The sequence below is a fragment of the uncultured Phocaeicola sp. genome (genome assembly GCF_948499155.1).
In the GTDB taxonomy this organism is placed as follows: Bacteria; Bacteroidota; Bacteroidia; order Bacteroidales; family Bacteroidaceae; genus Phocaeicola; species Phocaeicola faecalis.
Genome location: NZ_CAOOSE010000013.1, coordinates 57,672 through 115,342, shown reverse-complemented (window position 1 = coordinate 115,342; position 57,671 = coordinate 57,672). Strand labels below are relative to the sequence as shown.

The 57,671-nt window shown below is 42.9% G+C and carries 52 protein-coding genes and 2 pseudogenes (2 of these 54 cut by a window edge); 23 read left to right on the top strand and 31 right to left on the bottom strand.

What is annotated here, in order from left to right:
- Nucleotides 1–202 carry the end of a site-specific integrase gene (locus tag QYT14_RS11135; protein WP_258972489.1) on the top strand. 725 nt of this gene lie to the left of the window's left edge, so only the last 202 of its 927 coding nucleotides appear in the window; its start codon lies off the left edge, out of view; its stop codon occupies nt 200–202.
- A 134-nt stretch (nt 203–336) separates the two neighbouring features.
- Here QYT14_RS11135 and QYT14_RS11130 read toward each other — a convergent pair whose 3' ends face one another.
- From QYT14_RS11130 to QYT14_RS11105, 6 genes are all read right to left on the bottom strand, one after another.
- Nucleotides 337–738, bottom strand: coding sequence for a hypothetical protein (locus QYT14_RS11130; protein WP_258972491.1), 402 nt, complete (start codon nt 736–738; stop codon nt 337–339).
- Between the two features lie 32 nt (nt 739–770).
- Nucleotides 771–1,709 (bottom strand): relaxase/mobilization nuclease domain-containing protein, encoded by a 939-nt coding sequence (locus QYT14_RS11125; RefSeq protein ID WP_288324812.1) that lies wholly within the window; start codon nt 1,707–1,709, stop codon nt 771–773.
- The gene (locus QYT14_RS11120) at nt 1,699–2,007 is read right to left on the bottom strand and encodes a MobC family plasmid mobilization relaxosome protein (RefSeq protein WP_258972495.1); all 309 of its coding nucleotides are present in this window, start codon (nt 2,005–2,007) and stop codon (nt 1,699–1,701) included. Before QYT14_RS11120 ends, QYT14_RS11125 begins: the two co-directional genes overlap by 11 nt.
- Before the next feature lie 141 nt (nt 2,008–2,148).
- Entirely contained in the window at nt 2,149–3,228 is a 1,080-nt protein-coding gene (locus QYT14_RS11115; RefSeq protein ID WP_258972497.1) for a DUF6371 domain-containing protein, read from the bottom strand.
- 75 nt (nt 3,229–3,303) lie between these two features.
- Complete coding sequence (locus tag QYT14_RS11110; RefSeq protein ID WP_288324813.1) at nt 3,304–4,680, bottom strand: DUF3987 domain-containing protein; 1,377 nt, start codon at nt 4,678–4,680, stop codon at nt 3,304–3,306.
- A gap of 11 nt (nt 4,681–4,691) precedes the next feature.
- Complete coding sequence (locus QYT14_RS11105) at nt 4,692–5,057, bottom strand: helix-turn-helix domain-containing protein (protein ID WP_122270864.1); 366 nt, start codon at nt 5,055–5,057, stop codon at nt 4,692–4,694.
- Nucleotides 5,058–5,163: 106 nt separating this feature from the next.
- On the opposite strand from QYT14_RS11105, the gene QYT14_RS11100 reads away from it, so the two are divergent.
- Nucleotides 5,164–5,949, top strand: a complete 786-nt coding sequence (locus tag QYT14_RS11100) for an HNH endonuclease (protein WP_289307090.1) — start codon at nt 5,164–5,166, stop codon at nt 5,947–5,949.
- 1 nt (nt 5,950) lies between these two features.
- Here QYT14_RS11100 and QYT14_RS11095 read toward each other — a convergent pair whose 3' ends face one another.
- The 10 genes from QYT14_RS11095 to QYT14_RS11050 all read right to left on the bottom strand — a co-directional run bounded on the left by QYT14_RS11095 (nt 5,951) and on the right by QYT14_RS11050 (nt 15,670).
- Nucleotides 5,951–6,805 carry a mobilization protein gene (locus QYT14_RS11095; RefSeq protein WP_288324815.1) on the bottom strand — a complete coding sequence of 285 codons (855 nt, stop codon included), beginning with the start codon at nt 6,803–6,805 and terminating at the stop codon, nt 5,951–5,953.
- Between the two features lie 260 nt (nt 6,806–7,065).
- The gene (locus tag QYT14_RS11090) at nt 7,066–7,431 is read right to left on the bottom strand and encodes a lipofamily protein (RefSeq protein ID WP_288324816.1); all 366 of its coding nucleotides are present in this window, start codon (nt 7,429–7,431) and stop codon (nt 7,066–7,068) included.
- 9 nt (nt 7,432–7,440) lie between these two features.
- On the bottom strand, nt 7,441–8,547 hold the full coding sequence (locus QYT14_RS11085) for a site-specific integrase (protein ID WP_288324817.1): 1,107 nt from the start codon (nt 8,545–8,547) through the stop codon (nt 7,441–7,443).
- A gap of 84 nt (nt 8,548–8,631) precedes the next feature.
- Complete coding sequence (locus QYT14_RS11080) at nt 8,632–9,543, bottom strand: helix-turn-helix domain-containing protein (RefSeq protein ID WP_258972513.1); 912 nt, start codon at nt 9,541–9,543, stop codon at nt 8,632–8,634.
- Between the two features lie 267 nt (nt 9,544–9,810).
- Complete coding sequence (gene mnmE / locus QYT14_RS11075) at nt 9,811–11,205, bottom strand: tRNA uridine-5-carboxymethylaminomethyl(34) synthesis GTPase MnmE (protein WP_288324819.1); 1,395 nt, start codon at nt 11,203–11,205, stop codon at nt 9,811–9,813.
- Nucleotides 11,206–11,216: 11 nt separating this feature from the next.
- Entirely contained in the window at nt 11,217–11,702 is a 486-nt protein-coding gene (locus QYT14_RS11070) for a GAF domain-containing protein (RefSeq protein ID WP_288324820.1), read from the bottom strand.
- 9 nt (nt 11,703–11,711) lie between these two features.
- Nucleotides 11,712–12,590, bottom strand: coding sequence for a nucleoside phosphorylase (locus tag QYT14_RS11065; RefSeq protein ID WP_288324822.1), 879 nt, complete (start codon nt 12,588–12,590; stop codon nt 11,712–11,714).
- A gap of 153 nt (nt 12,591–12,743) precedes the next feature.
- Nucleotides 12,744–13,742: a flotillin-like protein FloA gene (floA, locus tag QYT14_RS11060; protein ID WP_288324823.1), complete on the bottom strand. Its 999-nt coding sequence runs from the start codon at nt 13,740–13,742 to the stop codon at nt 12,744–12,746.
- A gap of 31 nt (nt 13,743–13,773) precedes the next feature.
- Nucleotides 13,774–14,241 (bottom strand): NfeD family protein, encoded by a 468-nt coding sequence (locus QYT14_RS11055; protein ID WP_288324824.1) that lies wholly within the window; start codon nt 14,239–14,241, stop codon nt 13,774–13,776.
- A gap of 16 nt (nt 14,242–14,257) precedes the next feature.
- The gene (locus QYT14_RS11050; RefSeq protein WP_288324826.1) at nt 14,258–15,670 is read right to left on the bottom strand and encodes a hypothetical protein; all 1,413 of its coding nucleotides are present in this window, start codon (nt 15,668–15,670) and stop codon (nt 14,258–14,260) included.
- A gap of 143 nt (nt 15,671–15,813) precedes the next feature.
- On the opposite strand from QYT14_RS11050, the gene QYT14_RS11045 reads away from it, so the two are divergent.
- Together QYT14_RS11045 and QYT14_RS11040 are read left to right on the top strand one after the other, a co-directional pair.
- A complete protein-coding gene (locus tag QYT14_RS11045; RefSeq protein ID WP_237038611.1) occupies nt 15,814–16,560 on the top strand; it encodes a tRNA 2-thiocytidine biosynthesis TtcA family protein in 747 nt (248 codons plus the stop codon).
- A gap of 127 nt (nt 16,561–16,687) precedes the next feature.
- Nucleotides 16,688–17,059 carry a DMT family protein gene (locus QYT14_RS11040; protein WP_237038610.1) on the top strand — a complete coding sequence of 124 codons (372 nt, stop codon included), beginning with the start codon at nt 16,688–16,690 and terminating at the stop codon, nt 17,057–17,059.
- A 520-nt stretch (nt 17,060–17,579) separates the two neighbouring features.
- Here the strand turns inward: QYT14_RS11040 and QYT14_RS11035 are convergent.
- From QYT14_RS11035 to serS, 3 genes are all read right to left on the bottom strand, one after another.
- Nucleotides 17,580–18,335: a DUF4858 domain-containing protein gene (locus QYT14_RS11035; RefSeq protein ID WP_237038609.1), complete on the bottom strand. Its 756-nt coding sequence runs from the start codon at nt 18,333–18,335 to the stop codon at nt 17,580–17,582.
- A 461-nt stretch (nt 18,336–18,796) separates the two neighbouring features.
- Nucleotides 18,797–21,097, bottom strand: a complete 2,301-nt coding sequence (locus QYT14_RS11030; protein ID WP_237038608.1) for a bifunctional dihydroorotate dehydrogenase B NAD binding subunit/NADPH-dependent glutamate synthase — start codon at nt 21,095–21,097, stop codon at nt 18,797–18,799.
- 182 nt (nt 21,098–21,279) lie between these two features.
- Nucleotides 21,280–22,554 carry a serine--tRNA ligase gene (gene serS / locus QYT14_RS11025; RefSeq protein WP_237038607.1) on the bottom strand — a complete coding sequence of 425 codons (1,275 nt, stop codon included), beginning with the start codon at nt 22,552–22,554 and terminating at the stop codon, nt 21,280–21,282.
- A 118-nt stretch (nt 22,555–22,672) separates the two neighbouring features.
- Here serS and pnuC point away from each other — a divergent pair, with 118 nt between their 5' ends.
- Both pnuC and QYT14_RS11015 read left to right on the top strand, forming a co-directional pair.
- Nucleotides 22,673–23,236: a nicotinamide riboside transporter PnuC gene (gene pnuC, locus QYT14_RS11020; protein WP_237038641.1), complete on the top strand. Its 564-nt coding sequence runs from the start codon at nt 22,673–22,675 to the stop codon at nt 23,234–23,236.
- Nucleotides 23,233–23,861, top strand: a pseudogene (locus QYT14_RS11015) (thiamine diphosphokinase). Before pnuC ends, QYT14_RS11015 begins: the two are co-directional and overlap by 4 nt.
- 140 nt (nt 23,862–24,001) lie before the next feature.
- Here QYT14_RS11015 and rpmA read toward each other — a convergent pair.
- The 10 genes from rpmA to QYT14_RS10965 all read right to left on the bottom strand — a co-directional run bounded on the left by rpmA (nt 24,002) and on the right by QYT14_RS10965 (nt 36,317).
- Entirely contained in the window at nt 24,002–24,265 is a 264-nt protein-coding gene (gene rpmA, locus QYT14_RS11010; protein WP_237038604.1) for a 50S ribosomal protein L27, read from the bottom strand.
- Nucleotides 24,266–24,287: 22 nt separating this feature from the next.
- Nucleotides 24,288–24,605: a 50S ribosomal protein L21 gene (gene rplU / locus QYT14_RS11005; protein WP_237038603.1), complete on the bottom strand. Its 318-nt coding sequence runs from the start codon at nt 24,603–24,605 to the stop codon at nt 24,288–24,290.
- 167 nt (nt 24,606–24,772) lie between these two features.
- Entirely contained in the window at nt 24,773–26,575 is a 1,803-nt protein-coding gene (locus tag QYT14_RS11000; protein WP_288324827.1) for an HAD-IA family hydrolase, read from the bottom strand.
- Nucleotides 26,576–26,644: 69 nt separating this feature from the next.
- On the bottom strand, nt 26,645–27,169 hold the full coding sequence (locus tag QYT14_RS10995; RefSeq protein WP_288324828.1) for an NlpC/P60 family protein: 525 nt from the start codon (nt 27,167–27,169) through the stop codon (nt 26,645–26,647).
- Nucleotides 27,170–27,176: 7 nt separating this feature from the next.
- On the bottom strand, nt 27,177–27,884 hold the full coding sequence (locus tag QYT14_RS10990; protein WP_288324829.1) for an ABC transporter ATP-binding protein: 708 nt from the start codon (nt 27,882–27,884) through the stop codon (nt 27,177–27,179).
- Between the two features lie 12 nt (nt 27,885–27,896).
- On the bottom strand, nt 27,897–29,378 hold the full coding sequence (locus QYT14_RS10985; RefSeq protein WP_237038599.1) for a DUF5687 family protein: 1,482 nt from the start codon (nt 29,376–29,378) through the stop codon (nt 27,897–27,899).
- A gap of 12 nt (nt 29,379–29,390) precedes the next feature.
- Complete coding sequence (locus tag QYT14_RS10980; RefSeq protein WP_237038598.1) at nt 29,391–32,210, bottom strand: insulinase family protein; 2,820 nt, start codon at nt 32,208–32,210, stop codon at nt 29,391–29,393.
- 30 nt (nt 32,211–32,240) lie between these two features.
- The gene (trxB, locus tag QYT14_RS10975; RefSeq protein ID WP_288324830.1) at nt 32,241–33,188 is read right to left on the bottom strand and encodes a thioredoxin-disulfide reductase; all 948 of its coding nucleotides are present in this window, start codon (nt 33,186–33,188) and stop codon (nt 32,241–32,243) included.
- A gap of 26 nt (nt 33,189–33,214) precedes the next feature.
- Nucleotides 33,215–33,832 (bottom strand): LolA-like putative outer membrane lipoprotein chaperone, encoded by a 618-nt coding sequence (locus tag QYT14_RS10970; RefSeq protein ID WP_288324831.1) that lies wholly within the window; start codon nt 33,830–33,832, stop codon nt 33,215–33,217.
- Nucleotides 33,833–33,848: 16 nt separating this feature from the next.
- The gene (locus QYT14_RS10965) at nt 33,849–36,317 is read right to left on the bottom strand and encodes a DNA translocase FtsK (RefSeq protein ID WP_288324832.1); all 2,469 of its coding nucleotides are present in this window, start codon (nt 36,315–36,317) and stop codon (nt 33,849–33,851) included.
- 103 nt (nt 36,318–36,420) lie between these two features.
- Between QYT14_RS10965 and QYT14_RS10960 the strand changes: the two genes are divergently transcribed.
- From QYT14_RS10960 to QYT14_RS10885, 16 genes are all read left to right on the top strand, one after another.
- Nucleotides 36,421–37,005, top strand: coding sequence for a DUF5063 domain-containing protein (locus QYT14_RS10960; protein WP_237038594.1), 585 nt, complete (start codon nt 36,421–36,423; stop codon nt 37,003–37,005).
- Nucleotides 37,002–37,652, top strand: a complete 651-nt coding sequence (locus tag QYT14_RS10955) for a 3'-5' exonuclease (RefSeq protein ID WP_237038593.1) — start codon at nt 37,002–37,004, stop codon at nt 37,650–37,652. The genes QYT14_RS10960 and QYT14_RS10955 overlap by 4 nt, the downstream gene beginning before the upstream one ends.
- Nucleotides 37,642–38,826: a class I SAM-dependent rRNA methyltransferase gene (locus QYT14_RS10950; protein WP_288324833.1), complete on the top strand. Its 1,185-nt coding sequence runs from the start codon at nt 37,642–37,644 to the stop codon at nt 38,824–38,826. The genes QYT14_RS10955 and QYT14_RS10950 overlap by 11 nt, the downstream gene beginning before the upstream one ends.
- Before the next feature lie 856 nt (nt 38,827–39,682).
- Nucleotides 39,683–40,855, top strand: a complete 1,173-nt coding sequence (locus tag QYT14_RS10945; RefSeq protein ID WP_288324834.1) for a 6-bladed beta-propeller — start codon at nt 39,683–39,685, stop codon at nt 40,853–40,855.
- 98 nt (nt 40,856–40,953) lie between these two features.
- Nucleotides 40,954–42,909 carry a DUF3857 and transglutaminase domain-containing protein gene (locus QYT14_RS10940; protein ID WP_288324835.1) on the top strand — a complete coding sequence of 652 codons (1,956 nt, stop codon included), beginning with the start codon at nt 40,954–40,956 and terminating at the stop codon, nt 42,907–42,909.
- Between the two features lie 6 nt (nt 42,910–42,915).
- Nucleotides 42,916–44,475, top strand: a complete 1,560-nt coding sequence (locus QYT14_RS10935) for a DUF3857 domain-containing protein (RefSeq protein ID WP_288324837.1) — start codon at nt 42,916–42,918, stop codon at nt 44,473–44,475.
- Between the two features lie 333 nt (nt 44,476–44,808).
- Nucleotides 44,809–45,306, top strand: a complete 498-nt coding sequence (locus QYT14_RS10930) for a sigma-70 family RNA polymerase sigma factor (protein ID WP_237038588.1) — start codon at nt 44,809–44,811, stop codon at nt 45,304–45,306.
- A complete protein-coding gene (locus QYT14_RS10925) occupies nt 45,306–45,836 on the top strand; it encodes a hypothetical protein (RefSeq protein ID WP_289307808.1) in 531 nt (176 codons plus the stop codon). Before QYT14_RS10930 ends, QYT14_RS10925 begins: the two co-directional genes overlap by 1 nt.
- 13 nt (nt 45,837–45,849) lie before the next feature.
- Entirely contained in the window at nt 45,850–46,464 is a 615-nt protein-coding gene (locus QYT14_RS10920; RefSeq protein WP_237038586.1) for a DUF5024 domain-containing protein, read from the top strand.
- A 184-nt stretch (nt 46,465–46,648) separates the two neighbouring features.
- Complete coding sequence (locus tag QYT14_RS10915) at nt 46,649–47,926, top strand: MFS transporter (RefSeq protein ID WP_288324838.1); 1,278 nt, start codon at nt 46,649–46,651, stop codon at nt 47,924–47,926.
- Between the two features lie 55 nt (nt 47,927–47,981).
- A complete protein-coding gene (locus tag QYT14_RS10910) occupies nt 47,982–48,548 on the top strand; it encodes a bifunctional nuclease domain-containing protein (RefSeq protein WP_288324839.1) in 567 nt (188 codons plus the stop codon).
- Between the two features lie 6 nt (nt 48,549–48,554).
- Nucleotides 48,555–49,256 carry a 16S rRNA (uracil(1498)-N(3))-methyltransferase gene (locus tag QYT14_RS10905; protein WP_237038583.1) on the top strand — a complete coding sequence of 234 codons (702 nt, stop codon included), beginning with the start codon at nt 48,555–48,557 and terminating at the stop codon, nt 49,254–49,256.
- Between the two features lie 4 nt (nt 49,257–49,260).
- A complete protein-coding gene (locus QYT14_RS10900) occupies nt 49,261–50,796 on the top strand; it encodes a DUF4836 family protein (RefSeq protein WP_288324840.1) in 1,536 nt (511 codons plus the stop codon).
- Nucleotides 50,793–51,437: an ATP-binding cassette domain-containing protein gene (locus QYT14_RS10895; RefSeq protein WP_237038581.1), complete on the top strand. Its 645-nt coding sequence runs from the start codon at nt 50,793–50,795 to the stop codon at nt 51,435–51,437. Before QYT14_RS10900 ends, QYT14_RS10895 begins: the two co-directional genes overlap by 4 nt.
- Nucleotides 51,434–52,636 (top strand): ABC transporter permease, encoded by a 1,203-nt coding sequence (locus QYT14_RS10890; RefSeq protein WP_288324841.1) that lies wholly within the window; start codon nt 51,434–51,436, stop codon nt 52,634–52,636. Before QYT14_RS10895 ends, QYT14_RS10890 begins: the two co-directional genes overlap by 4 nt.
- Nucleotides 52,637–52,892: 256 nt before the next feature.
- Nucleotides 52,893–56,327: a bifunctional proline dehydrogenase/L-glutamate gamma-semialdehyde dehydrogenase gene (locus QYT14_RS10885; RefSeq protein ID WP_288324842.1), complete on the top strand. Its 3,435-nt coding sequence runs from the start codon at nt 52,893–52,895 to the stop codon at nt 56,325–56,327.
- 103 nt (nt 56,328–56,430) lie between these two features.
- Here the strand turns inward: QYT14_RS10885 and QYT14_RS10880 are convergent, their stop codons facing one another.
- Together QYT14_RS10880 and QYT14_RS10875 are read right to left on the bottom strand one after the other, a co-directional pair.
- On the bottom strand, nt 56,431–57,000 hold the full coding sequence (locus QYT14_RS10880) for an RNA polymerase sigma-70 factor (protein ID WP_237038578.1): 570 nt from the start codon (nt 56,998–57,000) through the stop codon (nt 56,431–56,433).
- A gap of 232 nt (nt 57,001–57,232) precedes the next feature.
- A pseudogene (locus QYT14_RS10875) lies at nt 57,233–57,525 on the bottom strand (alpha-L-fucosidase); the annotation flags it as partial.
- Here QYT14_RS10875 and QYT14_RS10870 point away from each other — a divergent pair.
- Nucleotides 57,499–57,671 carry the beginning of a hypothetical protein gene (locus tag QYT14_RS10870; protein WP_288324895.1) on the top strand. Its footprint extends 1,225 nt past the window's final position, so only the first 173 of its 1,398 coding nucleotides appear in the window; the start codon lies at nt 57,499–57,501; its stop codon lies off the right edge, out of view. The pseudogene QYT14_RS10875 and the gene QYT14_RS10870 sit on opposite strands and share 27 nt — an antisense overlap.

Genomic DNA, 57,671 nt, shown 5'->3' with positions numbered 1-57,671 from the left:
GCTCGGTATCCCCAAATTGAAATATCACGGTCTGCGCCACAGCTTTGCAACACGTTGTATTGAAGCTGGATGCGACTACAAAACGGTGAGCGTCCTCTTGGGACACTCCAACATTTCAACAACGCTCAATCTTTATGTTCATCCCAATATGGAACAGAAGAAGCGTTGCATTGCCAAGGTATTCAAATCATTGAGAAAATAGGTATTTGATGGAGCGAAGGAATACGATAGAGTAATTTCTTCGCTCTTAATACGATTCTAAAGCAATATCTGAACAAATTTGTGTAAATGGAAAAGGAGAGGAAAATCTTCCCCTCCTTAACTCAAAGCAAAGAATCAAACATTCAAATCCTTCAGTGCCAGTGCATAATTGTGTCCGAAAAAGTCTTTCCTGACAAGTTTCAAACTGAGCGTCTGGTAATACCCGTAACCATCACCTTCGGAACAGAGGTACTTGTAACCATAGCGTGGCATGTACTCCTTGAAGAAGCGGGCCAAGTCCTTCAGATTTTCTTCTTGGTTCTTCTTGAAGTTGCTGCGCACGATGATGATGCTCCAGTCAGGAAAATTTCCCACGCCGTTGCTGTACTCCCAGAAGCGGATGTAGCAGTCTAAATCACGCTCACGGATGTCCACGCAAAAGCCATTGGCATTTTGCATCACGCTACAACTGTTTCTGTAGCCGAACTGCTCACACAGGTAGAGATTGAAATCACAAATTAAATCGTTGTGTAACATAATTGATAAAGTTTTAATTGTTAATAAATTGATTATAAATGAAAGCCTCGCTTGCGCTTAGCCTTTTTCTTCTTCATTAGGCGATTGAACTCGGCTTCTTCTGCGGCAGTAGCATCGTAAGATGAACCACCGTTTAGCAGGCCAAGACTGATGCCAGCATCATCAGAATGAGAAACGCTTTGTTGCACCTCTGCCTCTTCATGCTTAGGCTTCTGGTTGACAGAGTCAAACATGGATGCACAGGCATTCTCTTCCAGTCTATTGTCGATGTTCATGTAGCTGAACTCACGGCTGACCTTTGAGCCGGAGAACGAGAAACCACCATACTCGAACCTAACGCCTTGTATTTCCCGTGTCATCCGACTAACCTTGAATTTCATATCAATATCCCGGTCAGTAAGAGCGTCTTTCAGTTCGTTCCAACTCTTGGCATTCGGCAGTTCTTCTTTCAATGCCTTGTATATTTCATGCTTTGCCCGGTCGTATGGGCGCAGTCGTTCCTCATTGATATGGTCTTTACTATTGGCGAAGTGGAGCCGATATTTAGCCGTTAGCATTTTGCAGGCTTTCTCATTCCGGCGAAAGTCATTCTTGTCGCTAATCGTTTTGCCGTCATTGTCCACCCGATTGAAGACGATGTGGCAATGCGGATGCTCACGGTCAATGTGCCGGGCAACGATGTATTGCGTGTTTTGAATACCCATCAGCTTCATGTAGTCATGAGCGATTTGTAACATCAGCGCATCATCGTGTTTCAAACGGTCGCTATCTTCGGGAGAGAAGTTGAGCGAAGTGTGTCCGACAATATTCTTTACCTTGTCGTTGAGCAACGATTGTAACTCAAATTGCTCTGCCATCTGTTCGGGTGTTCCGTCCACTCCGACTGCTTTCAGCAACTTGGACTTTTCTTCTTTAAGGACGTAGCAGACGCATCCACCGAACGATGTCCCTTTTGTTTGCTTACCTATCATCTTTTAGTCGTTTTATAAGTTGGTTAATACGTTCCGCCATTTCTTCGCATCGCTTGGCAACGGCAGAGAATCCGTAGGTGTTTGCCTGCCTCGCCAACTGGTTGAGATTGGTGCTTTCGCCAATCAACTGACGGATGATGTAGATATGCTCTTGCGAAATTCGTTCACGTACCGAACCGTTCTCGATGAACGAGCGGATGACCTCACTTTGATTCCTTTTAGTCCGTCTGCAAATTGCACCAAGTAATGTGTACTGCATGTCTGTCAGACGGAGCGTTATCGTATATTTCTTTTCCATTTTGATTCTGTCTTTTAGTGAATAATTTGTGACCATCGGGAGTCGCCTCCTCAGACTTTTTGAGGAGCAAGTGGTCGGGGAATGTAATACACCGACATTAACTTGCTACAGTAAAAAAAGTCTCATTTTTCTCCCTCTCGGTCATAGTCTGAAGCCTCGTTTCTTAGGTGGTGAAACCTTCGGATGAGGGATACCTCGTTGTACACTGATGAACTTCAAATCGAGGGCATCTATCAGTATTTTCAGAGCGGGATTTCTCCTTATCATCTGTTGAAGTACAGCTTCGTCAGGCTTCACTTTGAGTAGATAATCGGCAATGTCATATCCTTCTTTTCGCTCTACTTCGTTGGCGTTGGCCTCCAAATAATCGAATATCTGTACCTCAATTCCATAACTTTTCATCAGCCCGATTTTGCTCTGCCAATAGTCAGTTGCGCCCAAGTCGGGAAACAGGACAACGCTTCTCCCGGCAAGAACAGACAGACTGTTGGCATTGAAACAACCGTTCTTTCCACCTGAAGCAATCCATAGGAATTGCGGTAGATAGTAGGAGGCGATGAGGGCAGTCTTTTCGCTTTCGACCAGTGCAACAGGTCGGCGCTTATTCTCGGAAAGCAGATGTTCACCAAAGAAACATTGCTTCAGATTATAATCCCCTTTGTGCAATACAGAGTGTACCCATGTGACATGATTGTATGGTTCTTTTACTCTCTTACCAGTCTCCGAATTGTAAAGCATAATCTTCCCAGTGCGGACTCTGCCTTGATTGTCCGTTTGCCAGAATACAGTCGCACCGTCCCAATACTTGGATGTGCCCACCTTATACTTCTTCATCAGCTTCAATGTTTCGGTCTCTCCGAACTGAGCCGATAGGAATTGAAACAACTTGTTCACCGGATAGCCTCGTAATGATTGATTGACAATATCCAAATCAATGTAAGAGGTGGCCACGGGCTGCGCCTCCTTAACAGAAGCATAGCTTCTAAAGGTGGTTTCTGAGAACTTTTCTTTCTCTGCCGGGTTCTGCTCGAAGTAATCACGAGGCGTGAAGTGATACCCGCATTTCTGCTCATGGTCACAACGTCCCACATACTCGGGAAACTGGATTCGCTTCTCCGTATCAATGTACTTGGAGAAACATCTTTGGCGATGGCAGTTCGGGCAAGTGTGCCGGGTGCTGACACCTTTGTAGGGTTCTAATATGAATCTATGTGTACTCATTGTTGTCTTTTTTAGTGTGTCACTTTTGTCGTTATTGTCGTCTTCGCTTGGAAAGCGTCAAAACCGACAAAAATGTCACGGGTTAATCTTTGAATATTCTCCATGCTTCTCTTTGCGGAACAGTGTTCCGATGTTGTCATTGAGAAAGCGTTGAAACGTCCGCTCCTTCATCCCGTTCTGCTCGGCCAACTCTATGGCTTGAGCAGTCGTGAAGGAGGCAGGAAGCAGATTGATTATCACTTGTTGTTGACTGGTGAGAGCATTCTCATTTAAGATGTTCTGCACACTCAATGCAGATTCTTTGAAATACTCCGTCAGTTTGATGGATCGTTCCACCGTCAGCAGGTCGATATGTGTCTTATCACACTCTCCACAAGTCCATCGAGCTAATTGGATTATCAAGCAGAAGCGGATGATGTATATCTCCAGTTTGCAGTAGATACTTACAATCGTGTCGTTGGTCTCCCGGTCGCACAACTCAGAGAAATGGTGCTGCCACTCGTAGAGTCGTCTTTTTGCTTCGCCTGAGAAAGGAAGAACGTGTGGTTCAATCTCTCCGAACTCGTTAAGGCTGCACTCTTGCTGTATCAATTTCTCAATGATGGTATTCCATTCCTGTTCGATGTTTTCCGGAAGTTCCTTGTCGTTCCAACGTGCCTTCTGTTGCAGATTGGGCATCACAAACAGAATACGATCAATGAAACCGTTGCTGGAGCGTTCTCCTTTTGCCAACTCGCTCAGGATTTTCTTTTGGATAGTACCAATGACCGAGATATACGGACGCTTGATGAAGATGGAACTCTTGGCATTCTTGCGGTCGGATATGGTGGTCTTGGCACTGAATACCGAGAGCCAGAACTGTTCCTCCGAACCGTTATTGTAGCGGTTGAAGTTCTTGAACCAAGCGGACAACTCGTCTGCCCATAAGCATAAGCCTCGTTTGTTCTGTGCATGAATGAGACTCAAACCTTCGGGCGTTACATCCGAAACCAGGAAGCGTTTGCGGATAGGTTCTTGTGGAAATTGCTCACCGCCGCTTTCCGCACGTTCCTTCCGGCTCATACTCATCAGTTCATCATATTTTGCAAGAGCTTTCTCAAATTCCTGATTCTGCCTATAGTCATAATCGAGGAAAGGCTTCATGGCAAAGCTGAGGGGATGACTCTTGTTCGCTCCCGGTCTTCCAATCAGTGCCATATACAGAATAGGACTTTCCATCCAGCCCTGCTTGATTTGGGCAAGATGCGTATTCCCGATGCCGACTGCCATTGCCGTCAGGATAGCTGCGGCAATGTAGTCAGTGGGATAATTGTGGCATTCGTGTACCTCATGGATGATACGTTGAATCTGAGCAGGGAATATACTGATAGGAAACTCCGTACCAGCCAGCCGTGTACTCAAATCAATCGCTTCATCAATGACAGATACGGGATTGATAGAACTTGTATCCATACATCAGACGGTTAGAAGTTAAAGGATGATTTAGGCTTGTGCTTGACACTACCTTGCATATTGGAAAGCATCTCTTCATAAGTCTGTTCCGCTGTCTTTCTTCGTCCGTTGTCAATCCATGCCAACAGTTCGTCCTCGTAGAAATAGAGTTTCTTGCCTTTCTTATAAGCCGGAAGTAGCCCTTTGCGTACCAATGTATATATGGTAGGCTTGGCTTTTCGGATGATACGGCAAGCATCTTCAATCTCAACCAACACGTGTTTGTCTGATGCAGGAGGTTGAAGTTCCGACACCATTCTTTTCAACTCAATGACCTGTTCGGTCAGATAACCTACCGCCTCGGGCAGCTTATCAAATGTTACTGTTTCGTTTTGCATACGCCAATCGTTTTTAATTGTTCGACGGCAAAGGAAACAGGTGTTTCAATGGTGGAATCATCCACCAAAATATAACTGTGATATAACTTTTTGATGGTAATAAGTGATGATTACAAGGGATTTAAGTATCTTTGTCAGTGCGATAATTAGTGCTATTATGAAAAATTTGGGAAGATTGATTGAAAACACATCGGAATTGATGGATAACTTGCTTCAGGTTGATACTTATTTAAGTGGAGATAATGAAGAAGATTATAAATGTATGATTAAACTTATTAGCCGTGGAACTGATTTCGTAGTCTATAAATCTGGGGGAAAGACTCATTTTGCGCCAAGTCGCTTTGTAGGATATTTGAATAATAGCTTAATTGTTCATCTCGTTAAACGAAATGGTAAAAATGGCACAAAGACTACACCTTCTATAAATAAGATATTAGGTAGTCCTTGTGAGTATGATGAAGAATTAGAAAAATGCTATTTGAATTTCTGTAATCAGCTTGAAGTCACTCCAAAGAAAATGGTTAATACTCAACGAAAGTATTGGGTATTAGATCGTTATTTGAGTGATAAATACTCCACAGAGTATTACGAAGGTTCTTTACTGCAAACACTGATTAACAGATATGAACGTAATCCCATCGCACGAAGAAGATGCATTGAAAAATACGGATGTGTTTGTCAGGTCTGTGGAATGGATTTCGGGGAAGTATATGGTGATTTAGGTAAAGGATTTATCCATGTACATCATATCGTTCCCATTTCAACACAGAAAGGGGAGCGGCATAGAATTGACCCAGAAAATAGCCTTGTCCCTGTATGCCCCAATTGTCATGCCATGTTACATAAGGGCAGACTTAGTATAGAAGAACTAAAGGAAATAATCGGCAAATAGGTTAAGCGACATTCTTATCCAGCTTAATCTTGCACTCCGATTCCGTGTGCGACATCTTGCGCTCAATCGTGGAGATTTCCACATCACGGAGGGTATGAGCGAATACCCTCTTTATGAATGTGGCTGTCTGTAATCGTGGTTTTCCGAAAGCCTTACCGATGTTCCAGCCGAAGTGCATGGCATCAATGGTCTTTAATTGCGAACTGAGTTTTATGGATTCGACTTTGGGCAAAGAGTCTGACAGATAGTATTCTGTGACATATCCGCAGAGGTGATGGAGGCTTTCTTCATCAAGATAAGGGACTAAAGTCCGTTTCGTGTAGGTGATGACCCTGTCAAGTCTTTCTTGGGATGCACGTTCTTTTTCAGCCATCGCATTGGCACGAAGCACTTCATATTCTGATGGCTGATTAGTTTCTTCAACAGAAGGTGTGGCGTCTTCCTTTGGAAGATTAGCCTTTCCTTCGTCTGTCTCGGAATGCATGGGAGTCGAAACCTCTTCTGATGTATCAGATGTGGTTTCGACTTCAATCATAGATTCTGATGCGATAGATTCTACGTCTACAACTTCTTCAATAGCTTCAGGACATCCTTCAACCACTACAATCTTGCTGCGGTAGCACTCAAATTTCAGAAAACACTTTTCTATTGCAGGTGATAGGATTTGATTGGATGCCATTTGTAGATTGAGGTAGATGGCACCCATGACGATGGAGCAAACTACGAGAATAAGGTAGCTGCTGAACTCGTCCCAACCATAATGTAATGCGGTCTGACGAGCTAAAACGCCAATGACAACTATTGTACTGAAAACCATCAGATGCAATGTAATATGTTCAATCTTTCTCTGCTCCATAGTGATATTTGCTAATCGTTTGTGTGCAAATGTATATCATTTATTTTTAGCAAAATGCGAGGTTTTCTCCGTCAGAGGGCTTTTGACGATATATTACATCAAATGTCACCACGTTACATTCTTTATAATGAGGGAATTGTAACTTTCTTGTTTCCCGGTGAAAATAGTTAGTGGAACGGGGTTGAAGGTCTTAAAACAAAGAATATCTGCACTATTTGCGGCCAAACAATGCAGATATTCTAATGGGAGAGAGGGGATTATCAACAAGACAATGTGCTACACGTTCCTTTGTTGAGATATAACAGGATATTGTGACCTTGCTTATGTGTGGCTTTGTTTGCCAGCCACTGCCTGAACTCTATGGAATGCCCGGTATCTATCTGATAAGATAGGGCAATAACCATCTCAAAATTATACACATCAGCATTGTAACCGTTCTCTAATTTAATGTACTTACATACTTCGTACTCTTTCAAGATGCTGGTTCTCAATATCCTTTTAATAGCAGAATAGATAAGCCCTGCCGGTGTATTAAACAGGTCAGCAATCTCCCAAGAGGTCATCCACACCTCGCCATCAGAGATATGGATGCCTTGTCCGTTGTTGGTTATGATTCCTCGTTTCATGGCCGTATTTTATTTGAGTGAAATCTTATTGGCGGTCTCTCGCTTCTTGGAATTGACCAAATCGGCATAGATTTGAGTCGTGGTTACGTTCTTGTGCGTCAGCATCTTTGAGACTGTGTAAATGTCAGTGCCCAAGGAGATTTGAATCACGGCGTAGCTATGTCGAAATCCGTGGAAGGTGATGGGTTTGGCTATTCCCGCCTTTTTGAGCCAGTTCTTCAGTGGGTAGTTAATCATGCTCCGCTTTAGTCCTTTGAACACCTTGCCCGTTCCGGGCGTCCCGCATAGTTCGTATGCTTCGTTACTTATGGGCAGAGTTGCTTCCGTTTGCGTTTTCTGTGTTCTGATACGCAAGCAATAACCCTGGTCGGGTGCAAGGGCAAAGTCTTCCCATTGGAGATTTTGAATGTCGCTGATGCGTAAACCTGTCAGACAAGCAAATAGAGAGGCAGCTTTCAATACGGGAATGTCGCAGGGCGTGGCGGCAAGTTGCTTCACCTCATCCAGCGTCAGGTACTCTTTCTTCACTTCTTGCGGTTCAATCTTTTCAAGATAGTCATTGATGTTCTCCCGAAGCCATTTGTCCCGATAGGCAATCTTCAACAGACCTCGGAATGTGGAGTAGTAGCCGGATGCCGAATTGAGTGATATGGAGCGGCTACTGCGCTTGAGTTGCTTGGCGTGAAGAAGGTACTCGCGGAACTTCTTGCACAAGTCCACGTTCACCTCGCCAAACGTGCAATGACCTTTGACGAAGTTATGGAAATGCTGATAGACAAACTGCCATTTCTGGTCTTTGTTCCGGCACATCTTCTTGAAGTAGGCAAGAAAGTCGGCTTTCTGCTTGGTCTTATCCAAGAATCCGAACTCTTCATTGATGAGCGACTGTACCCTGATGCAACGAATAGCCTCTGCCTTGTTCAACATATCGTTGTTGAACTCCCGTTCCATCTCGTTCTTCGGATGGGCGTAGATGTAGATGCCGAGGTACTCCCTGCGGCTCATCTGCATGGTTTCGGGGTTACGGACTGCCGGATAATAATCCAGATACAAGGAGATACGATTGTTGCGAATCGCTCTCTGACGAACTGTTACTTTTGTACACGTGTGTGTCATGCTGTTTGATATTTAGAGTTTTACATTTGTTTGGTGCAAAGGAATAGGGTGATTCAATGGTGACAACACCCACCGAAGAATAACTTATTCAATCTTTGGGGCGGCAAGTAGTTTATCCAACTCCGACTTGGAAATAAGCGTGTATTTGCCCTTCTTCACCTTCGGGATATTGTGATACGTTGCGTAATGATAGAGCTGGTCACGAGTGAGGTTGAACTTCTCCAGCGCTTCCGGCACAGTATAATACTTCGGTTCTTCGGGCGCAGTCATGCCTTTAGCAATATCCACATGCTTCTTAGAGTAGTACACCATGATGCCCTCTTTCTTCTTCGGGATGGCGTTCTTGGAAACGAAACAGTAGACGGCGGATAAGGTCATGCCGAACTTCTCCTGTATCTCTTGGGTACTGTACCATTCCGTGATGTCGGGGTTCGGTGCTTTCTTGGCAAAGTAAGCGTCTATGTGCTTCTTGCTCCAGTAAGTCTTGCCCCGATTGAATGTCCGAGGAATGTTGTTCTTCTTGGCGATTGCAAATATCCATGACTCCGCCACATTGAACTTTTCTTTGACTTCGGCAGTGGTGTAGAAGTCGGTGATGGGAATAGTGTCTTTGGGATGTCTCTGCTCATAAGGACGAGCCTCCAGCATTCGGTCAATATCGCCTTTACGAATGAAGGACAATCTGCTACTAACACGGAATGCCCTCAGCTTTCCTGCATATACCATTTTATATATGGCTTGCTTACTCAGTCCTAACAAAGTCGCAGCCTCTTTGAATGACAGATATTCTTTGTCCTTGAAATCTGATATAGGCTGCTCACTGATGACCGTTTGAACCTTGGTTTCTACTTCTTGTATTCTCTTCTGCCGAACCCTTTCTTTGTACGCAAGATTGTTACATCGATGAGAGCAGAAGCGTGTAGTCAGTTTTTGAGCGTAAAATACTGTTCCACAGTACTCACATACCTTCTTGATTTTCGTCTTACTTGTTGCCATATTTGTTACTTTTAGAGGTTTATTTCTCTTGTTATTTCTCCATTTTGTTCAACCATCGTAAATCATAGTCAACCATAGTTAACTTTGTCCACGACCTTTCCGACCCTAAAGCCGGAGGATAACAAGCGAGCAACAAATACGGTACAAAAATGAGCTGAGAAAGCCCTATAAACGATGTATATCGCTTACAAGGCTAAAAAGAAAGGCGCTCAAAATGAACGCCTTGATAGTTGTTGATGCTATATGCTAATCGTTGGTAATCACCACTTACTTGCCGATGCAAAAATTTTTAAATATATTTCCAAGAACTTCGTCATTGGTTACATCTCCCACAATATCTGAAAGATGGAAAATACATTGTCTTAAGTCTTCACTTACCAAATCTCCCGACAGACCCGATTGTAACCCTTCCTGCACCCTGTGAATGGAGGCTAATGCCCTAGTTAATGCTTCATAATGTCTTGCGTTTGTTATAATAATATCATTTTGACTAATCTCAGGTAAAGCGGCCTCTTGTACTAATATTTCTTCCAATGCCGTTATGTTCTCCCGTTTCTTGGCGGAGATAAATAGCTTCTCCGCTTCAATATCGGAAAACATAGCCGCCAGTTCTTCCTTTTGTATGGGAAGCAATAATTCTGATTTGTTGAATAAAATAATCAGCTTCTTGCCTTGGCAATGCGGAAGAATCTCTGTTTGCAACTCTTCAAAACGCACCTTGGCATCTGTAGAGTCTATCATCCATAAAATGATAGAGGATTGTTCCATTTTTTTAAAAGTGCGTTCTATTCCCATGCTTTCGATGGTATCAGTTGTCTGCCGGATTCCTGCCGTGTCAATGAACCGGAAGGTGATGCCTTGTAAATTTATTGTATCCTCTATCACATCGCGGGTGGTCCCATGGATATTGCTTACAATGGCTTTTTCTTCATTCAGCAATGCATTCAGCAAAGTGGACTTTCCGGCGTTCGTTTCTCCGATAATCGCTACCGGAATGCCATTCTTGATGGCGTTTCCCACGCTGAACGAATGGGCGAGTCGGGCGATGACTTGCTCAATGCGGGCGGCCAGTCCGTTCAGTTCATCGCGGTTGGCGAACTCTAGTTCCTCATGGTCGCTGAAGTCCAGTTCCAGTTCCATCAGCGAGGTGAAGTGGAGCAACTGGTTGCGCAGATCGGAAAGTTCCTTGCTGAACCCTCCGCGCATCTGGCTCATGGCCAAGCGGTGGGTGGCGGCGGAAGAAGAGGCTATCAGGTCTGCCACGGCTTCGGCTTGGCTCAGGTCCATTTTCCCGTTCAGAAAGGCGCGCTGGGTGTATTCGCCCGGCAGGGCGGAACGGCATCCGTTTTGGATGAGGAGTTGCAGCACTTGTTGCAGGATATAGGATGAACCATGACACATTATTTCTGTGCTGTCTTCACCGGTATAGGAATGGGGGGCACGGAACAGGGAGACCAGCACTTCGTCAATGATTTCTCCTTGGGCGGAGAGTATTTTCCCGAAAGTAAGGGTATAAGGCTTGCGCTCAGATAATGGCTTGCCTTGCATGGGGGTGAACAGGCGTGAAGTTATTTCAATGGCTTGGGGACCGGATACGCGGATGGTTCCGATGGCTCCTCCGGGAGCGGTGGCAATGGCACAGATGGTATCTTGGTTTGTCATTTTATATTTAATTACTGATAGATTGTTTTAGCTATGAGGGCGGCTACTTTTTCCAAGTAGTGGCGGTCTGTTTCATCAAAAGAGTTTAACTGGTCGCTGTCTATGTCCAGCACTCCCTTTACTTGCTCCCCGGCAAGGATGGGGACTACTATTTCGGAACGGGAGAGGGAGCTGCATGCTATGTGCCCGGGGAATTGTTCTACATCGGGCACTATCAGGGTGCGGGCTTCCGTCCATGAGGTTCCACATACTCCTTTTCCCTTGCGGATGCGGTAACAGGCGGCGCTTCCTTGAAAGGGGCCGAGAATGAGTTGGCCGTCTTTGACCAGATAGAAACCTACCCAAAAAAAGCCAAAGGCTTCATGAAGGGCGGCGCTGGCATTGGCAAGAACGCTTACTTCTTCCTTTTCGTCCGAAATGAGAAGTTCGAATTGGGGGAGGAAGAGGCGGTAACGTTCCGCTTTATCGGTAGTGGTTTGTTTGAAGCTGGCTTCCATCTGTATTGATTATATTCGTTCTAACACTTTTTTTATCAATTCGTCAATAGAATTTTTATATCCGGTATTGGCTTCCTTGATGAGTCGGTTGGCAATGACCATACATACAGTCATTGCTTTGTGGCCCATTAAGCGTGCAAGTCCTGCAAGGGCAGAGCTTTCCATCTCAAAGTTAGTGATGCGATAGCCTTCGTATTCAAATTGTTCAATTTTCTCATTTTGCTTGGGATCAGCTAAGGGGATACGGAGTTCACGTCCTTGCGGTCCAAAGAAACCTCCGGCAGCGATAGTTACGCCACGAACCATATCATTTTGTGCGATGCGGTCAATGAGTTCCTTGTCTGCATTAATAACGTAGGGATGTGCGATGCATACATTGCCTTCCCAGCCCATATAATTGACGAATGTTTGTTCCATTTTAAGATCGCATACTTCATTACGGCCGGCATAAAAATTAAGCAATCCATCAAAACCGATAGACTTTTCTGAACAGATATACGTACCTACAGGAGTATAAGGTTGCAGACCTCCGCAAGTGCCTATGCGTACCAATTGTAGTTGGCGTAAATTATCTTTCTCATAGCGGCTTTTGAAATCAATATTAGCCAAGGCGTCCAGTTCGTTCATTACAATATCTATATTGTCGCAACCAATTCCAGTAGAAACTACTGTAATACGTTTACCTTGATAAGTTCCGGTAATGGTTTTAAACTCACGACTCTCTACTTCACATTCTTTGGTGTCGAAATGAGAGGCTACCAAAGCTACACGGCCCGGGTCACCCACAAGAATTACTTTATCTGCTAGTTGTTCCGGTTTGATATGGAGGTGGAAAATAGAACCGTCTGGATTGATAATCAATTCTGATTCGGCATAATATTTTTTCATGGTTTTTGCTTTTAATCGTTTTTGTAATAAATATCTTATTCCATCCTAGTAGAGGCAGACTTATGAGCACATACATTTAATATCCTTTCGGCTTATCGACTAAGCCCATAAAGGTCTGCTTCTATGTTGGATATAACCGATACCTCGTGTTTGTTATTTGCTTAACGGTTCACCGCCGAAAGTTGTTTCAGGTTTTGCTATATTTTCGCGCATGGAGGTATCTGCCTGTATATTTTTCATACGATAATAGTCCATGATACCTAGGTTGCCACTACGGAATGCTTCAGCCATGGCTTTGGGCACTTCGGCTTCGGCTTGGATTACGTTGGCGCGTGCTTCCTCGGCTTTCGCTTTCATTTCCTGTTCCAGTGCGACTGCCATGGCACGACGTTCTTCAGCCTTGGCTTGTGCGATATTCTTGTCTGCATTAGCTTGGTCTATTTGTAAGGCTGCACCGATGTTTCTACCTATGTCGATATCCGCAATATCGATTGATAGAATCTCAAAAGCTGTCCCGGCATCCAAGCCTTTGCGGAGTACCAGTTTGGAAATTGAATCAGGGTTCTCCAACACTGATTTGTGGTTTTCCGATGAACCGATAGAAGATACGATACCTTCGCCTACACGCGCTAAAATGGTATCTTCTCCTGCACCACCCACTAATTGGCGGATATTGGCGCGTACGGTGACACGTGCCTTGGCTATCAACTGTATACCGTCTTTTGCTACGGCAGTAACAGGAGGGGTGTCAATTACTTTCGGGTTAACCGACATCTGTACAGCTTCAAATACATCACGACCTGCCAGGTCGATACCTGTTGCCATTTGAAAAGAAAGTTCGATGTTTGCTTTAGAAGCTGAAACCAATGCGTGTACCACTTTTTCTACGTGTCCGCCTGCCATATAGTGTGCTTCCAGTTCGTCACGGGTAATCGTGCTCAAACCGGCTTTGTGCGCTTCAATCATTGCCGGGACAATAACGTATGGCGGAACGTTTCGGATGCGCATTAAGAACAATTGTATCAGTGAGATGCGTACACCCGATACCTTGGCTGAAAGCCAAAGGAAGAACGGAACATAATGAAAAAATAATATTACAAAGATAATTCCACCTCCAATAAGAATGAAGGGAAGATAGTTGGGTTCAATCATGGTGATTTGTATTTTAGTGTGAATATTTATGTTATTTGAGTTTACGTACAATGACCGTATTTTCTACGATACGCTCTACATAGATAGGTGTCTTTTCATCTATCAGTCCGTCGGCAGAACGGACTTCTATAATATGTCCGCTTATCTCTGCATTACCGATTAAGGCTAGACGGGTAACAGCGATTCCCTCATTACCGACTTTAATATTCAATCCTTTCAATGGGTTGATTTTATAATCGAGACTTTTCTTCAAAGACAGTTTATCCACTGTCTTGGAGTGCATAAACCACGCGGTGATGCCAATACATCCTGCAACCGAAACTGCCAGCGTAAGAAAACCTGCTTCTGCCCCTAGAGCGGAAAAAGCATAATAGTTGGCATATAAAATACAAATAGCTGACGCTATTCCGGCAATACTAATACCCGGAATAAGGAATACTTCCACAATGAAGAGAAGTAGGCCGGCCAATATCAGGGCGATAATGATGAGTGCTTCCATTTTTAGTTTGTTTGTATTAGTGTTTTAATTTCTTTATCTCTTCGTTTCGTACGTTCAGGGTAAGCTTTTCAATTTCTTTCAAAAGTTGCTCGGTTCGCTTTTCCAGGTCGAGTATGCCGGGAGCGAGGGTTTTCTTTTGCGAATTGTTGCTTTGAGCATATTGCTCTCGTTTCTCTTCAAGATTTTTGGAGAGCATTTCATAATCTTTCTGCTTCTGTAGCACTTGCTGGTATGCGGCTCGTGCAGAGGTGGAACGGAAATCATTGAGAGTATGATAGACAGTGGAATCATCCACTATAAATAAAAAGTCTCCTTCCTTCTTTTCCGCATCTTTGGTATACATCAGGGCAGCTAACTTTTGTTTGGCAATACGTACTTTGTCTGTATCTTTCCAGGTGGTTCGGATAGAGCGTAAGCTAGCTGCTTCTCTAAGTGTTGCCGGGTCAGTATTTTCATAATCGTATACCACCTTTGTTTCATTTGGAACAAAAACGTAAATGCAGACCTTGTCTTCAGGTTGGTAACGGTCGGATGCAAACCATCCTAAGTTATTTAGTTCATCAATGACGTACATATAGTCATTGGCCGGTGAATTAAAAGGCATTCCAATATTATCCGGCCGTAAATAGCTGCTACCTTCTGAGTCATAGCGAGTGACAAATATATCATATCCACCCAGCGAACCTTCTCCGTCAGAGGCATAATATAGTGTTACTCCGTCTGCCATCAGATAGGGGTAGTTGACATTTCCCTGTTCATTCAGGGCCTCTAAAGGCTCAGGCTCGCTCCAGTCATTTATCAATTTTATGCGTGAGTAGAGTTGCATTTTTCCATCAGTGTCTTGATTACCATAAATCACTTTATTACCCATTTCCGATTGGTAAATGGTGCCTGCTATGGAGTTGTCTTGATGTAGAGTTCCTGACTCACGGCTCACCTTATATGCTTTCAGAAATTCGTTTTTGTCTACCACAAAGCTATCTATTACAGTTACGTCTTCCACACCCTTAATCATGCGTGCGCCTTGTTTGATAATTTCCAATTCGGCTTCAGCTGCTTCGGTTGGTCGTTTTTTCTTTTCCAGCCATTCGATGTGTTGCTCGTAGTTGTCCACTGCGTCTTCAAAACGGTACATATCATAATATAGCTTTCCCAGATATTTGAATGCATCAATCACCTTGCGTGCCGCACTTTTCTCCAAATAGGGTTGTGCTTCAACTTTTTCTCCGGTCTCATAGCAGCAAGCACCATACCAATAATTGTAATTGGCATTGGATGGGGCTTTTTTCACCAAACTCTGAAACACGGGTTTGGCCTTTTCAAATTCTCCTTCAAGGAAAAGTTTTTTAGCTTGTTCGAGGTTTTGCGCCATCATGCAGCTCGTCAGCCCTAAGGCAAACAAGCAGGCTATGTATCTTTTGCGTATCATTTTTATCTGCAATATTTGTACGATTCTAGATTCAAAAATACAATATTAATTGGAATTATGCCACATTACTTCATTCTATTTTATTAAATCTTCCATAAATCATTCTTTTCATGTATTTTTGTGCCCGATTTCTAAAAACAGATATGGCACAATTTACGGAAGAAGATAAAATAATGCGCCGCGTGGAGCAACGCTTTAACAAAGGGGTGGTGAAATATCGTCTTATTGAAGATGGAGATAAGATATTAGTCGGTTTGTCTGGTGGTAAAGATTCGTTGGCGTTGCTGGAATTGTTGGCTAAACGTTCTCGTATTTTGAAACCACACTTTACAGTGATGGCAGCGCACATTGGTATGACCAATATTCCTTATAAGTCTGATTTGGAATATTTGAAAAATTATGCAGAGGGTTTGGGTGTGCCATTTGTGTATTTCGAAACATCTTTCGATTTGTCTACCGATACTCGTAAGTCTCCTTGTTTTCTTTGTTCGTGGAACCGGAGGAAGGCTCTCTTTACAGTTGCTAAAGAGTATGAGTGTACTAAGATAGCATTGGGACATCACATGGATGATATTTTGGAAACATTGCTGATGAATATCACTTTTCAAGGGGCATTCGGAACTATGCCGCCTCGGTTGGTGATGCGTAAGTTTGATATGACGATTATTCGTCCCATGTGTTTGGTGCATGAGTCTGATTTGTCGGAGATGGCTCGTGTTCGCGGTTATCATCGGCAGATAAAGAATTGTCCTTACGAGAGTGAGTCGAATCGTTCGGACATGAAAGAGGTGCTGAAGTCTTTAGAAAAATTGAATCCCGAGGCACGTTATTGCTTGTGGGGAAGTATGACAAATATACAGGAGGATTTACTTCCTGACAAAATAGATTAAAAACAGTTTGCGCGCTTCCATTGATAGGTGTGATTGCTGTCGCGTTCTCTGAGTATAATAAAAAACAACTGGAGTTTTAACACTTTACGTTGATATATATAATAATGTATAGTAGAATTAGAACAATATGAAAGCTCTCTACACGATTTTATTGCTTATAGTATCGAATGTCTTCATGACTTTTGCCTGGTATGGTCATTTAAAGATGAAACAGGAATATTCTTGGTTTGCCGCTCTTCCTCTAATTGGTGTTATAGCCTTTAGTTGGTCAATTGCTTTTTTTGAGTATTCTTGTCAAATTCCAGCGAACCGCATTGGGTTTGTTGGTAATGGTGGACCATTTTCATTGATGCAGTTGAAAGTTATTCAAGAAGTAATAACTCTTGTTATATTCACAGTCTTTACAACTGTATTTTTTAAAGGTGAAGCATTGCATTGGAATCACATGGCTGCCTTTGTTTGCTTAATATTGGCTGTGTATTTTGTTTTTATGAAATAGTTTAATATAGGAAAGGGCAGCATAAGAGTTCCCTCAAATGCCGTTCTTTTCACTTTGATATCTTAAAGGGCATCCTGTCACAATCCGAATAAGAAGGGAAGGCGGATGCCTGTCTTTTCATCATCCGATACATTCAGGACTTGACGTAATCGCCAACCAAAGGAAGAGTAAGCCGTTTCTTTGGGTCGGCCAAGTCTCTTTAAACGGAAGATTATTACAGTCTCCGGCAGCGGACTGTACAGTCTGTTACGGTGGACTGTACAGTCTTCGGTAGCAGACTATACAGTCCATTGCCGAAGACTGTAGTAATTCGACTTACAAACAGGCATAATCGAAAGGACGAAAACGCTTAGGCCGGCTAATGAAACGACTTAAGGAGTTCAAAACGTATGCAGAGGTTGAATCCCCAAGATTTCAAACTGAGCCGGAATCCCCATCAACAGGACGTTTCAGCGGTTCATGAAAGGAGAAAACCGATTTCCATCCGATACTTGCCATAGATTTCGTGCACGGCCCTCATTTAGCGGCTTTCCTTTGTCTGGCCTTGGCCGTCTGTTTTGTTTTTAAAAAGTAGAGAGTCAGTAGATTCTATCACTCCCGGGTAGAGCTTTTCTGCCTGTTTGCGTAGAAGTTCCATCATCATCACAGTGTCTTTTTTCACCGTGTCTTGTAGGGTTGGTATATAGTCCATGTAGGTTTTCCATGCGTTGGCATGCTTGCGGTTGCGTTTGATGGCGCGTCCTCGTTTGCTGAAGTTTTCATAAAGTAATTTTTCGGCATCGAAGGCATATGCTACCCCTACACTGGCTTGAATGGCATTGTTGTTTTTGCTAGGAGGCATAACACGTTGCTCTCTTACATCGTATTTGATTGTGCTGTTAACGTTTAGCACCATGGATATTTTCAGTTCCTTTTCATTGGTGATAATCGGATCGTTTACAGGATCTTCATTCCATTTTGTGTAAGGGGTATAGGGGGTAAAGCGGACATATTTGGGTTTTATCCATTGGGTGGTATCTCCAAAGTTCTTGGGTAAGGCATCTAGAAATTTCATCCACGGTTTATCTTGTGACATCATCGGATTTCCTTGGATGGCATCCTTAGTCGGATTAAAGTCGAAATGAATTGATTTTACAGCTTCTTTGTTGATGATTAGTTCTCCCTCTCCGTTTAACAATTGCTGTAAACGGATAGAATCTTGTTTGCTCCATTGTGCTTGTGCCGTCAGTGCTGCTAAGGTACAGAGTAATATACTGAGACTTACCCTTCGGGTCATTCGTTTTTCTCTTTATGGTTATAATTGTTGGCAAAAGTAAGCAGGAGTGCACGTAATGGTGGTTAAATCTGCGTTATTATTTGTTTATTACCTCGGCACTTTAAGTATTATTTGGTTAACGATAATATATCTTTTACAAAGGTGGTGAATAGGGAGAAGGAAAAAGAGGATGTATTTAAAAATAGACTTTTAGTTGAAGGTGTGTCAAAACTAACATGACCACTCTGCAAAGTTACAGATTGTAACTAACAATTATAAAGGAGCCATATCAAACTCTGTTTTTAAGTAATGATATGGCTCTTTTTATCGAAATCACCCTCGCTACAATTCTCTGTGGCGAGGGTGATTTTTAGTGTATGAGCGTTCCGACACACCCTCAGGTGTTTTCCCTAACCTGACGGCTAGGGGGATACCATGAAAACTCGATGCTATTTCATGGAGGGAGTGATGCCGGGCACTTATTATTGTTGGGTTAATTGTGCATGCATTGCAGCGGCAGCTTTGCGACCGTCACCCATTGCCAAAATAACCGTTGCTCCTCCGCGAACGATGTCTCCACCGGCATAAATGGTCGGGATGGACGATTGCATATTATCGTTTACAGCGATAGTACCCTTGCGTCCTAATTCCAATCCTTTGATAGAGCTGGGAACAATCGGATTGGGAGACACGCCTACACTGACAATGGCCATGTCTATGTCAATGGTTTCTGTTGCTCCCGGAATCGCTACAGGACTGCGACGGCCCGAAGCGTCAGGTTCGCCCAATTCCATCTTTTGTAATACCACTTGCTTGACGCGGCCTTTCTCATCAGCGATATATTCAATGGGGTTGTGAAGGGTCATAAATTCTACCCCTTCTTCTTTAGCGTGTTTTACTTCTTCCAGACGTGCCGGCATTTCTTCTTCCGAACGCCGGTAGATAATCATAGCACGCTCTGCTCCCAGACGGCGGGCAGTGCGGACAGAGTCCATGGCAGTATTACCACCACCGATAACGGCTACATTTTTTCCAAATACGACCGGAGTATCGGAGTCTTCACTGGCGGCATCCATCAGATTTACACGGGTCAGGTATTCATTGGAAGACATGATATTGATGGAGTTTTCTCCCGGAATATTCATGAAGTTGGGCAGACCTGCGCCTGATGCGACAAATATGCCTTTGAATCCTTCGGCTTCCAACTCTTCTACACTGATGGTCTTGCCCACAATGCAATCTTTAATGAAAGTAACACCCATTTTTGCCAAGTTGTTGATTTCTACATCTACAATTTTATTGGGCAGACGGAACTCGGGAATACCATATTTCAACACACCGCCGATTTCATGCAAGGCTTCGAATACAGTTACTTCATAGCCCTGTTTTGCCATATCTCCGGCAAATGAAAGTCCTGCAGGACCTGAGCCGATAACCGCTATTTTGATGCCATTCTTTTCGGCTATTTGAGGGACGGATATTTGTCCGCTTTCGCGTTCGTAATCAGCAGCAAAGCGTTCCAGATAGCCAATGGCAACGGCTTCGTGTCCGGCTTTCAGATGTGTACATTGTGATTCGCATTGTTTTTCTTGCGGACAAACGCGGCCACATACAGCCGGCAATGCACTGGTCTCTTTCAGTGTTTTTGCTGCTTCGAGAAATTCTCCTCGTTCAATGTTTTTAATGAATTTAGGAATGTTGATTCCCACCGGACAACCGTTCATGCAGGTCGGATTGGGACAATCCAGGCAACGTTTGGCTTCCGTTACGGCTTGTTCTTCATTCAGCCCCAAGTTGACTTCCTCTTTACGGCTATGTGAACGGTATTCAGCATCCAGTTCATTCATCTTGACACGAGGAATGGACATACGTTCCTTGGGTTTCATCGCTTTGCGCAATTCTGTACGCCAAGGGGCATCGCGTCCATCAAGTTCTTTGGTCGCTTCGCATGTTTCGGGCTGTTTATCTGTATCCAGTTTATGAATTTCTTCTCTTTCAATCTCTTTGAAAGCTCCCATACGTTTTAGCATCTCATCGAAGTCTACTTGGTGGCCGTCAAATTCCGGTCCGTCTACACATACGAAGCGTGTTTTGCCTCCCACAGTGATGCGGCATGCGCCACACATGCCTGTTCCGTCCACCATGATGGTGTTTAGAGATACATCGGTGGGAATTTCATATTTTTTAGTCAGCAGACAAACAAATTTCATCATAATGGCAGGACCTATGGCGAAACATTTGTTTACTTTTTCGCGTTTTATCACTTCTTCCACGCCTTCGGTCACCAATCCTTTGCGGCCATAAGAACCGTCGTCTGTCATAATGATTACTTCGTCAGAACTTTCGCGCATCTCTTTTTCGAGGATAATCAACTCTTTGCTGCGCCCTGCCAATACGGTGATGACACGGTTTCCGGCAGCTTTTAATGCTTGGACAATAGGAAGCATCGGTGCAACGCCTACACCGCCTCCGGCACAAACTACGGTTCCGAAGTTTTCGATATGAGTCGCTTTTCCTAATGGGCCTACCACATCAGTGATGTAATCACCTTCATTTAGTTCGCAAAGACGGGTAGAGGAGAGTCCTACTTCTTGTACTACCAATGTGATAGTTCCTTTTATGGGGTCTGCACCGGCTATGGTCAGCGGCATACGTTCGCCCTTTTCACCTACACGGACGATTACAAAGTGTCCTGCTTTGCGTGACTTTGCAATAAGAGGAGCCTCTATCACCAGTTTAAAGACCTTTTCTGAGAAATGTTCTTTTGAAATAATCTTATTCATTTTGCTATACTATAAGTTAGTTGTTCTTCTTAGTTGGATATCAATTTGATAATTGTTCGCAAAGTTATGATTATATTTTCTAACGACAAAAGAAAAGCCGCCCTTTTATGCGGGCGGCTTGTTCTATATGACTAAGTCTTGTTATTATATACGAAATGTGTAACCGGTTACAGCATAATACATTAGTCAATCATGTCGAATCCACAATAAGGAACCAATGCTTTCGGGATGCGGATTCCTTCGGGTGTCTGATTGTTTTCAAGCAGGGCGGCAACGATGCGGGGCAATGCCAATGCTGAACCGTTCAATGTATGGCAAAGTTCGGTTTTCTTGTCTGCATTGCGGTAGCGGCATTTCAGACGGTTGGCTTGATAGGTATCGAAGTTTGAAACAGAGCTGACTTCCAACCAACGTTTCTGTGCTTCCGAATATACTTCAAAATCGAAGCAAAGAGCAGCTGTAAAACTCATATCACCGCCACAAAGACGGAGAATGCGATAGGGGAGTTCCAACTTCTGCAATAGACCTTCTACGTGATTCAGCATTTCCTGATGTGACTGTTTGGAATGCTCGGGTTTGTCAATGCGCACCAATTCTACTTTGGAGAACTCATGCAGGCGGTTCAGACCACGAACATCCTTACCGTATGAACCGGCTTCACGACGGAAACATTGAGTGTATGCACAATTCTTGATAGGTAATTGCTTTTCTTCCAAAATAACATCGCGGTAGATGTTTGTGACCGGTACTTCGGCGGTAGGAATCAAATATAAGTCATCTACTTCGCAGTGATACATCTGTCCTTCCTTATCGGGCAATTGTCCGGTTCCGTAACCGGAGGCGGTGTTGACAACCGTCGGCGGCATAATTTCGTCATAACCGGAAGCGCGTGCTTCGTCTAGGAAAAAGTTAATGAGTGCGCGTTGCAAACGTGCTCCTTTACCTTTATATACAGGGAAACCGGCGCCGGTAATTTTTACACCCAAGTCGAAATCGATTAGATCATATTTCTTGGCAAGTTCCCAGTGGGGGAGGGCATCTTTAGGAAGCTCGGTTTCCATACCTCCCATCTTTTCCACTACATTGTCTTCGGCTCCGAAGCCTTCGGGCACTTCATCATAAGGAACATTGGGAATGGTATAGAGCAGATTGTTCATGTCTTCCTGAGCTTGGTCCATTTCGGCTTGCAGGGTTTTGCTGATTTCTTTAATCTCGGCTACACGTGCCTTGGCAGTTTCTGCTTCCTCCTTTTTGCCTTCTTTCATGAGCAGACCGATAGACTTCGAGATTGAGTTGACTTCTGCCAGGTTTTTATCTAATTGATTCTGGGTATTACGTCTTTTGTCGTTAAATGCAAGCACTTGTTCAATAGTTGCTTTTGCATCTTTGAAGTGCTTCTTCTCCAATCCACGGATAACTCCTTCCGTGTTGTCGGTAATCTGTTTAATAGTAAGCATATCTTTTACTCTTTTTGATATTTCTTTAATTGGTGGACAAAGATAGGGAAAAAAATGGTAAGGTGTATGAGTTATTCGTTACTTTTGTATTTGGATTTAATATGAAAATGAACGGAAGATGAATTATCTTGAAATAGCGGGTACTCTTGTCGGCCTGCTTTATTTGTGGTTTGAATACAAGGCAAGCATTTGGTTGTGGCCCGTGAGTGTCATTATGCCGGCCATTTATATAGTTGTGTACTATCAGGTGGGGCTGTATGCGGATTCGGGTATCAGTGTTTATTATTTATTGGCAGGTGTCTATGGCTGGTGGGTATGGCTGAGGCATGTTCCCGGTAAGCGGGAGAAACAGATTACTTTTACCCCTCGCAAATTGCTTATCCCTTTGCTTATTGCCCTGTGTGTCGTATTTGCCTTGATAGGTGAGGTGCTGGCAGCGTATACGGACAGTACCGTGCCTTGGTGGGATAGTTTTACTACGGCTTTGAGTATTATAGCGATGTGGATGTTGGCGCATAAATATGTGGAACAATGGTTGGTTTGGCTTGTTGTAGATGTTGTATCTTGCGGGTTGTATCTTTATAAAGATCTTTATTTCACTTCTTTCCTTTATGGCCTTTACGCCCTAATCGCTTTTTTCGGATATCTGAAATGGAAACAATTAATGAATGTAGCAGAATGAAAGAATATAAATTACCGGAATATATGAATGTACCTCAAACTATTATATTGGCAGACGGAGACTTTCCTTCTTCTCCTTTGGCCGGGAAATGGCTGAGGGAGTGTCGTTATGTGGTTTGTTGTGATGGAGCGGCTAATGCATATCTTCATTTTGGGAAGAGGCCGGCGGCTGTTGTGGGGGATGGTGATTCGTTATTGCCGGAGATAAAAGAACGCTATGCTCATCTCATTCATCGCGAGGCAGAGCAGGATACGAATGTAAGGCATTTCGTTTCTGTTTGTCCCAGGGGCGACGGGATATTACGGTTATGGGAGCTACCGGTAAGCGGGAAGACCATACTTTAGGAAATATCAGTCTGCTTGCTGATTATATGGATCAGGCAGAGGTGAGGATGTTGACTGATTATGGAATGTTTACTCCCATTGAAGAGGATAGTGTTTTCGAGTCTTTTCCGGCTCAGCAGGTCTCTGTTTTTAATATGGGGGCTACGGAACTTTCAGCAGACGGCTTGGTTTATCCTCTTTCTGTTTTTACGAACTGGTGGCAAGGGACATTGAATGAAGCTGTCGGTAATCGCTTTATTATTCATGTACGCGGCAAGGTACTTGTTTTCAGAACAATATGAGTTGCTAGAAAGACTATGGTCTTTTCTGAAACGCTTTTTATCTTTTGCAATGATTCTTTGGAGCCTGCTGATATAAAACAAAGAAAGGCTCTTTATAAAAGAGCCTTTCTTGAATTCGTTTTTTTCTTGTAGGAACTGAATTATGCTTCTACAGCCGGGATGATAGATACTGATCTTCTATCTTCACGACCCACTTTGAAACATACTGTACCATCTACCAAAGCGAAAAGAGTGTGGTCACGACCCATACCGATGTTGTTACCCGGATGGAATTCTGTACCTCTCTGACGAACGATGATGTTTCCTGCTTTACAAGCCTGTCCACCAAATATCTTAACGCCTAATCTCTTACTTGCTGATTCACGGCCGTTCTTAGAACTACCTACACCTTTTTTATGTGCCATTTCTTCTTAAAATTTTAAATGATTAAGCAATAACTTGTTTAATAGTTAACTCTGTAAACTGTTGACGGTGACCGTTCAGCTTTCTATGACCTTTTCTTCTCTTCTTGTGGAATACGAGTACTTTGTCGCCTTTTACCAGCGGAGATACTACTTCACAAACTACTTTGGCACCGTCAACGGTAGGAGCACCTACAGTTACTGTTCCGTTGTTGTCTACCAACAATACTTTTTCAAATTCAACAGTCTTGCCGTTTTCAGCATCCTGAATGTGGTGTACAAACAGTTTCTTGCCTTCTTCAGCTTTGAACTGCTGACCGTTAATTTCTACAATTACGTACATGTTATTTTTTATATTAAACGGGTTTTCTCCGTAAGGTGGACATCATCTCTGAAGTCTCTTTTCGACCTCCACGGACTAAATCGGGCACAAAATTACTGATATTATTTTGAACTTCAAAAACTTTCTGCTCTTTTTTTGTTAAAATCATACATTCATCATTCTACTGCTTATCTGAGATAGTTGATAATTGCAAATATTGTGATAATCAGGGTTGCTGCTAACATCATAATCAGTATACAATAGCAGAACATGACGATAGTCCGTTTGAAGCTGCTCCACCATGACAGGTTAAATAATTGCCGATAGTCCCATACGAATAGGAGAAAAATAGCTTTGTTATTCAAGTCGAAAATGTCATTTAGGTGCGCTTCTCGGGTGAAGGGCAGGATGAGAAGGGATACCCAGAGTATCTGGCTGGCGATATATACCTGTACAAAGAATTGCTCGGTCAGGTTAAATCGGTGACCGACAAGAGATTTGCGGAAGCTCCATCGGCTTGCCAATGTAAAGACTGGTAGCAAGAGCAGTATACTGAAAGCCTTATTTCCGTGAATCCAACTTCTCATTAAATTGTAAACGGCCGAAATATATTTGTTTTCGCTTAGGAAGTTCTCTTTATATTCGTCTAATGCTACGCTTACAGCTACACCGGCCTCTACTAAGTCGTCAACAATGTCGTCATCATTGTCGGTTGTGGCTTGTGGGTTATCCGGTGTGTTTTTCAACTTTACATTTATTTTATCTTCTAGGGTGATGTCGGCATCCGCTATTCGGGCACTGTCGGCATAGAGCAAGCTTTGTCCCAAATAAATCTTGGCACTGTCTCTGGTCGCGTATTTTCGCTGGTTCTTGATGTTGTCTATCAGTTGCTCGTACGTGGGATTGCCTTCGTATTCTTTTTCTTTGTTCTTCAGCGCTTCCGGGTCTATTAGCTGGACGCACATGATATAGAGGGCGGCTAACACAAATAGACTTTGGAATGGCTTGAAGTAATGCACCCGTTTTCCGTCTATATAATCTCTTATCATGTATCCCGGGCGATAAAGAAACTCCAATAGGTTACGGCTGAATCCGTTATCAATATTGAAAAATCCGCTTAATATGTTTTGAAAAGCATTACGAATGGTGAAGCGTGGTGTGTCTTGTGTCTGCCCGCAATCGGGACAGAAATTGCCGTGAAATGTCTTTCCGCAATTTTTGCATGTATGGTTCTGTCGGTTTTTAGGTAATTCCTTTTTCCCTCCAATCTGTTTTTGATGAAGGAACCGATAATAGACAAGGGCCTTATGTGGGAGTAACCGATGAAAGGGGGGAGGTGTAGCTGTCTTATTTACCAAAGGCAGTAGGGTAAGGTTAGGCAGAATCTGCTTATATCTGTAAATGGCAAGTTCTTCGCGCGTAGTCATGCCGTTTAAGACACCTACGAAGTCGACTCCGGCTAATTGGGCGGTTTGTGCATCGACTATGCTGTCACCTATATATAATGTATCTTTTTTCTTGCAATGCAGGCGGCGTAGTGCTTTCAGAAGTCCCTGAGGGCTCGGCTTCGCTTTTTTAACATCTTCTCCACCGATAATTATGTCGAAAAACTTTTTAGGGAAATGCTGGTTTACCATTTCATTGATGCGGTACCGGTACTTGGTGGAGATGATGCCGATTTTGGCTCCTTTTTCTTTTAAGGCTTTCAATACCGTTACGGTTTCAGGGAAAAATTTGGTATTGGCAGTCATGTGTGTATCTGCTTCCTTCACATATTCTTTCTTATATGAGGCAAGCGTATCTTTGTCGGTAATACCGGTCAGAATACTGAATGAATCTTCAAGGGTTTTCCCAATAGTGCGTTTGATGCTTTCATCTGTTACATTAGTGTGTCCGTGGCGCGTTAATACATTGCGGAAGCAAATCACAATCCCGCGGGATGAGTCGGCCAAGGTATAATCGAAATCAAATAAATAAATACCGTATTCCATTTTGCGCTTTTGGCATAAAGATAGGGAATTAATAGATAATCTTTAGGACTTTTTGGGAGAAATAATTGCTTATTTTATGCTGGATACACGGCCGCCCGAGAGCCAGTGTTTGCGATAATACTCTTCATTCAGGTTACTGACAATCACTCCGCGACTGGTACTTGCATGGATAAATTTATTATCTTTCAGGTAGATTCCTACGTGGCTGGCGACTCTTTTTTTGCGTCCGTTATGGAAAAATACCAAATCTCCTTCACGTAAATTGCTCTTGCTTACTTTACGGCAGTTTTGGGTGCGCTGGTCGTCGGAGTTACGTTCCAACTTCTTGCGATAGACTTTTTTGTACAAGTGAGAAGTCAGGCCGGAGCAGTCTATGCCTCTTTTATTGTTGCCCCCTCCTCGATAGGGAACTCCCAACCATTCTGCTGATTCTACATACAACCGATGGTTGTCTTTCATGTCTATATCCATACGAAGGCGTATGGAGGCGCGTGCCAGTTCTTTGTAATTATAACTCGGGGCAGACGTGCCACATGAGGCCAGTAGAACGGCTAATGTATTTAGTATCAGTAGATGGGAGAGGAGTTTCTTCATTATCCTATTATTCTTTTACATTAAAATAGTCTTCCAATTCTTTCTCGGCAGAATTATCGTGATTGTCAATGTCACGGATAATCTTTCCGTTTTCAAGCAATGCGATGCGTGGACAGATATCAACTGTATGATTCAGGTTATGACTTGAGATGAGAATAGTCGCTCCGGTTTCTTCATGGTAGGCTTTCAGGATATGCTTGATTACCGATTGTGAAGTGGGGTCGAGAAAATTAAACGGTTCATCCAGTATTAATACTTGTGGTTGATGCAACATCGCGGAGATGATACCTACTTTCTGTTTGTTGCCTGCCGAGTAGTTGCGGATAAGCTTTTTCTGTCCAATCACTTCTCCGTTCATAAAGCGGTTGAACTTGCTAATCCGTTCATCCACTTCATCCTTTTTCAAACCATACATTTTTCCTACGAAATAGAAATATTCTTCGGGAGTGAGATAATCAATCAGAAAACTGTCATCGATAAACGCTCCGGTCACATTTTTCCATTCTTCACTCTTGCTCACATTGAAGTCGCCAATACATACATTTCCGCTGTCTGCTTTCAGTAAATCCAGCATCAGTCGGAACAGGGTCGTTTTTCCGGCACCGTTGTTACCTACCAATCCCAGCATATCACCGCTTTGAATGGTGTAGTTCTCTATGTCTACGGCTACTTTTGTACCGAAATCCTTTTTCAATTGCTCTATTGTGATATTCATACGTTATTCATTTTATCGGGAATCACGAAAGCCTTCCATGTTGTCATAGCGGCGTTTCATGAAACGGTTATAGATATTCTTTATCCAGATATTATGGGTTGCAATCAGTACCAGCCCTATAAGCATCATAATAACAAATGCCTTGTCCTGCTCCAAGACCATGGTCAGTGCGGAGTTGACAATTATCGGCATGAACAGGGCGCACGAGATGAGTAAACTCTGAAACAGGGAGTTGCCTCTGTTGCTGCGCATCACATTGGCGTTCAGCGGGAGCGTCTTTTTGTTGTATACAGCCAGTTGGAGCAAGGTGAAGAACACAGCCCCTATGGTGAAGAGCAAATAAGACAAGGCCATCAACGGAGAGATTTTTCCTTGACTGATAGGTATAATCATAATAAGCGAAGGAATCAGCAAAATCAGGCTGTTTAAATAATATTTAGCCCGCAATAAATTGTATATGGATTCCTTGCGGCTCATCAGGCCATCCAGATAATTCCCTTCGAAGCACATCACTTGTCCCAATGTCATGACGGGCAGAATGGCAAAATTATAGATGCAGATAAAGTTTGTCATTCTGTCGTAAACCTCGGTGAAGGCGAGTACACATGAGAATGCGATCATGATGATGAATCCCATACGGAACTGCGTCTTGACCGTCTTGTTGCGGAAATATAATTTCAGTTCCAAACGCAGGTATTCACCTATTTCCCCATAGCGGTCCAGAAATTTGTATTCTGATACATGCTTCATTTTCGTATCTTCCACCTTGGATATTTCGCTATAGAGTAAACGTATTTGCAAGGTGCGGTTGATGAGTATCATTGCGAGGATAGGGATAATGACACTCAGGTAGGCCGGCAGACTTCCTTCGATAAACCCTTCTCCCAGATTCATGGTGAAAGTACTGATGGGATTACCTTCGGGAATGAATTCGGCTAGGGCCAGCAGACCGTATACAGCCAACGGAAGTAACAAGTAAGCGGTTTTTTCGTTGAGCAGCATCTTGCATAGCAGATACCAATAGTTGTTCAATACCATGAGCAGCCATATACCTATCAGATAACACACGATTCCCGTTACTCCATAAAAACGAAAAATGGAAAGAAAAGCAAACGGTACGAAAAAGAAAAACCAGAAAAGGTTATACATGCTTATCGCTGATTGAAGCAATAAGGTGTCTATCAGTTTCTTCTTTTTGACCGGCATAAGCAGATATGGCTTGATTTCGTGCGAAGTGGCGGTTTGAATTACAAAACGCACTAGAAAGTCAGCCATCAACACATATATTAATCCTTGATTCAGGATGTGGTAAGACTCCATATTCGGAGCTGACGACTCAAAAGCTGAGGGCAGCGTTACCCCCATAAGTAAGAGGAGCGCTGCCCAATATGCTACCATGAAATAGATTAGAAACTTGGCAAAGCGGTTCTTGTCGAACATCGGACTCCGCTTTGCGGCAAGTTTCTCGTTTCTTCTTATAATCGTAAAAAGCATAGGCAAGGACGATTATTTTGTTTCGCCGGAAGTCATGCTGACTTCGATGCAATTGTCTTGTCCCAACAGAGCTTTGGCAAATTGTTTCACATCTTCGGGAGTGATACTTTCTACCAATTGCTGGAAATTGCTGTCCATATCGGCTTTATACCAATAATATTGGTTCAGCATATTCAACCAATAACCGTTTTCTTTTACTTGCTCGGTATGTTTCTTCAGCATAAACTCTTTTGCCTTGTTTATGTGTTCGGCAGACGGGCCTTCCTGTGCTATCTTTTGTAATTCGTTCATGACGATTTGCGTCATCTTCTCGCGTTTGGCAGGATCGGTATCGAAATAGATTTGCAGGAAAGCTTCATCGTCGTTCGGATAACGGCTGAGTTGTCCATATACACTCACACCATACGAACCGCCTTCTTTCTCGCGGACACTTTCCAGATATACCTTATCCAATGATTGAGTGAGGAAAGACATCAACACATCGTTCTTCAATGTATATTCGCATTTTCCACTGGCGACTATCAATACGCTGGCCAATGGAGTTTCCAGTTTCTTGTTGAAGATATTGGTGTATTTGCCTTTCCGGATATCCATCTTGGTATCGCGGAAATTTTCGGTGCGGTGGATGGTTGGCAATCCTCCCAGATAAGTCTCAATCAACGGCTTGGCCTCATCCAAGGTTATGTTTCCGACAAAGAGGAAAGTAAAATCTCCGGCGTCTTTAAAGCGGTCTTTATACATTTCCATGATTCGGTTGTAGTCAATTTTGTCAATCATATCCGCTTTGACACGTAAGGCTCTCGGATGGTTCATATACATTGCTTTCTGCAGTGAGTCAGACAATGCGATTTGCGGATTAGCCTCCTGATTGGCAAGGGCTGCTTTGGTGCGGCTCTTATATGATTCAAATGCATTTTGATCCATACGCGGAGCAGTGAAACTCAGGTAAACCAGTTGCAGCAGGGTTTCCAAATCTTTGGGTGAGCAGCTTCCGTTCATTCCTTCGCTCAGACCGTTTACGGCAGTACTGATGCTGGCTTTCTTTCCGGCCAGAACTTTTTCCAGATCTACATTACTGAAGTTACCCAGTCCACCCAATCCGGCTACATCGTTCAGTACCTTTATCTGAAGAATTTCATTGTCGGGGAACAAGGAGTTACCACCGGGACTGAATGCACGCATACGAATTTCGTCAGCCTTGAAATCTGTCGTTTTCAAGATGACACGTACACCGTTTGACAAAGTGAGTACGGTAGAACCGAACGGTCCTTCTTCTGTTTTTACGATGGTGCCGGCTTTCGGTTGTTCGGAAATTAACGGTTCATCGGATACCTTATCCTCATACGCAGTGAGTTTTTCAGCTTTCACCTTGTTGAGCACATCCATAATTTCTTGTTCGGTCGGATATTTCATGCCTTCTTTTTCAGGGCAGAAAATATTGACCACGATGTTACTGTCACTTACTAGTGACGGAATGAGTGAGTTGATTGCTTCCACCGGAATGTTGGGAGCAATTTGATTCATGATGGCATATTCTGCATCAATGCCGGGGATAGGTTCATTGTCGATGAAATGGCGTACATACTCGTTTACATACGCATTGTTTTTTACTTTATCACGTTCATTATAAGCTGATTCCAATTGGCGCAGATAATCCGCTTTGGCACGTGCGTATTCAGAGGCGGTAAAACCGAATTGGCGTACGCGTTCTATCTCGCGTGCCAATGCAGAAAGTGCTGTGTCTATTCCGTCTTCCTTACTTACGGCAATACCGGTAAAGGCATCCTTTGTCTTAGACAGGAAGAAGTTTCCATCTTCAGTCACTGCATAGATAAACGGAGGTTGCGGAGTTTCTTTCAGTTCGTTCAAACGGGCGTTAAGCATATTGTTTGCCATAGACTTCATATAGTTCAGTACCAGATAGTCCATATTGTTTTTAGCCTCATTGGGAACGATGTCATGTTTATGCCAGAGATAAATAATCGTGTTGGTCTGTTCCTTATCTTTGGCAATGGTCACAATTGTTTCTTTGTTGTCCGGCACGGGGAAGTACTCGCGTTCGGCTGGGTTTGCCGGCATTTTGATAGGAGAGAAGATTTCTTTAATCTTAGCTTCCATCTTATCTACATCAATGTCTCCGACAATCATGATGCCTTGTTGGTCGGGACGATACCATTTTTCATAATAGTCACGCAATGCCTGATGAGGGAAGTTATCTACCACTTCCATTGTTCCGATAGGCAGACGATGGCCGTATTTACTGTTTGGGTAGGCAATGGGAAGTACTTTTTCGTACATACGTATCATAGCTCCTGTGCTTGTGCGCCATTCTTCATGGATAACACCTCGTTCGCTATCGATTTCTTTCGGGTCGAGTGTCAGCCCGTCTGCCCAGTCATGCAGGATAAGCAGACAGGAATCTATAATTCCGTCTCGCGTAACGGGCACATTGTTGATGTTGTAAACAGTTTCATCAATAGAGGTATAAGCATTCAGGTTCTCGCCGAAACGTACACCGATACTTTCCAGATAGCTGATTAATGTTTTTCCGGGGAAGTTTTCTGTGCCGTTGAAGCACATGTGTTCCAAAAAGTGAGCCAGACCGCGCTGATTATCATCTTCCAAGATGGAGCCAACTTTTTGAGCGATGTAGAAATCAGCTCTTTTTTCGGGCAAATTGTTATGGCGGATGTAATACGTCAGCCCGTTTTCTAATTTACCGATGCGGACATTGGCGTCCGTAGGGATGGGTGGCATTTGCTGAGCAAATCCCACCGCAACGCTGCCTAGGATAAACCAGGCAGCCACTAGCTTCTTAAAGAAGTGTGTCATGGTGTTGTTTGTTGTGGGGTTATTGTTTTTTTATAAAAGTTCGTTGGCAGAGAGGTATCTTTCTACCTCGATAGCGGCCTTGCAGCCACTTCCTGCCGCAGTGATAGCTTGGCGGTAGTGCGGGTCGGCTACGTCTCCTGCAGCAAATACTCCGGGAACCTTGGTGCGGGGAGTACCGTCTTCGGTAATGATGTAACCCACTTCGTCTGTATCGACGTATGGTTTGAAAATATCAGAGTTAGGCTTGTGGCCAATAGCTAAGAAGAAACCGTCGATGGGAAGGTCGTAGTGCTCTTCGTTACATTCGCCTGCGCGTTTAACCAAGTGAACGCCTTCTACACCGTTTTCGCCGTATAGACCTGTTGCATTGTGTTCAAACAGGACTTTGATGTTCGGATGGTTCATCACGCGTGCCTGCATGATTTTAGAAGCGCGCAAGAACGGCTTACGTACAATCAGGTAAACCTGTTTGGCTAGGCCGGCTAAATAAATAGCTTCTTCACAAGCCGTATCACCGCCACCTACTACGGCAACCGTCTTTTTGCGGTAGAAGAATCCGTCGCAAGTAGCACATGCACTGACTCCCATGCCTGCATATTTCTTTTCATCGTCCAGCCCCAAATATTTGGCTGTGGCTCCTGTGCAGATGATGACCGTTTCTGTTTCGATTACCTTTTCGTTATCGATGGTGATGCGGTAAGGACGTTTGCTCAGATCGGCAGAAGTGGCGATGCCTGTGCGGATGTCTGCGCCGAAGCGTTCTGCCTGTTTGCGTAAATCTTCCATTAGCTGCGGTCCACTGATACCTTCGGGATAACCGGGGAAATTCTCTACATCGGTAGTAGTAGTGAGCTGTCCGCCCGGCTGAAGTCCTTCATAAAGGACCGGAGCAATGTTGGCACGCCCTGTATAGATAGCAGCGGTGTAACCTGCGGGGCCTGAACCGATAATCAGGCATTTTACTTTCTCTGTACTCATAATTTTTTATTCGTTACTTTAAATTGTTAGTTTCTTAAATCAATCACTTCGGCATTCGGATATTTCCTTTTATCAAACCTGAATGATTCATTATCCAATGGCTGATGGGTTTGATAAGAAGATACGATAATCTCGTTGACCGTTTTGTTACTTTGCAGTATTTTGATGTATAACGGTTCGTATGTTTTTGAAACAAATAAGGTAATGGAAGCGATTTCCTGTTTCTTCTCAGGAGTCAAGGTCACTTCATAACCTTGCTTGCCATTGCGGGTTTTCATACCTGCATACTTATAGTTATAACCGCTTTTATAGAGTGAGAGCAATGAGTATGGATTGATACCTTGCAGTTCCTCCGGGGTGGGGGTACTTATGTTCACTTCGTCACTGCTTTCCAGATAACTCCATTGCGTCTTCCCGTCAAACCAGCTTTGTACACCTCCGCTGTTCAGGTAGAATTGCTCTCCTTTTAACAGTAATGTACCGTTGGATGTACCGCCGAACACAGCGCGTATTCCTCCGGCATCTTTCATAGCCGCGGCTGTCTTGTCCAGCACTTCGCGGGCTTGTTTGTCCTTCTGGGCAAACATACTGGTCGAGAGGCACAGTGCCAATATCAATAAATATATCTTTTTTAATTTAAGCATGATTCTACTAAACAATTTATTGTTGCAGATTGTTCAATTTCATTTCCAGGTCGGTCTCGTCCATACAAAGTACATCACGTGCCTTACTTCCCTGAGTGGGGCCTACGATGCCTGCTTTTTCTAACTGATCCATAATACGTCCTGCACGGTTGTAACCGATAGAGAATTTACGCTGAATCAGTGAGGTAGAACCTTGTTGGTGGATAACTACCAGACGGGCTGCATCTTCAAACATCGGGTCGAGGCGGTTCATGTCCACTTCTCCTATGCTACTTTCACTTTCTTCACCCACATATTCGGGCAGCATGAAAGCGGTAGGATAACCTTGTTGTTTGCTGATGTAATTTGCGATGCGTTCCACTTCGGGAGTATCGACAAAAGCACATTGTACACGTACGGGATCATTGCCTTGTAAGTAAAGCATGTCACCCTTACCAATCAACTGCTGTGCACCCGAACGGTCAAGGATGGTACGGGAGTCCATCATGGCAGCCACACGGAAAGCGACACGGGCCGGGAAGTTGGCTTTAATGGTACCGGTGATGATATTTGTTGTCGGACGCTGGGTAGCGATGATAGCATGAATACCTACTGCACGTGCTAACTGTGCAATTCGACAAATAGGCAATTCCACTTCTTTTCCGGCAGTCATAATCAGGTCACCGAACTCATCGATGATAATCACGATGTAAGGCATAAAGCGATGCCCTTTTTCAGGATTCAACTGGCGGCTGATAAACTTGGCGTTGTATTCTTTAATATTACGGCATCCGGCTTTGCGTAATAAATCGTAACGCGTATCCATTTCTACACAAAGCGAGTTCAGCGTTTGCACCACTTTCGAAACATCGGTGATAATAGCATCTTCTCCATCTGGCAGTTTGGCAAGGAAATGTCTCTCTATCGGAGTATAAACAGAGAATTCCACTTTTTTAGGGTCTACGATAACAAATTTCAGTTCCGCCGGATGCTTCTTATATAATAAGGAAGTGACAATGGCGTTCAATCCTACGGATTTACCTTGTCCCGTGGCACCTGCTACGAGCATGTGCGGTGCTTTAGCCAAGTCTACCATAAACACTTCATTGGTGATTGTTTTTCCCAATGCTATTGGTAGTTCCATAGTGGTTTCCTGAAATTTCTTGCTGTTGAGAATAGATTGCATCGGCACAATACGCGGATTGGCATTCGGAACCTCTATACCAATAGTACCTTTACCCGGTATAGGGGCAATGATACGGATACCCAATGCAGACAAACTCAGTGCTATGTCATCTTCCAAATTACGGATTTTAGAGATACGCACGCCTTCTGCCGGAGTAATTTCATACAATGTAATAGTAGGTCCTACACTGGCTTTGATAGAGCTTATCTCAATGCCAAAACTGCGCAATACTTTGATAATGCGATCTTTGTTGGCATTCTGTTCTTCCATATCGATATTAGGGCCATTGTCCTCATATTGATTCAACAAATCAAGAGTGGGGAATTTATAGTTTTCCAGATCGAGGCGCGGATTATAAGGCTGTAAGGCAGGACCTTTATACTCTTCATCCTCTTCCGATGTATCATCGGATACGGTAAAGTCGGGTTCGTCATTATCTTCTTCCTCTTCTTCGCTTGTACTTGCAGGTGCAGAGAGTTGAGGCTCGTTCACCTGCTTTTCTTCAAAAGGGAATGGATCTTTGGGTGCTTCTTCCTCTTCGCTGCCTACTTCCACTTTTATGGGTTGTTCCAGCTCAAAGTCTACCACGGCAGGTTGTGGATTGGAATATTCTTTCTTTTCTTCTTTTTTAGGCTTGATATTTGCATCATAATTTTCGTTGTCGGTTGTTGTGGGCGTATCTTTCTTCTTCCTTCTGAAATTGGGATGAAGTGCCTTACGAATCATATTGATAGTTTCACTGCTCAGATAGACAAAGAAGAGAAGGGCGGTTATCAGTAAAAGCAGTCCCAGACCGGGTATGCCGATTTGAGAAACCAACCATGCACTTACATTATGTCCGTGCAGTCCTCCAGGGTAGATAAAACTGTCGCTGAAGGTTCCGTTGAAAATAAATCCCAGTGTAATGGAGAACCAAATAAGTAGGATAGAACAAGACATAAACCATTTCCATACACGGAACTGGTAGGCTTTCATCATTTTCATTCCTACAACAGCAAGGAAAAGAATGATGAAATAAGCGGCAAGCCCGAAACATTCGTTGATAAGGAAATCCGCCAATTGTGCACCGCGTGCGCCGGCGTAGTTTTTCACATGATTAGTGGTCTGCATCAGCTCACCCGGTTGCTGGTTGTCCAATATGCTTTGGTCTGCCGCTCCCGTGAAAAAGAAGGAAGTAAAAGCCAGCAATAAGTAAACGGCGAATATCACACTGATGAGTCCTATAACAAAATGTGTTGTCTCACTCTTAAAAAATGTAGTAAACCGATTCGTCGAAATCTTTTTAGGTTCGGTCTCTTTATCTGTTTTTTTCTTAGCCATATTTATTAATGCGATTTATTATTTCGCAAATGTACATGAAAATCATTAATTATTGGCTTAATTAATCTCTTTTTTCTTACCTTTGCGATTCAATTTTAATGTTATGGAAAAGTATAGTCAGGTGATATTTGACAAAAATACAGTGGAGTTTGTGACGGTAGCTGCCGAATATTGCGGCTTTTTAGAAAGAACACGTGATGCCAAGCGGGGCACATTTGTAGACACCGCCCTCAAAATTCTTCCGTTGCTCTATTTAAAAGCATCCATGATACCTCCTTGCGAACGGATAGGGGAGTTTGACCCCGAAACATTCGTAACAGAAGAAGATTATGAACTGATACGCATGGCTGTGGCCGAAGTGTTGGGCTCTAAAGACGACTATTTGGAAGTCTTTCTGCCTGATATGGCATACAGTGATACACCTATAAAGAAATGTATATCCGAAGATTTGGCTGATATTTATCAGGACTTGAAAGATTTTATCAGTGTGTTTCAATTGGGACTGAACGAGACGATGAACGATTCGCTGGTGATTTGTAAAGAGCATTTTGAAGAATTTTGGGGACAACGTTTGGTGAATACGATGCGTGCCCTGCACGATGTGAAATATAATTCCGCCGATGAAGACAAAGAAGATGTAATGGATGAAGACGATTCGGAAATGGAAGATGAGAACCGATTATTATGAAGTTAATAAAGAAAAGTATAAGTAAAGCAGAAATAGCTGCAATGCCCAAAGTGCTTTTTCCCGGACGTATATTTGTGGTTTATACCGAAAGTGACGCCGAAAAAGCAGTGGCTTATCTCAAGGATCAGCGCATAGTGGGAGTGGATACGGAAACCCGTCCCTCATTCAAACGAGGAACTACCCACAAGGTGGCATTGTTGCAGATTTCCACACAGGACACTTGTTTCCTGTTCAGGCTTAACCGTATCGGCATGCCCGATTCGTTGCAGGAGTTCTTGATGAGCGATACCCTCAAGATAGGCTTGTCACTGAAAGATGATTTCAACTCATTGCGTAAACGTCAGGATATGCGTCCCGATCGTGGAAACTGGATAGAATTGCAAGAATATGTAGGCAAGTTTGGTATTGAAGACAGAAGCCTGCAAAAGATATATGCCAACCTTTTCGGAGAGAAGATCTCAAAGAATCAGCGCCTTTCCAATTGGGAAGCCGATGTACTGAGTGAAGGGCAAAAGTTATATGCTGCCACCGATGCATGGGCGTGTGTGGAAATTTACAACTGCCTGTCCGAATTGGAACGCACGGGCGATTACGAAATAATACAAAACGAACCAATAGAATCAACAGTAACTACCGATGGCTTATAAAAAAGTATACCTGAAACCGGGTAAAGAAGAATCGTTGAAACGTTTTCATCCTTGGGTGTTTTCGGGAGCTATCCATCACATAGAGGGAGAGCCCGAAGAAGGTGAAATTGTAGATGTGTACACATCAAAGAAAGAATTTATTGCTTGCGGACATTTCCAGATTGGGAGCATTGCCGTACGGGTGCTAACCTTTACTCAGAAAGAAATAGACCATGACTTTTGGAAACATCGTCTGGAGGTGGCGTATGATTTGCGCCGGAGTTTAGGTCTGGCTGGCAACCCCACCAATAACACTTACCGTTTGGTGCATGGAGAAGGTGATAATCTGCCGGGGCTTATTATAGATGTGTATGATCATACGGCAGTGATGCAGGCACATTCTGCCGGTATGCACGTCTACCGCATGGAGATAGCCGAAGCCTTGTCGGAAGTGATGGGCGATGTGGTTCGGAATATTTATTATAAGTCGGAAACCACTTTGCCGTTTAAGGCGGATTTAGAACCAGAAAATGGCTTTATCAAAGGAGGAAGTCCTGAGAATATTGCTATGGAATATGGTTTGAAATTCCATGTGGATTGGCTGAAAGGACAAAAGACTGGTTTCTTTGTCGACCAACGCGAGAACCGTCATTTACTGGAACGTTATTCCAAGGGGCGTAATGTACTGAATATGTTTTGTTATACCGGTGGATTTTCTTTCTATGCCATGCGCGGAGGAGCAAACCTGGTACATTCGGTAGACAGCTCTGCCAAAGCCATCGATCTGACAAATATGAATGTAGAGCTTAACTTCCCCGGTGACTCGCGTCATCAGGCTTATGCCGAAGATGCTTTCAAGTACTTGGACCGTATGGGGGATCAGTATGATTTGATAATCCTAGATCCGCCAGCTTTTGCCAAACATAAAGATGCCCTTCGCAATGCTTTGCGCGGATATACCAAGCTGAATGCCAAGGCGTTTGAGAAAATAAAGCCGGGAGGAATTCTGTTTACTTTCTCTTGTTCGCAAGTTGTGGATAAAATGAATTTCCGTAATGCTGTGTTTACTGCGGCTGCACAAAGCGGACGTAGCGTGCGTATTTTGCATCAACTCACACAGCCGGGTGACCATCCTGTTAATATTTACCATCCTGAAGGTGAATACCTGAAAGGATTGGTATTGTATGTCGAATAATCTATTGTCTGTATTCGGGTGTAGGCTTTGCACCCGAATATAGTTATGAATGTATTATAATAGCTGCTACTTATTCTTGGAAGTATCTGTAAAATATAAAAATAGTTAAACAAAAGCAAAAAAGTACTCGCTTGTTATGTTTGATAACATAAAATCTGTATCTTTGCACTGTGTTTTTCATGGTATTAGATTTAAGGTTAATGAAGATTGGGTGTCTGGGATAGATACCCTTCTTTTTTTATCCCTCTTTTCTTATATGAATATCCTTCACGATTAAATGGAACTATCCCCATTGAATTTCTACTGACTCGTTATATTTTCAAGAAATGAAATATTATCGCTTTATTTTTGTAAAACTGATTTTAATATTTATCTTTGTCATGTCGTTCAGTATGAACAGTGTTCTTTAGGACGATAAAAGAAAATGTGCTAAGGCTTTATTCTTGTCAAGACGGAGGAGAAGTTGTTTCTATAAATAATAAATGGAATGCCCTCGTCTGATGTTATGGATGTCTTAAAACTTTGCGAATACCTGTTTTGGTTTTGAGATGATGGTCTTGAGCTATTTGATATATCGATATGTTAATGATATGACGAGCCGAACGTAATGTTCGGAAAAGGACGAAAACAAGTCAGATTGAATGATGCTGTGAAGCATCATTCAATCGCAACTACAATTCTACAGTGTTGCACATTTCCTGTCACAAAGAGAGGATAGCTTTCACACAGAATCTTCATGAACAGAAAGTGCCATACTTGTTGTGTGTGAAAGAGATTATATCAGGAAAATGAAATATTCTTCAATGATTTTTGTCGTATACAAATAATAATATATTTATTTATAAATTCATTAGAAATGAAATTTAATAGGTTATATGTCGTATTTAGTTTTGCTCTTGTTATTGTAGGATGTAGCGGTGATGGACAATATAGAGAGGCATTACTTCCTCGGATTGATGTTAATAAGGAATATCCTGTGAAAGAGATTTTTCTTCAGGATGTAGCTGATATTGAGTATATTCCATTAGAAACGAATGAAAATATGTTGTTTCAAGGTACAATAGCTGCTGTGTCTGATAAAGGAATGCTTGGCATGAGCCAACAAGAAGGCAAACTGTTTTTGTTTGACCGTAGTGGTAAAGCAAAAAACTTTATTTGCAGAAAGGGGGATGGTCCTGAAGAATATAATGATATTCAGAATGTTGATGTGGACTGGCAACGCGGTGAGATTTATGTGCTGGGGGCACCGTCCAAAGTATATGTTTATACTTTGGACGGTACGTACAAACGTACATTGGATACTAAAGTTAATATCCGGCAAAGGGATATGCTTAATTATTCGGCTGATAAGCTTGTATTGTTTAAGGAAAAGGCCAATGTCGGAAAGGAGGGCGAAATAACTGCATATCATCCTGTCATGCTGTTGGATAAATCGGGCAAAACGATTGATTCATTACAATACGTAAAAGACTGGGAGGCCAGCCTGTCTATTAGGATAGACGGTAATGAGAATTGGAAAGCATATCTATATTGTGAAGTCATGTTGGGGCAAGGTGGAGAAACTTACCTGAATGATATGGCTTCTGATACTGTCTATCAGATAAATAAAAAGACAAATGAATTGTTTCCTATACTGTTGCGTACGCCTTCTGTCAGAGATTCGGAAGGCGGAAAATATTATCTGCGTCTGGAGGGAGTCACTTCACGTTATTATTTCTTGAAATGCCAGATTTCGTCTTTGAATATGAAGGGTATGGTGATAAAGGATGATAAGAGCTATTCATTAGTATATGATCGGCAGACAGGAGAGATATTCCGCCCTACTTTTAGAAACAAAGATTTTCCATCCGAAGAATGGAGTTACATGATGCGGAGCAATGGTGAGAAAGATTGTGTCTATCAGAAGCTGGAGTCGTTTGCTCTGAAAGAAGCATTGGAAGAAGGACAGTTGGAAGGTTCGTTGAAGACTGTTGCGCAAGGATTGGATGAGGATGATAATCCGGTAATCATGGTTGTCAGATTTCGATAAATAGAGTTTTTGTGTTGTCCTTTTTATAAGAAATATCCTGTTTGACTCGAAGTTTTTACTTACATTTGCCGTTATAAAATAAATTGTAAGTGAAAAACATGAAAAAACAACTATCTGTAACGTTGGCTTGTTTCCTTCTAGCTTCGGTTACCGCATCAGCTCAAGGCTGGAGAACTTATGAAGAGGCTGCTCAAGGAAAGGCTTATGAAAAGTCCGATTGTGTGACTTTGTTGGACAGTACATTGGTGTCTGTTCAACCTAGCGGACAAGGCTCTTTCGCCGTATGTAAAGTAATAAAAGTACAAACTCCGAAAGGAGCTGTATCCAATCGGGTCATTAAGTATGATTATGATCCGTTGACGGCTCATGCTGAGTTTAAGCGTGTGACGGTCTACCGTGCAGACGGAAATGTGGAGAACCTTGATGTTGCAAAAACTTGTGATTATGCTGCACCCGCACGTGCCATCTACTGGGGAGCACGCCAGATAATGCTTGAGGTCGGTGCATTGCAACCCGGTGATATAATTGATTATGAAATAGCAAAAAAAGGTTTTACTTATGCGTTACTGGCTGCTACACAAGAAGATGATTCCAGATTTATTCCTCCTATGCGCGGACAGTTCTACGATATTGTACCTTTTTGGAGTGCTAATCCTACGGTGAGAAAAGTCTACAAGGTAGTTGTTCCGATGGAGAAGGAAATGCAGTTTCAGTTCTATCAGGGTGAATGTACCTCTTCCATGCGTTATGAAGGCAATCGCAAGGCATATACTTTTGCTATGAACGATATCATGCCTTTCGGTAGAGAACCGAATATGGTAGACCTCTTTGATGCAGCCCCAAAGCTGATGATGTCTTCCACTCCCAAATGGCAAGATAAATCATTATGGTTCAATAAGGTGAATGAAGACTATGGCAGTTTTGCTCCATTGCCTGAAGTTCAGAAGAAGGTAGACGAACTCATTAAAGGCAAGAAGACTGAAATGGAAAAGATTGCCGTGCTTACCCATTGGGTGGCAGATAATATCCGCTATGCCGGCATTTCGATGGGCAAAGGAGAAGGGTATACCTTGCATAATACAAAGATGAACTACACTGACCGCTGTGGAGTATGTAAGGATATTGCCGGAACCTTAATTTCATTCCTTCGTATGGCTGGCTTTGAGGCGTATCCTGCGATGACAATGGCTGGAAGCCGTGTAGAAAGTATCCCTGCCGACCACTTTAACCACTGTGTGGCAGTAGTGAAATTGAGTAACGGAACTTATATGCCTCTTGATCCGACTTGGGTGCCTTTCTGTCGTGAACTATGGAGTAGCGCCGAGCAACAACAGAATTACTTGCCGGGTGTTCCCGAAGGTTCGGACCTCTGCCTGACACCGGTTTCTGCGCCCGAAAACCATTATTTCCGTATTAAAGCGGATAATCGTCTGGATGCGGACGGTACTTTGCGAGGTACTTTTACTGTTACGGCCGAAGGACAGAGCGATAGTAATATCCGTCGTATATTTACGACCGGTTTTCAGAGTGAATGGAAAAACACGATGGAACGTCAGCTGCTTGCCGTCTCTCCGAAAGCTCGGTTGCTCAGTGTGGATTATGGACGGAATCCCAAAGATTATCAATCAGCTCCTATAAAAATAACTTTCCGTTATGAAATTCCCGATTATGCTCTGAAAGGTGGAGAAATGTTGTGCTTCCGTCCGATGGTAATGAATAATCTTTATAATCAGGTACGTTCGTACTTGCGTATTGATACCGGGATGAAGGAACGTAAATATGGTTTTAAAGATGCTTGTTCGCGGCTGGTGGAATTGGATGAGACCATTCAGCTTCCGACCGGATATAAGATGGAAAACCCTGATAGAAATGATGATATGGCAGGTGAAAGTGCAGATTTTGAAGGCTCGTTGGTACAAAAAGGAAATAAAATATTTCTGCATAACAAACTTGCTTTGAAGAAACGGGTTTATGAGGCTTCGGACTGGGACTGTTATCGTGAAGCTGTGAATATGCACAAGGCTTATGGAGATTATTTAGTGATTAAAAAGTAAAGTAGAATGAAGAAGACATACTATTATATATGTACGTTGGCTGTGCTACTGTTGATGGTGGCACTTCCGGCAAAGGCAGTTTCCGAGGCAGAATTCGGCAAACTGGCCAAGTCTTACACGCTTCATGCGGACGGTAGTCAGGAATGGCGTGTACAAAAAGAACTTACCTTGTTTACTCATGCAGCAATGAATGGTCTGTATGGTGAGAGTTTCATCATTTACAATCCTGCTTATCAAGAATTGAAGATACACGAATCGTATACTCGCCAGAAAGATGGAAGCCTAGTAAAGACTCCCGATAATGCTTTTGTTGAGGTGCTTCCCTCGGCTGCTGCCGATGCTCCGGCTTACAATGGCTTGAAAGAAATGGTTGTGGTGCATACCGGACTTGAGTTGGGGGCTACTATCTATTTGGATTACTCTGTTATCACTCGTCCGGGCTACCTGTCCGAATTGGATATTTATGAGCCGGTAGAGGAGTTGTCTCCGATAAAAGAGTATGTACTTTCACTGTCTGTACCCGACAATAAACCTTTGCATTATGAACTCTTGAACGGTAAAGCGACTCCTGTAGTGAAAGTTGCTGATGGTATGAAAACCGTAATCTGGACACTTAAAAATGTCCAACCTCGTCCTCGTATGTTGGATGTTTCTGTTCCGGCAGGAAATATGCAGGCTATTGTAGCTTCTACTTACGGTTCGAAAGCCGATGCCCTGAAAGTGCTCAAAAAGCAATTCCCGGTTGTCGATGATAAAGCTGTGGCTGAGTTGGCTCAAAAGCTGACAGCAGACGCAAAAACTACCGAAGAAAGAGTAAATCGGTTGGAAACTTATATCCGTAGTTTGGGAACTTGTCGTCTGTCATTGCTTCAAACAGGATATCGTTTGCGTCCCGCATCGGAAGTGATTCGTTCGGCGTATGGAACAATAGAGGAAAAAAATGTGTTGTTGGCTGCTTTGCAACAGGCGGCAGGTATTCCGGCAGAAGTGAAAGCTGCGTTTCTTAAAGCAACCGATGAGGCCGCTGTGGGCTTGTCTGCTCTGAATAACTTGTTTGTAGAAAATCAGGCAATAGCAGATTTGAGAGACTTCTATGCCATTGTGAACATGGATGCACGTCCTGTGCAACCGGCAGTCAAGTCGCATGTCATTTCAAAGACAGATACTTTGAAAATAACTCCCGAAGGAGGTAAGGCTTTGGCGGGCGGTTATCGAATGTATACATTGCCGCAGATATCTAAAGGATGGGCCGCTTATGAAGGACGGATGACTACGCTCAACTCACAGCGTCCTGTGAATCTTCTTCTTTCTTATTTGCCCGACGAGACGTATACCTGTATTGTAGAAACGACAGGCGGAATGACTCCCGTGGCACTTCCGGCTGATAAAAAGATTGATAATAATATCGGTACGGTAGAAGTGGCGGTAAAGAAAATCGGAGATAAGATAGAGATACTTCGATCTTTGAAACTGAAAAAACAATTGATTACTCCGACAGAATATCCGGCTTATTATCGTCTGATGACGGAATGGATGGATACTGCCGCCACGACTTTGTTGTTCTAAACTTCGGGAAATTATTTTCCGTGGGGACGGATTCAGTCATGTATCCTGAAATGCGGGAATTTCGTAAGCGTGAAGACTAATTAAAGAAAAAAAGAAATGCGAATATTCAGGATTCGGTCCCGGATATTCGCGTTTTTCATTCTTTTCTGTAGATTTATTCGGGATGCAAAAGGAATTTTATGAACCATTCTTTCGAGTGAAAAAACACGTTAGTACGTGCAAAAGCGTGCTCTCTGACGCGGAATGAAATCCCCCCAAAATGTTCAAGCTGAACCTAAAAAAAACTATTTTTGATGTAACGTTTATTGGTGTGGCTGTGTCTTATTAGTGAACATGGAACAAAATGAATTTGAAATAGAGGCAAAACGAATGCGACCGGCCTTACTCAGAATGGCCATCCGTTATCTGGAAGATTCCGACGACGCAGAAGATGTAGTGCAAGATGTGTTATTGAAGCTATGGTTCCTGCGTGAAAAGTTGGACGAATACCGCAGCGTAGATGCACTTGCCATTGTTGTAACCAAGCATTTGTGCATCAACCGCATGCGGGGAGCCCGGATAGAAAAGGTGGAATTGGAAGAAGGTGTCCGCATAGGCGGTGGGGATAACCCGGAAATGAAGTTGGTGGCAGAAGAGAATATGCAAGAGATTCTCGATTCCATATCTACTTTGCCCAACCTTCAGCAAGCCATCCTCAGGATGAAGCACATTGAAGGTTTCGAAGTAGAAGAGATAGCCCGAATGACAGGTAGTACAGCCATAGCTGTGCGAACTAATCTGTCGCGGGCAAGAAAGAAAGTACGTGAACAATTTATGATACATAATAGATGATGGAACTAACGAATAAGAACATAGAAGAATACATCAATCGTTTTCTGGACGGTGAAACGACCAATGCCGAAGAACAAGCTATCTATCGCTTCTTCCGCACAGGCAAAGTGCCTGCTCATCTGAAAGAATACGCACCGATGTTTGCCTGGTACGAGGGAGGTATGCAAGGAGAACCTAAGCCACAGACTGTGGAAGATACAAAACAAGAAAAGAAAAAAACTTTCAGCCTTCGTATTCCTGTAACGGCATGGAGTGCAGGAATTGCGGCAATGGTAGTAGTTACACTGGGACTGGGATTATTGGTCTTTTCGGGACAAAATGCTGCAAAGAATCATAAATGGTCTTGCTACGAAGGCAGTTATATAGAGGTAGACGGTAAACGCATAACCGATGTGAAGAAGATTATGCCGTGCATTATCGAAACATTGGAACATGCTGATAAGGTGGAACAATTGGCACAGCAACGGATAGATGAAATTCATCGTTCGGAACAGGAGATAAAGGAAAAGGAAGATTTGGTAAATAATTAAAATATTAGATATTATGAGAAAGAAAACATTGTTGAGATGGTTCATGGCCTGTGTATTGCTGTGCTGTGGTGTGAGTGGAATAAAAGCACAAAAAACAATCGATAAGATGGCAAATGAACTTGAGAAAAGGGATGATGTGGCCATCAACTCAGTGACCAAGCGTGATCCTAAAACACGTAAGGTGATAAAGGTAGTAAAGACTTATTCCGTCAAAGATACTAAATTGGGCAAGCGCCTTATCGATGCTTTCGAAAAGGATGAAGAATATGCCGAAACAGCTATAAAGGATATGCCTAGAGGACGAAATGCAGGACAAAAGGCTAATTTTACTTTTATCTTTCGTTCTGATGATGAAAAACGTACTTATACATTGAGTACGAATGAGAGTGGTAATGTGTCATTTACCATTATTATCAGTCCCTTAAAGAATGGCAGGGAAATAGCCGATGCGGATTGGATTATTGAAAACACCAATCATCAGTTTTGCCAGACCACTACCACTATTGATAAGAACGGAGATGTATATCTGAACGGAAAGCGGGTGACAGGTATCAAAAAAGCGAAAAACATACAAGTCAATAACGGTAGAGTGTATGTTGATGGTAAGTTGGTGAAAGATAATGATTAAGCATAAGCTATTTTTCATATAACACACTCTCTCTTTGAGATTAGAATTAACTTTTTAATCGTGTTTATACCCATTGGTTATTGTGAAATAGCCAATGGGATTTTTCTTTTTTTATCCATTTCCCGCAAAAAATAGAATTGTTTTATATCTTTGCACGTATTATAAAAGAACACACATAAAAAATATGAAAAACGAAATTACCGGAATGAAATTCAGACTGATTGTCATGAACTTCTTGCAGTTTGCTGTATGGGGCGCATATCTGACTTCGATGGGTACTTATCTGTATAACATTGGGTTGGGTGAGAAAATCGGTCTGTTTTATGCCATGCAAGGCATTGTCTCGCTATTTATGCCGGCTGTTATGGGAATCATAGCCGACCGATGGGTGCCTGCCCAAAAACTTTTGGGATTCTGCCATTTTATGGGAGCGGTCTTTATGGTTGCCGCCGGTTATTATGGAATGACATCGGGAGATAACACGGAGTTCTCGTTTCTTTTTTCTTTATACTCTTTTAGTGTGGCATTCTATATGCCTACGCTGGCACTCTCTAATTCAGTGGCATATACAGCATTGGATAAAGTGAAATTGGATCCGGTGATTGCATTCCCGCCTATCCGTATTTTTGGAACAATCGGTTTTATCTGTTCTATGTTGCTTACAGATGTGCTGGGCTTTCAAGCCAATTATATGCAGTTCTTTTCGTGCGCTTGTTTCGGATTACTGCTGGCGGTTTATTCATTTACCTTGCCGGACTGTCCTGTGAGCAAAGGAAATGAAAAGAAGTCGTTGGTAGATGCGATGGGGCTACGTGCTTTTTTACTGTTCAAACGTAAAAAGATGGCCATTTTCTTCGTCTTCTCTATGTTGCTGGGTGTCTCTTTGCAGATAACCAATGGATTTGCCAATCCCTTCCTCAGTAGTTTCGATAAGATTCCCGAATATGCGAATACCTTTGGTGTGCAGCATGCCAATGCATTGATATCTCTGTCACAAGTGTCGGAAACATTGTGTATCCTGCTTATTCCTTTTGTGTTGAAGCATTTCGGCATTAAGCGTGTCATGTTGATTGCTATGTTGGCATGGGTACTGCGTTTCGGACTGTTCGGACTGGGTAATCCGGGATCGGGAGTATGGATGTTCGTTTTGTCTATGATTGTATATGGCGTGGCATTCGACTTCTTCAACATTTCAGGTTCGCTCTTTGTTAATAGAGAGACTGATTTGGCCATCCGTTCCAGTGCACAAGGATTGTTTGTCATTATGACCAATGGGGTTGGTGCAACTGTAGGAACACTGAGCGCTCAGGCCGTAGTGAATCATTTTGTAGATTTTGGCAGTGAGGCACCACAGGTAGCGGGATGGAGCAGTGCATGGTTTGTATTTGCGGGATACGCTTTGGTGGTGGCTGTGCTGTTTGCCTTGATATTTAGGTATAAGCATAACCCTGAAGAAATATAATTAAATAATAAATAAGTAGGTATTGCCTGTTTCGGGCATAAAATAAGATTGGATTATGGATGAAATAGAATTGAAGTTACATGACATGTCTTCTACTTTGCAGCCTGTAGATGCGTATGCATTAGTGCTGGAAGAAGTGAACGGCAATAGAAAATTGCCCATTATTATCGGCTCTCTAGAGGCGAAGGCTATTAGAATTAAGATGTTGGATTATAAATTGCCGCGTCCGTGGACACATGATTTATTCTTGTCTCTGACGGAACAGTTGGGAGTAATCTTGAAAAAGATTTTAATTTATAAAGTGGAGGATGGAATTTACTATTCTTATCTTTTCTTTGATAAAGCAGGGGAAGAGATAAAGGTTGACTCGCGCACTTCGGACGCAGTGGCACTGGCATTACGGTATAACTGCCCTATATATACCACTGCTCAAATTATGGATGAAGAGTATCTGCGGGAAGAGAGTGACAGCTCCTTCGCCGTTACTGTCAATATGGTGGGTGTTTCTGTATTGAGAGAAGCGTTGGCAAAAGCTGTTGCAGAAGAAGATTATGAACAGGCTTCCCGATTGCGAGATGAAATAAGACGGCGTGAAGAACAAAAGGAACAAGATAAAGAGTAGAGAATTATGCATGTATTTTATACGCCCGACATAGCCATAAACCCCGAGCTTCCCGAAGAGGAAGCCGGGCATTGCTTACGGGTTCTGCGTCTGTCAATAGGAGACGAAGTGACATTGACTGATGGAGCAGGGTGTTTTTATAAAGCTGTAATCAGCGCAACCGGTGGAAAACGCTGTCAAGTGAAAGTAACGGAAACCATTCCACAGGAAAAAGGCTGGAATGGTTATCTGCATGTGGCTATGGCGCCTACTAAGAATATGGATCGAACCGAATGGTTTGTTGAAAAAGCAACAGAAATAGGATTCGACGAACTGACCTTTCTCAACTGCCGTTATTCTGAACGGAAAGTCATTAAAACAGAACGTATAGAAAAGATATTGGTTTCTGCTATCAAACAATCGTTGAAAGCGACTAAACCGGTCTTGAATGAGATGACGGATTTCAATAAATTTATTACTCGTGACATTGAAGGACAGAAGTTTATAGCTCATTGTTATGAGGGGGAGAAACCTTTGTTGAAAGATGTGATTTGTCCGGGTGAAGATGCTCTTGTCTTGATTGGGCCCGAGGGAGATTTCAGCGAGGAAGAGGTAAAGAAAGCTATAGCGAATGGGTTTCAACCAATTAGTTTGGGGAAATCGCGCCTTCGTACTGAGACCGCGGCACTGGTAGCTTGTCATACCATGAATTTATTAAATCAAAAATAAGCGTATGAGAAAAACGATTTGGGGATTTGCCTTGCTAGTAGTAATGGCACTCCTAGCCTCATGTTCCGAGAGCAGTGAATATACTAATGCTATTCCCAAAGATGCGGCAATGGTGGTGTCGTTGGACTTTAAGTCAATGGCACAAAAAAGTGGTATCAATGGCAAAGAAGGAGAGTCTGTAGTGACAAAATTGACGGAGGTCTTGAAAAGCGGGCTGGAAGGTGAAGCGTATGCAACAGCCGAGAAGATAGTGAAGAACCCTGCCGAGACCGGACTTTCACTGACAGATAAAGTGTATCTGTTTATTACCCCTAATTCCAATACTTTCGCTGTTGTGGCAAAGGTATTGAGCGAGGGCAAGGTGAAATCTCTGATGCAATCATTAAAAGAACAGCAATTATGTTCGGACTTGAAAAGCGAAAGCGGATGTACTTGGACTACTGTGGGTAATGGCTTGTGTGCTTATAATAACGGTACATTTCTGTTGGTGGGGACTCTTGACAGTGACCCCGAGGGTATGAAAGGTACAGTGTTGGCATGGATGCGTCAGGATGCTGCGAACAGTTATGCTTCTACCTCTGATTTTGCAAAATTGAGAGATACCAAAGGTGAAATTAATGTGGTTGCCAATATGTCTGTGTTGCCACGTGAGGCGACCATGCAGATGCGTATGGGTATGCCGGCCGATTTAAAGCTGGAAGATATTAAATGTTTGCTTACCACTACTTTTGAAAAGGGAAAGATTGTGGTGGATTTTGAATCGTTGATTGAGAATAAAGAACTGATAGCGCTGTATGAAAGGCAAACACAAACCTCCACACCGTTGAAAGGAACATATATGGAATATTTTCCGGCAAATACATTACTATGGGCTAGTGGCAATTTTAATGGTGAGGCAGTTTATAACTTGCTTTGTGAAAATCCTACCATCAAACAATCATTGGATAATCCGATGTTGCCGATTGATTTGAAAACTATCTTTTCTGCCATTCACGGTGATATAGCTATCGGCTTTAGTTCGTTGGTAACTAATGATTTGCTGGTGTACGCTGATGTTACAAATAAAGAGTTTTTGAAAGCTTTTGAGGAGCTTCGTCCTTTGTTGGCATTGTCGGGTGGGCAGATGAAGTTGAACTCAACTGGCACAGACCAATATGAATTCCGTATGTATAACCAAAGCATTTGGTTCGGAGTAAAAGACAAGATGTTCTATTTGTCCAATAATGAGCAAATGGCTGATGAGGCCGGCAGACGTTATGGCGTTTCGCTGCAGAATACTACTTGGGCATCTGAGGTGACTAAAAACCGCAGTTTTATGGCTTTCAATACAGTGGAACTGTTGAATGAACTCAATGCTGCCCCTTATCTTTCACGAATGTTGGGACAGGAAGCGGTTGTGATAATGAAAAATGTGTTCGGACCGTGTGAATACATCGATGTAATGGCACCCGACTGGAAGAACGGACAGATGAATATTGTAATGAAAGACAAGGATACAAACGTACTGCAACTCATAGTGCGTGCATTAGAAAATTTATGAATAGCATAGAATTACAACAAACCCTTCCTGCTGTTTTTGCAGGAAGGGATTTTATTGTTTCTGATGTGTGGCATCAGGCATTGCAACTGAAGCGCGGTGAAGCTTATTTGATAGAAGCCGCATCGGGAACAGGTAAGTCGTCACTTTGCAGCTACATATATGGATATCGCAACGACTATCAGGGGATTATCAGTTTTGACGGTAAGAATATTCGTAACTTCTCTGTAACCGACTGGGTAGAAATACGCAAACACTCGATTAGTATGTTGTTTCAGGAGTTACGCCTTTTTACCGAACTCACAGCTTGGGAGAATATTCAACTCAAAAATTCCCTAACAGGATATAAATCAAAGAAAGAAATTAAGGTATGGTTTGAAATGTTCGGCATAGCCGATAAATGGGATACTCCGGTGGGCAAAATGTCTTTTGGACAACAACAGCGTGTAGCACTTGTCCGTGCTCTCTGCCAACCGTTCGATTTCATCTTTCTCGATGAACCCATCAGTCATTTGGATGAAGAAAATGGACGTCTCATGTCGAAGATATTAGTGGAAGAAACGGATAAACAAGGTGCCGGCATCATTGTAACTTCCATTGGAAAACATTTGGAGTTAAACTACACAAAAACATTGAAACTATGAGATTGGTTTGGAAATTATTGCGTCAGCATATCAGTTTGCCTCAATTGGCGGGTTTCTTCTTTGCCAATCTGTGTGGTATGGTGATTGTGTTGCTGAGTGTTCAGTTTTATAAAGATATTTTGCCGGTATTTACGGAAGGGGATAGCTTTATCAAAAAAGATTATATCATTGTCAGCAAGAAGATAAGCACGCTGGGGACATTTGTAGGGAAAAGCAATACTTTTTCAGATAAAGAAGTGGAGGATATTAAGGCACAGTCGTTTACCAAAGAGGTAGGAGCCTTTACCCCTTCCCAGTTTAAGGTATCGGCGGGAATGGGTATGGAAAAAGTAGGCTTGCAAATGTCTACTGATATGTTTTTTGAATCTGTACCTGATGAGTTTGTAGACGTGAATCTTGATAAGTGGGTGTTTAATGAAAACAAACCGGTGATACCCATTATCATTCCACGTAACTATTTGAATCTGTATAATTTCGGGTTTGCACAGAGCCGTAGCTTGCCGCAACTTTCGGAAGGTGTGATGGGAATGGTAAATCTTGATATCCGCATCAGTGGTGGCGGTCACAGGGAGGTCTTTAAAGGAAATATTGTCGGTTTCTCCAATCGTCTGAATACGATTCTTGTTCCCGAAACATTTATGAGATGGGCTAATGAGAACTTTGCACCTGGAGCCAAGAGCGAGCCTTCACGTCTTATTGTAGAAGTCAATAATCCGACTGACGACCGTATAGCCAAATATTTTAAGGATAAAGGATATGATACGGAAGACGATAAGCTGGATGCCGGAAAAACCACTTGGTTTTTAAAAGTCATTGTAGGCATTGTGCTTTCTGTCGGATTGCTTATCAGTGTATTGTCGTTCTATATTCTAATGTTGAGTATCTATCTGTTGTTGCAGAAGAATACGACCAAACTGGAGAATTTATTGTTGATAGGGTATAGTCCGGCTAAAGTGGCATTTCCTTATCAACTCCTCACTTTAGGCCTGAATGCCATTGTACTGATACTTTCAGTAGGTGTCGTACTGTATGTGCGTAGCAGCTACATGAAATTGATTGGAAAACTGTTTCCGCAGTTGGACGAAGGGAGTATGTGGCCGGCAATGCTGGTGGGAGTTTTACTGTTTGCCGGTGTGTCGGTGTTCAATGTGATTGCAGTGCGAAGAAAGGTCGCTTCTATTTGGATGCATAAAAGTTAAGAAGAAAGGGAGAAGATAATTTCTCCCTTTTTTCTTTGATAATAAAAGAATTAGTGTATATTTGCATTTGAGCAGTTATACATTCTAAGCAAGCTAATTATGGACAGGGTACTTCTTTTTGACCGGTTTTCTCAGCAAGCTCTTCAGACCTTGCACCGGTACCGTGCTGTTATGTTTAGTCCAACCATTCTTGTGTCTCAGCTATTCCGGTGATTTTTTAATCCCTATTTCTTACACACATTAACATGAGTATATTATGGACAACAGACCGACTATCGCCGAAGTACAGGAATGGGTACTGAAGTTGTATAACACATGTGAACAAACCATCACAGATGAGGAACGTAAAGAGCAGCATAAATATGCCATTATGGTGCAACGTCCGCAAGACAAGAAGTTTTTGGTAAAGATGCTGGATGAGTCTTCCCAAATTCGTGACCGCAAGAAACTGGCTGAACGCATTAAGAAGCTGATAGACCGTTACGGTGTACCTGAGTTTCTTAATAAGCGCGATGCTTTCCTTTTTAAAATGTATCAGGCATTTGGACATTATTTTGACTTTATAGCTATTCCCATTATCAAGAAACGTCTCCGTTCCGATACCTCTAAAGTGATTCTTGATGAGGCTCGTCCCCAATTGACGGAACATCTAGCCACTCGTTTCAAACAGAAAATCGGACAGAACGTAAATCTGTTGGGGGAGGTCGTATTGGGTAACGGAGAAGCAGACCATCGTTATCATCATTATCTGGAAGCATTGGAAGCTCCTGATATCAATTATATTTCCGTTAAAATTTCGGGTATCTATGCGCAGACGCATGCACTGAACTATGCCGAAAGCTTTCCGGAGCTGGTGAAACGCATGTCTGCCCTTTACCAAAAGGCGATGGACTATCCTTATGTAGATGAAAACGGAGTGAAACGTGCCAAGTTTGTTAATTTGGATATGGAGGAATATAAAGATGCTCATTTCACTTTGCGTTTATTTAAGGAGGTACTGAATAAACCGGAATTTAAAAATTATTCGGCCGGTATTGTAGTTCAAGCCTATCTGCCTGATGCTTATGAGTTTCAAACAGAATTGTTAGATTTTGCTAAAGAACGCGTGGTTAAAGGGGGAGCTCCGATAAAAATGCGTCTGGTAAAGGGGTGCAATCTAGAGATGGAGACGGTCATTTCCTCTTTGCGGGGATGGCCCAATCCGGTGCGGACTTCCAAAACTGAAGTTGATGCCAATTATCTTCATATTTTGGAACGTGCTCTATTGCCTGAGAATGCTAAAGCATTGCATGTGGGAGTCGCTTCTCATAACCTGTTTACAATAGCCTATGCTTATTTGCTGAGTCAGAAATTGGGTAGTGCCGAATATATGACTTTCGAGATGCTGGAGGGGATGGCAGACCATGTGTGGCGGGCACAGTCCCAGCTTGGCAATCATGTGATTCTTTATGCCCCGGTGGTAAAAGACGAGCATTTCCTCAATGCTGTTTCCTATTTGGTGCGGCGTATGGACGAAAATACGGCTCCCGACAATTTCCTTACTCACTCGTTTAACTTGAAGCCCGGTACCGATACCTGGCGTTTCTTGCAGAACCAGTTTGAAGATGCGTATAAGATGAAAGATCGTATTACCCATATTCCTACACGTACGCAGAATCGTTTACATCGATATACTCCTGTTCCACCTGCCAATGAAATGAAAAATGAACCGGATACTGATTTTGACCTTGCCCGAAATCAGGAATGGGTACGCAATATCTTTGCCACATGGAAAAAGTCTTCAGCGGACACTCCCGAAATTATTCCTTTGCAGATAGGTAAAGAAACGGTGGTCTGTGATAAGCGCCATCGATATATGGATCGTTGCCAGGATAATGAGGTATGCGTGTGCGAAATGTCTCAGGCAGATACCGGGCAGGTGAAACGCATTATCGAAATTGCGGAGAAAGATCCGGCAGGATGGAGAAAGACCACCCTCGAAGAACGTCATAAGATAATGTATGAAGCGGCCAACCGGCTGGGCGAAATGCGTGGCGACCTGATAGGCTGTATGTGCGCCGTCACCGGAAAGACGGTAGTGGAGGGGGATGTGGAAGTTTCGGAAGGAATCGACTATGCTCGTTTCTATACCACTAGTATGAAGCTGTTCGCTGATTTGCCCGATGTGGATATTACGCCGAAAGGTACTGTATTGGTTATCTCTCCGTGGAATTTTCCTTGTGCCATTCCTATTGGCGGTATTGTAGCGGCTCTTGCCGGAGGAAATACTGTTATTCTGAAACCGGCAACTGTCGCAGCTCCTGTAGCGTGGTTGTTTGCCAAGGCATTTTGGGATGCAGGAGTTCCTAAGGAAGCTTTACAAGTGATTATTACTGATCGTGATGCATTGAAAGTGCTCACTTCTGCTCCTGCCGTCAAACATATCATCTTGACAGGCGGTACGGATACGGCGCAAAATATAGCCCGCAGTAATCCGTCCACTCCGTTGTCTGCCGAGACAGGTGGTAAGAATGCCATCATCTTGACAGCTTCCGGAGACCGTGACCATGCTATTATGAATATTGTAGCTTCTGCTTTCGGCAATGCCGGACAAAAGTGTTCCGCTTGTTCGTTGTTGTTGGTGGAACGTTCGGTATATGAGGATAAGAATTTTAGGGAAAAACTGAAAGATGCCGCAACCAGCATGAAGGTGGGTAGTGTATGGAACCCCGGTAATGTTGTTGGCCCGATGATTACCAATAGGAATGACAAACTGTTGAAAGCATTAGAGTTGGAACAAGGAGAATCTTGGCTTGTCCCGCCTCATTTCCTTGATAAGAATAAGTATGTCTTGGCTCCGACGGTGAAGTGGGGGGTACGGCCGGGAAGTTATTCTTTCCGAACGGAGTTGTTCGGCCCCATGCTTAGTGTGGTTTGCATAGAGAATTTACAGCAAGGTATTGAACTGGTTAATGGCTTGGACTATGGACTGACCTCCGGTTTGCAGAGTTTGGATGAAGAAGAACAACGGTTGTGGAAGAACTCCATCATGGCGGGTAATTTATATATCAATCGTGGTATAACAGGTGCTATAGTCAACCGTCAACCTTTTGGCGGTATGAAACTTTCTGCATTTGGCGGTGGCGTGAAAGCCGGCGGGCCCAATTACTGTGCTTGCTTTGTGAAGATTACCGATAAGCCCGGAAGTGCTACAGATTATAAACAGAGCTATCTGAAAGCATACGAACAGGAATTTGCCCATGCGCGTGATATTAATAATCTGTATGGTGAGCAAAACGTCTTTCGTTACTTGCCACTGCGTAATATGGTGCTTCGTCTTTTCCCGGGCGATACGAATGAAGACGCACAGATGATAGCACTGGCCGCTAAGATTTGCCACACTCCTCTGACCATTAGCTTTGAGCCTGATGATGATCGTACGGCAGCATTGAATTCTGTCGGTTGTTCCCTGAAGAAAGAATCTTTGCAAGAGTTCTTGAAGAGTATGTCGGAGTATGAACGCATTCGTACGTGTGGGGTGGATATTCCGATGGAGATGTATGAAGAGGCTGCTCGTATAGATAAATATATCGCAACAGCTAAACCGGTGAAGAATGGCCGTGTGGAACTTATTCATTATATTAAGGAACAGAGTATTTCATTTGAATATCATCGCTATGGTAGTATTTTAGAGATTCCGCCGGTAGAATAATTGTTTATATTATCGGGCGGAGACATTCCGTCCGATAATTTTTTCAGCGTTTTCATATTTTATAGAGCGCTTTTTTTTATACTGTATACTAAAAGTGGAACAATTATTTCATCAGCAGAGGCAGGAGTAAAGGCAGATAATCTTTTAAATCAATACGTAATTGCTTCAGAGCTTGTTGGATGCGGTAGTCTATAGTTTTAGGAGACACTTCCAGTATTCCGGCAATTTCTTTGTAACTCATATTTTTAAAACGGTGCATCATAAAAGCCTCTTTATAGGATTCCGGAAGTGCGGCCACCGCTTCTTGTATACGTATGGTTAATTCCTCTATGTGATAAAAATTGGCATCTTCTATCAAGGATTGCATCTCTTCATAAAAATAATTCTCAGCCCTACTTTTTATTTCATTTTGATTGATACGGTTTATGGCACGATGATGAACAATAGAGAATAAATAGCTGCTTAAAGAGGATTGGATAACGAGTACTTCTTTATTTTCCCAAAGCCAAATCATTGCGTCCTGCACGCACTCTTCGGCATCTTCTAACTCTACAAATTTATTTCCATAAGCGCATAACATGGGGTAGTATTTTTTGAAAAGCACATCGAATGCTTTCTCGTCGCCATTTTTAATGGCCGATAACAGCGATTGGTCTTCATAGTGATACTCCATTTTTATTATTCAAAGGTTGATTTGCGTGCAAATATAGTCTTTTAAAACTAAAAAAATATATTGTTTTTCGGGAATCTGTTCTGTGTACTGCTTTTTAGAGGAAATCTTAATAAAACGAGATTCGTTGACAGCGAGAGTAAAGCTCTTAAATAATCAAATTCTTTGCTTTTAGAATGAAAAATTCTTTGGGGGGAGCAGTAGAGCTGATGACAAACTATTAAATAGGTGTTCATCCCCAATCATTGCTTAAGGTGATACAATTTTCCCAAGATAGTCAAGTTGTGTTTCGGGAATGCCGCGTTCCGGTGTCTGGTAATTTTCATTTTTGCCACGTATGCTACGGTCTACCGAGATAAGTCCCGGATGTTTTTTACGTGCTTCTGACAGAATTTTGTTCAAATGGATATTCTCACCCATAACCCAGCCTCTGTCTAATCATAAAATATCAAAACTGCCATATTCAGACATTAGTTCGTTCAATTGGTTTTCTGTGTAGGTTTGATAATTTTGCCACTGGTCGGGATGGGTGTGCATACGCTCAGTAATTTTATAACGACAAACGATTCGTATGTGACGCCGGTTTCTTCCAAGCATTTGCTGAAGCAGGGTACATTGACCCTGAAAGAAGATATCACCGACGCTCAAACGGACATACGTATTCTGAAAAGCGA

Coding starts and splice junctions, on each gene's coding strand:
- QYT14_RS11130 (WP_258972491.1), bottom strand. CDS start 738: ATGTTACACAACGATTTAATTTGTGATTTCAATCTCTACCTGTGTGAG.
- QYT14_RS11125 (WP_288324812.1), bottom strand. CDS start 1,709: ATGATAGGTAAGCAAACAAAAGGGACATCGTTCGGTGGATGCGTCTGC.
- QYT14_RS11120 (WP_258972495.1), bottom strand. CDS start 2,007: ATGGAAAAGAAATATACGATAACGCTCCGTCTGACAGACATGCAGTAC.
- QYT14_RS11115 (WP_258972497.1), bottom strand. CDS start 3,228: ATGAGTACACATAGATTCATATTAGAACCCTACAAAGGTGTCAGCACC.
- QYT14_RS11110 (WP_288324813.1), bottom strand. CDS start 4,680: ATGGATACAAGTTCTATCAATCCCGTATCTGTCATTGATGAAGCGATT.
- QYT14_RS11105 (WP_122270864.1), bottom strand. CDS start 5,057: ATGCAAAACGAAACAGTAACATTTGATAAGCTGCCCGAGGCGGTAGGT.
- QYT14_RS11100 (WP_289307090.1), top strand. CDS start 5,164: ATGATTACAAGGGATTTAAGTATCTTTGTCAGTGCGATAATTAGTGCT.
- QYT14_RS11095 (WP_288324815.1), bottom strand. CDS start 6,805: ATGGAGCAGAGAAAGATTGAACATATTACATTGCATCTGATGGTTTTC.
- QYT14_RS11090 (WP_288324816.1), bottom strand. CDS start 7,431: ATGAAACGAGGAATCATAACCAACAACGGACAAGGCATCCATATCTCT.
- QYT14_RS11085 (WP_288324817.1), bottom strand. CDS start 8,547: ATGACACACACGTGTACAAAAGTAACAGTTCGTCAGAGAGCGATTCGC.
- QYT14_RS11080 (WP_258972513.1), bottom strand. CDS start 9,543: ATGGCAACAAGTAAGACGAAAATCAAGAAGGTATGTGAGTACTGTGGA.
- mnmE (WP_288324819.1), bottom strand. CDS start 11,205: ATGACAAACCAAGATACCATCTGTGCCATTGCCACCGCTCCCGGAGGA.
- QYT14_RS11070 (WP_288324820.1), bottom strand. CDS start 11,702: ATGGAAGCCAGCTTCAAACAAACCACTACCGATAAAGCGGAACGTTAC.
- QYT14_RS11065 (WP_288324822.1), bottom strand. CDS start 12,590: ATGAAAAAATATTATGCCGAATCAGAATTGATTATCAATCCAGACGGT.
- floA (WP_288324823.1), bottom strand. CDS start 13,742: ATGATTGAACCCAACTATCTTCCCTTCATTCTTATTGGAGGTGGAATT.
- QYT14_RS11055 (WP_288324824.1), bottom strand. CDS start 14,241: ATGGAAGCACTCATCATTATCGCCCTGATATTGGCCGGCCTACTTCTC.
- QYT14_RS11050 (WP_288324826.1), bottom strand. CDS start 15,670: ATGATACGCAAAAGATACATAGCCTGCTTGTTTGCCTTAGGGCTGACG.
- QYT14_RS11045 (WP_237038611.1), top strand. CDS start 15,814: ATGGCACAATTTACGGAAGAAGATAAAATAATGCGCCGCGTGGAGCAA.
- QYT14_RS11040 (WP_237038610.1), top strand. CDS start 16,688: ATGAAAGCTCTCTACACGATTTTATTGCTTATAGTATCGAATGTCTTC.
- QYT14_RS11035 (WP_237038609.1), bottom strand. CDS start 18,335: ATGACCCGAAGGGTAAGTCTCAGTATATTACTCTGTACCTTAGCAGCA.
- QYT14_RS11030 (WP_237038608.1), bottom strand. CDS start 21,097: ATGAATAAGATTATTTCAAAAGAACATTTCTCAGAAAAGGTCTTTAAA.
- serS (WP_237038607.1), bottom strand. CDS start 22,554: ATGCTTACTATTAAACAGATTACCGACAACACGGAAGGAGTTATCCGT.
- pnuC (WP_237038641.1), top strand. CDS start 22,673: ATGAATTATCTTGAAATAGCGGGTACTCTTGTCGGCCTGCTTTATTTG.
- rpmA (WP_237038604.1), bottom strand. CDS start 24,265: ATGGCACATAAAAAAGGTGTAGGTAGTTCTAAGAACGGCCGTGAATCA.
- rplU (WP_237038603.1), bottom strand. CDS start 24,605: ATGTACGTAATTGTAGAAATTAACGGTCAGCAGTTCAAAGCTGAAGAA.
- QYT14_RS11000 (WP_288324827.1), bottom strand. CDS start 26,575: ATGGAATACGGTATTTATTTATTTGATTTCGATTATACCTTGGCCGAC.
- QYT14_RS10995 (WP_288324828.1), bottom strand. CDS start 27,169: ATGAAGAAACTCCTCTCCCATCTACTGATACTAAATACATTAGCCGTT.
- QYT14_RS10990 (WP_288324829.1), bottom strand. CDS start 27,884: ATGAATATCACAATAGAGCAATTGAAAAAGGATTTCGGTACAAAAGTA.
- QYT14_RS10985 (WP_237038599.1), bottom strand. CDS start 29,378: ATGCTTTTTACGATTATAAGAAGAAACGAGAAACTTGCCGCAAAGCGG.
- QYT14_RS10980 (WP_237038598.1), bottom strand. CDS start 32,210: ATGACACACTTCTTTAAGAAGCTAGTGGCTGCCTGGTTTATCCTAGGC.
- trxB (WP_288324830.1), bottom strand. CDS start 33,188: ATGAGTACAGAGAAAGTAAAATGCCTGATTATCGGTTCAGGCCCCGCA.
- QYT14_RS10970 (WP_288324831.1), bottom strand. CDS start 33,832: ATGCTTAAATTAAAAAAGATATATTTATTGATATTGGCACTGTGCCTC.
- QYT14_RS10965 (WP_288324832.1), bottom strand. CDS start 36,317: ATGGCTAAGAAAAAAACAGATAAAGAGACCGAACCTAAAAAGATTTCG.
- QYT14_RS10960 (WP_237038594.1), top strand. CDS start 36,421: ATGGAAAAGTATAGTCAGGTGATATTTGACAAAAATACAGTGGAGTTT.
- QYT14_RS10955 (WP_237038593.1), top strand. CDS start 37,002: ATGAAGTTAATAAAGAAAAGTATAAGTAAAGCAGAAATAGCTGCAATG.
- QYT14_RS10950 (WP_288324833.1), top strand. CDS start 37,642: ATGGCTTATAAAAAAGTATACCTGAAACCGGGTAAAGAAGAATCGTTG.
- QYT14_RS10945 (WP_288324834.1), top strand. CDS start 39,683: ATGAAATTTAATAGGTTATATGTCGTATTTAGTTTTGCTCTTGTTATT.
- QYT14_RS10940 (WP_288324835.1), top strand. CDS start 40,954: ATGAAAAAACAACTATCTGTAACGTTGGCTTGTTTCCTTCTAGCTTCG.
- QYT14_RS10935 (WP_288324837.1), top strand. CDS start 42,916: ATGAAGAAGACATACTATTATATATGTACGTTGGCTGTGCTACTGTTG.
- QYT14_RS10930 (WP_237038588.1), top strand. CDS start 44,809: ATGGAACAAAATGAATTTGAAATAGAGGCAAAACGAATGCGACCGGCC.
- QYT14_RS10925 (WP_289307808.1), top strand. CDS start 45,306: ATGGAACTAACGAATAAGAACATAGAAGAATACATCAATCGTTTTCTG.
- QYT14_RS10920 (WP_237038586.1), top strand. CDS start 45,850: ATGAGAAAGAAAACATTGTTGAGATGGTTCATGGCCTGTGTATTGCTG.
- QYT14_RS10915 (WP_288324838.1), top strand. CDS start 46,649: ATGAAAAACGAAATTACCGGAATGAAATTCAGACTGATTGTCATGAAC.
- QYT14_RS10910 (WP_288324839.1), top strand. CDS start 47,982: ATGGATGAAATAGAATTGAAGTTACATGACATGTCTTCTACTTTGCAG.
- QYT14_RS10905 (WP_237038583.1), top strand. CDS start 48,555: ATGCATGTATTTTATACGCCCGACATAGCCATAAACCCCGAGCTTCCC.
- QYT14_RS10900 (WP_288324840.1), top strand. CDS start 49,261: ATGAGAAAAACGATTTGGGGATTTGCCTTGCTAGTAGTAATGGCACTC.
- QYT14_RS10895 (WP_237038581.1), top strand. CDS start 50,793: ATGAATAGCATAGAATTACAACAAACCCTTCCTGCTGTTTTTGCAGGA.
- QYT14_RS10890 (WP_288324841.1), top strand. CDS start 51,434: ATGAGATTGGTTTGGAAATTATTGCGTCAGCATATCAGTTTGCCTCAA.
- QYT14_RS10885 (WP_288324842.1), top strand. CDS start 52,893: ATGGACAACAGACCGACTATCGCCGAAGTACAGGAATGGGTACTGAAG.
- QYT14_RS10880 (WP_237038578.1), bottom strand. CDS start 57,000: ATGGAGTATCACTATGAAGACCAATCGCTGTTATCGGCCATTAAAAAT.